The following is a 57671-nucleotide window of genomic DNA, read 5'->3' as shown; positions in this document are numbered from 1 at the left end:
GATAAGTAAATATACTCCGGCTAAAGCCACCAGTGACCAATTGTTCATATAAATCTAAAAACTTCCGAAAAGCTTCCTTGTAATCTGTAAAGTGAATATCTAATGTTGCGGCCACTACAAAACGATGATAAGACTTTAAGTATGAAAACATCCCTACCTGATTCTTAATATAACTACTAATTTCTAAAAAACGTCCGAGATCAAACAATTTATCACTACCTGCATACATAGCAGCAATCATCATTCCTGTTCGAGAATCACTCGTTTTCCATTTTAGTTCTCCCTTTAACTGTACATATGTATGTTTATATTGCTCCAACTTTTTCTCTAATGTAATCATAGTATTCACCCCTATTTCTAGTTCTTCTCTATCATTATACGTATATTCCATATTTAGGAATACTATAATTAATAATCACAACATAAAAAATTATAAAATCCTCTAATCCTTCAAGAAGTTATACAAAAAAGGTAGATAATAATTTATCTACCTTTTTTGTATATATTATTTAACATTACAACTGTATTGCTTGTTATATGCAATTAAGACTAAAGAGCTTTAATAATACGTTCCATCGCTTTCATTTGCCCAATATGATCAGCTTCATGATAAAGCATCATACCGTAAAGCTCCCCTACTGTTTCCAATCCTAGGAATGGCTCTGGCAGTTTATTTTCAAATGCTTCTGCTGGAATTTCGTTAATACGTTTTGCTTGTTCTTTTAATTGAGCCGTTAACACTTCTAACGATGGTCCTTCTGTCGTCCATTTAGATGGTCTTGATCCATATCCAAACATACCTGGATATTCAGTTGGCAATTGTTTAAATTCTCTTCCGAACATGAAAGTCTCTGCTGCTGTTAACACGTGTCCAATATGCCAACGAATTGTATTGTTAAAACCCTCTGGCTGCGTATCCACAGTTTTATCATCTAACGTTTCCATAAATTTAAGTAACGCCTCGCGCGTTATTTCAAATTGTTTTAAACCCACTAGTCTATTCATGTTATCGTTCCCCTTCTTGATGTACAATTTATTATGAACTAAGAATGTTCAACTTATTAAAGTTTCACCTTGTTTAATCTATCAGAAACAAATAAGAAATACATCTAATATGCTTATTAAAAATAATAAAAAGGTTCACTCCTCGTAAATATAGAATTACTTACTATGTTAATAAAAGAGGAGTGTACTTGCATGTTACATATTTTAAAACAACAATATAATCTTATTAGCTCTACAAGAGAAACTCTATTTTCGTTTTTGGAAGAAATCCCAGTAGAAAAATTACATAGCACAGTTTCTAATTTCGGAAGCGGTAGCATTATAAAGACTCATATTCATGTAGCCGATTGCTATCGTTACTGGCTTGGGTCATTCGCATTCAAGCAAAAAAGAGCAGATTTTTCATTTGCTAGCGATTACGAAATTGAGCATGCAGATGTGGAAAAAGTTCGCGCTAGATTTAAGTTAGTAGATGAGACTGTACAACGTTTTTTAGATGAATACAATGACCGTTGGCTCGAAAATATAGCAAATGAAGTGAAATGGCAAAAAGAACCTTGGAGCACAACTCCGCTATGGCTTTTAACTCATACGGAGACGCATGAATTTCACCATAAAGGACAAATTGTATCTATGGCTCGTCACCTTGGATATACTCCTCCTGATACAGACCTTAGTTAATTCAATGGTCCATGATTACCGAAAAAATTAGAATGAATACAAATCGAGCATGTTTTGAAATTCAATCAAAACATGCTCTTAAAATATTCTATCTTACAATCTCCATATCCTCATCAATACCAAATAGTCTCCGCATAATTATATGCATCACTATTCGGAATTGCATGTTTCCCCTGCGCTTGTGCCTTTCTTGGATCTAAATCATATACCATTGGCGTATAGCATGATGTTTGCCCTTTATTTACAACACCATTTCCTCCAGCACTTCCGCAAGTGTATGCCTTTCCATCTGTTTTTCTAACAATCCTTGCATCAGCTTCGTTATTATAAACTGCCAGGCGAGTTACAGTAACTTTTGCCCACGCTGTCTTACACGTCGTGCTAAATTTTAATTCCACATAAGAATTTGAATCAATCCACTTCTTTTCTTTCGTTACTGCAGATTGATCACAGCTGTTATAATAAGGACTTTTCCCATCATATGAATGGTCTTCTGCGTATGCTTTATCGCTATTAGTCGTGCTAAACATACTAGTTACAACGAGTAAAGATAGCAATAAACATGCACTCGTCTTTTTTAAAAGTTTCATATCTTTTCACTCCTTTATTAATAACGTGCTGTTTTCCCGTAACCGTTATTAAACGTAACTGCTTCAGCATCTGCTGTGTATCCGAAATCAGCAGTTAAATCAAATACCATTCCTGTATAAGTACTCGTTTGACCTGTTTTTATTGTGCCGTTCCCCTGATTAGAAGTAACTGATTTTTGGAATACACCATTTTTGTATTTATTTACAACAGCGTACGCGTACACTCCTCCCGAAACAGCTGGTGCTGGTTGATCTAAAACAAACTTAGCCCATGCTGCATGACATTTATTACTGTAACGTAAATACACTGTCCCTACTTTTTTACTACCTTCATATACAGCTGTAGATTTTGCATTAAATCCATCTGCATCACACGTCGTACTTCCCCCGTATACTTTCGTTGTTGCTGGATTTTTCCCGTCATAATAACTACTTAAATCAGTAGCTGCAAATGTACTTCCTTGAAAACTAAATAATACACCTATACTTGCCGCACTTAACACGCATACTTTCATTAACTTTTTAAACATTTTAAATTCCTCCTCACAATAAGTACGTATACTAAAGACAAGCTATACTGCTATGTAAGTCCTCCTTTCACGCTTCCTAGAGGCATCTTACAGAAACGAATAAACGTTGTAAATTCCCTTATAATTATTGGAATATACGAAGAAATTTACGTATCCGTCTAAGAAAAAAAGTTGAGAAATACACATTTTATAGCATCCTTTATTTAAAACATAAAAGAACCGATACTTGTTATATTCAAGCATCGGTTCTTTATACAAAATTACCATTTTTTCTTTTATATAAAATAAATATTTCTCCACTTAATCCGTTATAAAAAAATCCCTCGTTACATCAATAAATTGCTGCAGTGGTGCTGTCATCCATTTATCTTTATGCCAAGCAATTTGTGTATAAATTGGAGATATTGTTTCGTTTAACATTAACTCCTTTAACGTCCCTTCCCGTATATCTTTTTCTACTACTATCGCTGGTAAAACGGCTATACCTAAATCTGCAATAACACATTGTTTAATTGCTTCAACACTAACAAATTCAATTTTATTTGCTGGATATACGTCTCCCCCGCGAAATAGCTCTTCAAATAAAGTTCTATATGAACAGCCTAATTCTGTTAGTAAAAGTGTTTCACTCTCTAAATCTTTTATAGAAACAGTAGTCTGTTCAAGTAAAATATGCCCTGGAGCAGCTACTACTTTTAATTCTTCTTTCATAAGCGGTTCCACATGTAAAACATCTTCTGTTTTACATTCGTCCAAAATAAATGCAAGATCTACTTTCCCCTCCATCAATTGTTCCTTCGCATCTTTATTGGAATGTGCTGGTTTAAATATAAGTTTTATTTGAGGAAATTGTGCTTTAAACTTCTTTAATATAGAAGGCAGTCTGTATGTACATTGACTTTCTTGTGCACCAATTATTAACGTACCTACTATTTCCTCATCATCTTTCACGGCCGTCTTTGCTTCGTTACTAAGTGCGATTATCTTGTCCGCATAAAGTTGAAACTTTCTTCCTGCTTCAGTTAAGAAAAGACGCTTCCCTAATCTCTCAAATAGTGGTGTACCAAGCTCAGCCTCCAACGTTTTAATTTGCGCTGTAACGCTCGATTGGGCAAAGTTTAATTTCTTCGCAGTTTGTGTAAAGTTCAAAGTATGTGCTGCTACTTTAAATGTAATTAACTGTTTTATTTCCATTTATCCTCCCTCTTTTCAATCGATATTTCCGATTGATTCCATCGAAATAATCCTCTTTGTCTATTGATATTTGTATTGTATGATAAAGAACATCTATAAACAATATAAATGGAGGTATTCCATATGAAAGCACTTTGTTTCGAAACATTCGGAGACGCTAATGTTCTACACTATAAAGAAATACACGATCCAATCATAAGTCCAAATGAAATTCTTGTCCGCACGAAAGCAATCGGATTAAACTTCGCTGATATTTATAGACGCCGCGGCGATTATCATCTTGCTGGCAATCCGCCTTATGTATTAGGTTATGAAGGAGCTGGAATTGTTGAAAAAGTAGGAGCTGACGTTACTACTATCAACCTAGGAGACCGTATTGCATTTGCGGACGTCCCATTTGCAAATGCAGAACTAGTTGCCGTTCCATCTGAAAAAGTAATCCCACTACCAGATTCTATTTCTTTTGAAACAGCCGCTTCTGTCTTATTACAAGGATTAACTGCACATTATTTAACGCAAGATAGCTAACAACTAAAACAAGGTGATATAGCTTTAGTACACGCTGCAGCTGGTGGCGTCGGTCAACTTCTCGTTCAAATGATTAAACTATATGGCGGAAAAGTAATTGGTTTAACGTCATCAAAAGAAAAAGCAAAGATAGCTACATTAGCTGGTGCCGATCACGTATCTTTATATAACGAAGAATGGCATACGAAAGTACTTGAAATGACTAATGGAACTGGAGTAAATGTTGTGTATGAATCAGTAGGTTCTACATTAGGGGAAAGTTTTAACGCTACTAAAATTGGCGGTACTGTCGTATTTTACGGAATGGCTGGTGGTAATCCTGCGCCAGTTGATCCGCGTATGCTTATGGATACTTCAAAAACTTTAACTGGTGGAGACCTTTGGAACGTGCTTACCACTTATGAAGAACGTAAAAAACGATCTACTCAATTATTCGATTGGATCGCAACTGGAAAATTAAACATTTCAAATCCTACTACATTCTCTTTACAAGACGGTGCTCTTGCTCATGAATTATTAGAGAGCCGTAAAAGCACAGGGAAGATTTTATTAATCCCATAATTCACAAAATGAAAAGGAAGCTAGATTTCTCTACCTTCCTTTTCTTATTTCTATTTGAGATTTAATTATATTTCCACACTTTCTTTCCCTTTTGCAACATAACTCATATCTCCAACCGACTCGACTGTATATGTTCCATCTTGGTATACAATCTTCGTCACACTAGCATTTTCCACCCCAAGTTTTGTTTTGCTACTGTCTAACATTTCTATTAAGGTAGTAATCAAAAGCCCATGAACGACAACTAAAACGTTACCGCCACCATTTCCAGCAGCTTCTTCACTAATTTTATCTATCTCAGCTTTTATGCGAGTAGAAAATAATTCCCAATCTTCCGCCTGTTTTGTAGGATCTGCTACTCTAATAAGATTAATCACTTCTTGAATAGAAAACTTCATAAGTTCTTCTGGTGATGCAACGCCTGCAGCTTTTCCAACCACATCCCACATATTCTCAAGTTTTTCACCTTCAAAAATACCGAAATTTAATTCTCGCAAATCTTTTCTTTGCTCAAGTTTTAATTTTGATTGCTCACTATATTTTAATACTAAATTAGCAGTTTCAATTGCGCGGCCGCTATCACTACTATACGCATTCATAAAATGAATATCTTTTAATCCTGTTCCTAAATTTGTGGCAACTTCAACACCTTTTTCTACTAATGGAGAATCAGCCCAACCTTGCGTGCGATGATTCGTATTTAATATTGTTTTACCGTGTCTTGTAACATATAACGTAACTGCATTCTCATTGCTATCTGTTTCTCGCTTATTCATTTCATTCTCTCCCTTTACGTTTCTATATCAATTTTACCACCTCAATTATTCATTGAGCAAAATATACGTCAGTAGATCCGCTTAATAAAAAAAGCTATCTTTCTGTATATCCATACAAAAAGATAGCATCTTTTATGATTACATTTCTTAACCGTTACTCCTACTCAGCAAAAGCACTCGAATATTGTACAATTCCTTTTACACCTCGAAGAGCATTTTCTGTTAATTCCATTATCATAAATACCTCTTCAGGCACTTCAAACGGTGCTTTTATATTCCACTCACTTGCTTTCTTAAAACCAAATTTCGGGTAGTACTCTGGATGTCCCAATACTACAACTGATCCGTATCCAAGTTCTTTCGCTTTTTCTAATGCAGCTACAATCAGTTTTCCACCAATTCCTTTTTTCTGATGACCCCTAGCAACTGAAACTGGTGCAAGCGCTAACGATTCTACAGAAGTTCCATCTTGTTCTATTGTAATTTTCGATAACATAATGTGACCAACTATATCTTCATCTACCGCAACAATTGATAACTCTGGAACAAACGCGTCACATTCTCTAATACGTTTTACAAGTTCATGTTCTGTTTTATCACTAAATTCTTCCTTTAAAAATGCTTCTTTTACGACTTCTTCTGTTTTTCTATAATCATTTTTTTGTTCTTGTCTAATCGTTACCATTTTAACTTATCCTCTATTCTTTCTTATTTCTTTTTGAATTTTACGCAGTGCTTTTTTCGATCCGCGCTCAATATCGTGTTGCATTTTTCTTTCTTTATAATCAACAAATAGTGTATTTAAATCGTATCCTTCTGGATATAACTCCTTCGCTGCTACTTCTAAAGTAATACGTTTTACATTTACTTCAACGAATTCACCGTTATAATATACAACAACGTTATAAAAATTATCTTTTTCCTTATAGATGATACCAAAATCATCATGATCCAATAAATTAACACGATCGCCTATTTTGTACTCATAATGAGATTCTCTTTTTTCTTGTACGAATTTCGGTTTTCTAATTTTACTTTCATTCACTTTTTCTAAAGCGTACTCTTTATTTCCCATGTACTCTTTCGCCCTTTTCAGTACATGTTCTTTTACGTTCATTTTATTCGCAATCCAAAGTGCATTACTTTCTCCTGATTTTCCGATAACTAATTTATAAAGCGGCTCTAACGTTTCACTATTAAACTGCATCGCTGCATTCATAAAGTCATCATGCATTTCTGAGAATCGTTTAATTTCTCCGTAATGCGTACTCGCAACGGTAATACATCCCGCAAAGTACAACTCTTCTAAAATAGAAATTGCAAGTGCTGCACCTTCATTTGGCTCTGTACCGCTCCCTATTTCATCAAATAAAAGTAACGTATTATTATTTGACATCCTCATAATCTCAGAAAGATTTTTCATATGAGATGAAAATGTACTTAGTGCGTTTTCGATACTTTGATTATCACCAATATCTACAAATACATTTTCAAAAATAGCGATTTCTGTCCCTTTATCTCCTGCAATATGAAGACCTGACATTGTAGCTAATGTTAACAATCCAATCGTTTTTAACACAATTGTCTTTCCGCCCGCATTCGGCCCTGTAATAATTAAACTACGATACTCTTGACCAATTTTAAAATTCAAGGGTACAACTTGCCCTGTTAAAAGCGGATGCTTACAATTCACTAAATGAATGTAGCCATGATCATTTAACTTCGGTTCTATTCCATCAATCGATTTACTAAACTTCGCTTTCGCAAATACCATATCATACTGACTAATTAGCTCCATGTTAATCTTTATACTATAAATATTTTCTAATACCATCCCTGATAAAGTCGCTAAAATTTGATATTCTTCAACCGCTTCTTCTGCTTTCAAACCTGCTAGTTCTGCATTCAATTTCGTAACCGTATGCGGTTCTATAAATACAGTAGAACCTTTTGCCGAGGCTTCAATAATACTTCCGGCAACTTGGTTTTTATAGGAAGATTTAATTGGAATCGTATAACGGTCATCCTTTTTACTAATAAAGAATTCCTGAATGAATTTCTTATTTGCACTACTATTTAAAAACTTCGTTAAACGTTCTTTTATTTTCCCATCTACAGAATCGATATTATTTCGAATTCGTTTTAACTCTTTACTTGCAGCTGCATCAATACTATTTCCTTTAATTGAAAAGTTAATTTCCTCTTCAATACTTTTATATTCAGTCATTGAATTTGCATAAGAAGCTAATACTGGTGCAAAAAATTCTTTATCTAACATAAACTTTTTAATCTTTCTACATCCACGTAAAAAGTCTGAAACACTCACTAATTCTTCTGGATCTAAAATCATACCTTTTTCTAATTTTTGAATTGTACTAGCAATATTAGAAATGCCGAAGAAAGGAACATGCCCTTCTGCATCTAATATAGCTCGTGCTTCTGTCGTTTCATTCAGCCGATTTCTCACTACTTTTATACTCGTACTCGGCTCTAATTTGTTTAATAATTCCTTACCTAATCCACTTACACAATAAGATTTCACTATATCCTTTAATTCGTTATATTGTAACTTTTCAAAAGTCATCGTATTCATTTTGTTTCTCCTCACTATGATTGATTTTTATCATAAATGAAGATACCTACTCATTAGATTCCAATGAGTCATATATAAAATTCCATAATTATACAATAAAAACATATACAAAAAAGCTGCGGGGATACCGCAGCTTTTACATTTACAAGGCATGTGTAATAACGTATGAGGAAATAAGCCATAAAAAATAGATGGCAGTCCCTTATTACACGCTTTATAAAGTATTGTAGGTATCTTCATAGGTTTTGAAATAAATGCATGACAAAATTAGGGGTATGATGTACATAAAAATCCCCTGGTCTTATCCGATTTATTTCATTAAATTTTTCCTATTTAATACCTACCGCACTCACAAAAAGCACCTCTCATTAATTTATATTATAGTCATTGAAATCTAATTTATTGAAATCATCATACTATATGTTACGTGAGAAGTAAAGGTGTCATACTTTAGTAGTACGTAACTATAAATTTCAATATTGCTTAAATTAGGTCTATATTCGCTGAAGAGAAATTATAAGAAGCGCCTCCGCTATTGCGAATGTCATTTACTTCCCCAAATACATTTAATAATTATGACAAGCAATGATAGGAGGTTTACTATATGAATGAAGAGTATAGTATTTTACACGGACCTGCTCTGGAACCAAATTTAATCGGTCCCACACTACCATCAATTCCACCATTTACATTCCCCACCGGACCTACTGGAATCACAGGACCTACCGGCGCGACAGGTTTTACCGGAATTGGAATAACTGGTCCTACCGGGGTTACAGGTCCTACCGGAATCGGAATAACTGGTCCTACTGGGGTTACAGGCCCTACCGGAATCGGAATAACTGGTCCTACTGGCGCAACCGGTTTGGGGATTCTCCCCATATTTGGAACAATAACTTCTGAAGTAGGAATCGGTTTTTCAGCAGTAGTTAATACAAATATTAATTTTACCATTCCAGGACCTGCTAGTGGAACTACCCTAAATCCATTAAATAATTCTATTACAATTGATACCACTGGCGTGTACTCTGTATCCTTTTCAATTGTATTTGTAATACAAGCTATATCGTCTAGTATATTAAATCTTACAATAAACGATTCCATTCAATTCGCAATTGAAACGCGAGTTGGTGGTGCTTCTGGGGTGAGAGCTACATCCGCCAGAACTGATTTACTACCTTTAAATCAAGGGGATGTTCTTCGAGTACGAATAAGAGAAGCCACGGGTGACATTATATATTCCAATGCCTCTCTTGTTGTTATAAAGGTCGACTAGCTCTTTTATTACAATAAAGATTTATGAAAAATAAAGTGAAACTTTAATAAGCCCTCACCAATCGGGCTTCCCACAAATAGCGGGATAAATATGCACAATATAAAAAGAAGAGGAAAACTTATATTTCAGTCTACCTCTTCTTTTTCATCACCAAATTATTGTTGAACATATATGGAAACTGATCCTCCACTTACTTGGAACTGCCCCCATCCGTCCTTATTAATTGTTACAGTATTTGTTTGATTACCCGTAATATCGTACCATACTTCCCCTGCGTTATTCTTTCCAACATCCATCCACTTCGCCCCTCCTGGTCCATCAGAGATTAATGTTGCTAAACCAGAATTAGCATGTACACTATCACCTTCTCTTGTCCAGCCAATCACATCTGGATGATCAAAATAATCACGTTGCGTACCATATGCAAAGTTTTTTCGTGCCGTCAAAATCGGATCAATTTTGTCCTTTAACGCTGGAATTTCATAGTTACTATTTCCTTTTGTACCATAGTAATCACCATAGAAAACAGAAGGATATCCCTCTGCACGCGTTAAAATAAATGCATATGCCAACGGTTTGAACCAAGGGCTCACTACAGATTCCAATGACTGACCAGGCTGTGAATCATGATTTTCAACTAGAGTAACCGCAAGTGTAGGATGATTCGCAACTACCGTTCCTTTTAAAATATTTCTCATATCATAATTCCCATTTCCTGTTGAAGCATAGTGAAAATTATAATGAAGTGGTGCATCGAACACAGATTGATTATAATTGACCTTCGCTAAATAATTATTTAAAGTCTGGATATCATTTTGCCAATATTCAGCTACTGTAAACATTTCTTTCCCCGTTTGCTGTCTAACGTGATTTACCCAATCGCGCAAATATTCATGATCAATATGTTTAACAGCATCTAAACGAAAACCATCTAAATTTAATTCATTCGCATACCACGTTCCCCATTTTTTCATTTCATTCGCAACATCTGGATGATCAAAATCAAGATCCGCATACATCAAATAATCATAATTCCCATTCTCGCTAGACACTTCCCAGTCCCATGCTTTACCTATGCCCCTAAATTTATAAATTCGGTTTAATTTCCTTCCTTCATCCCAATCCGTTCCATCAAAATGATACCATTTCCATTTGAAATTAGAATAAGAATCTCCACGCCCTGGAAAGTTAAATCCCGTCCACGCACTAATTTCATAATCACCTGATACTTCATTATTTCGATTGTTCGGGTCTACCTCAACTGCTGTTACAGTTTCTGTATAATCAGCCCCACCTTTATGATTCATAACTACATCACCGTATACATCGATGTTTTTCTTATGTAAAGCGTCAATTGCAGATTTCAATTGTGCTTTCGTCCCATATTTCGTCCGCACTGTGCCCTTTTGATTGAATTCCCCCAGATCATATAAATCATATGCTCCATATCCTACGTCATTTTGCGTAGTTCCTTTATATGCAGGTGGTATCCAAACAGATGTAATTCCTTTTTCCGCTAAATTTTCAACATCAGTACGCAAACGATTCCAATGATTCCCATCATTCGGAGCATACCACTCAAAATATTGCATTAACGTTCCATTGTTAACTGTGTCTGCATATGCCTTACTCCCCTCATATATACTAGGTAAAAACATAACAACTGACAATCCGACTATTGTTATTCTTTTAAACATCTGTACACCATCCCCTTCCAAGAAAGCGTTTGCATAGTTTATCAGAATTATTATAATATTCGTCCCACCGTTAGTAAAGTAGCAATCTCTCACTCTCCCATATTATTTTTAATCTAATTTCAAATATTCAACGTAGTTTTAATTTCACATCCTATTCAAGATTGTTTACAATTTACCTATAAAAGCATAACGGAGGGATTTCGATGACAGACTTTCAAAAACAATTTTTCGCACGATTACATATAGAAGAAAAAGACACAGTTTCATTTGAAGATTTATCTAACATTATGTACGCAATGGCACAAACTGTTCCTTTTGAAAACTTAAATATTCTCGAAAAGAATTTTAAAGAAATATCAAAAGAAAATTTGAAAGAGAAAATTTTAGTAAATAACCGTGGCGGTCTTTGTTATGAACTCAATCCTTCTATATATTACTTCCTGAAAGATTCTGGATTCGATGTTCATCTCGTTTCAGGAACAGTTTATAACGCTGCAAACTCCATATGGGCTGTTGATTCTGGCCATATCGCAACCGTTTTAACACATCATAATGAACTTTATTTAATTGAAGTAGGATTCGGATCATACTTACCTCTTGCCCCTGTCCCTTTCTCAGGTGAAGTCATTCACTCTGTTACAGGAGATTATCGTATTCGTAAAGAAATGACCGAAAAGGGAAACTACATTTTAGAGATGCGGAAAAACAATGAGTTCTTGGATCAATCTTCTGCTGATGATTGGACGTTAGGATATGCATTTTATATAGAAGAAGTGGATGAAGAAAAAGCAAATACAGCACAAAAAATTATCGTTGAACATGAAGGGTCACCCTTTAATAAACTACCTCTTATTGTAAAACTAACTGAAGATGGGCATGCCTCTTTAACGAAAGATAGCCTTACAGTAGCGAAAAATGGTAAAAAAACGAAAGAAACCGTTACAGACATGCAATTTACAAACCTTTTACATTCAAAATTCGGAATTACACTATAAGTATGTAAGCCTTGTTATTTTAGCAAGGCTTTTCAATTTTCAGCAGGGATTTTTTGCAATTTGTTGTATTTCATAGTTATATAGAAATATAACTACATGTTTAGAAAGGAAATGATTATGACAGAACTTAAAGATCGATTACAAGTAGCTGATATAGAAAAATGGGATTTAACAGACATTTACCATACAATTGAAGATTGGGAAAGTGATTTTCATAAAATTGAAGTATTAACGAAGGAATTACACGAGTTTAATGGCAATATTCACGATGGCAATAGTTTATTAGCTTATTTAACGAAGAGTGAAGAAATTTCTAGCATAATATCTTTAATGTTCGCTTATGCACGATTACAATCTGACCTTGATACACGCGATACTGACGCGCAATCTCTTGTCGATAAAGTATCACAATTACACGTGAAAGTAAGTGCAGCTAAATCTTTCTTTTCCCCCTTCTTACTTAGCATAGACGAAAGCACATTACATTCTTACATAGAAGAAACAGAAGGCTTACAATATTATAAAGAAGACTTATTTGAATTATATCGTTATAAAAAACACGTATTGAATAAGGACCAAGAAACAATTTTATCACAGATGGGTGAAGCTCTTTCTTCTCCACAGCACACATTTGGTATGTTAAACAATGCAGATATATTATTTGGTGAAGTGACGACTGACGATGGAGAAAAAGTGAACTTAACACGCGGAATGTATGCAAAGTTAATAGAAGATACGAATCGTGAAAAGCGTAAAGAAGCTTATAAAGCATATTACAAACCATATGTTCAGTTAAAGAATTCCATCGCATCTACTTTATCCGCTGCTATTAAAAATAATGTTACCGTTTCGAAGCTAAGAAACTATCCATCAGCGCTAGAGAAATCATTATTTGGCGATATGGTTCCGAAAGAAGTATATGAAAACCTTATTGATACAACGAAAAAAAACATTCAAACATTACATACATACAATGAAATTCGAAAAGAAAAATTAAACGTAGATGAACTAAGACAATACGACTTAGGCGTCGATTTAGTAGAAGGTGCAAAACAAGACATCCCATATAGTGAAGCATTTGACATTATGATTGCATCACTAGCTCCTTTAGGAGAAGAATATATTGAGACATTAAAAAGTTTTAAAGATAAACGATATATAGACGTAAGAGAAACACCAGGAAAACGTTCTGGTGCTTATAACTTTGGTGTATATGGTGTTCACCCTTTCATTCTTTTAAATCATCACGATGATTTAAACAGCCTGTTCACTCTTACTCATGAATGCGGACACGGTATGCATACGCACTATTCACATGGATACCAACCAAGAATTTCTGCACATTATTCTATCTTTGTCGCAGAAGTCGCTTCAACAGTAAATGAAGTGTTATTAATTCACTATTTATTAAAAGAAGCAAAAGAAACGAACGTACGTAACCATTTAGTTAACCATTTTATTGAGAAATTTAAAGGTACTTTCTTTACACAAATTATGTTTGCAGAATTTGAAAAAATCACACATGAAATGGCTGAACAAGGTAAACCATTAAATGCACAAGTATTCAGTGAAATTTATGAAAAGCTATTTAAAGAATATAACGGTGATTCACTTGTATTTGATGAAGAAGTAAAATACGGATGGGCTAGAATCCCTCATTTCTATCGCCCGTTTTACGTATACAAATATGCAACTGGATTTGCATCTGCCATTCAAATCGCTGATAAACTATTAAGCGGTGATCCGAATGCTCAGAAAAATTATATTGAATTCCTTAAAGGTGGAAGTTCAGACTACCCATTAAACTTATTGAAAAAAGCTGGCGTCGATTTAACAACGCCAGAACCGATTGAAAGTGCATTGAAACAATTCACTCAACTTGTTGAGGAGTTTTCAACCCTATAAAAAAGAGCCTCTAGGGGCTCTTTTTTATATTCCCTTTCCTTCTATTAAATCATTCGCCATTTTCCTAAATTCTTGATTAAATGCGTCATTCATACCATTTTGGACGTTAGAAAATAATATGACAAACGTTCGTTTATCCCAGTTAAAATTATTAAAAGTGTTCCAGCCAGCTAATACACCGTGGTTATGATAATAATCTGGGTAAATATAGAAACTAAATCCATATTTTCTTGCAGGTGATGCAGAAAACATATCTGATACACTTTGTTTAGAAAGTAGTTTACCATCCATAATAGCTTCATCTAATTTTTTCATATCTTCAACAGTCGTATACATTTCACCACAACCATACAGCCAGTTCATTTTTAAGCGCGGCGTGGCTATTAACTTATTATCTTTTTTCGTATACCCTTCTGCTAAGAAAATATCTTCTGGAAGTGTTGCGCCCATTCCAGATTCATTCATTTCAACGGGAGTCAAAATATTTTCTTTCACATATTCAGCAAGTGGTTTATTCGATATTTTTTCTACAATATATGCAAGCACCATATAATTATAATCTGTATATTTCCATCCTGTCCCTGCTGGAAATTGTAACGTTTGTGCCCCAATCCACGTTACTAATTTTAACCGTGATGCTGCGTCAACACTACCTTGTCCCTGTTCTGGTAATCCAGACGTATGTGTTAACAAGTTTCGTAACGTAATGTTTTTATCTGCCGGAAACGATGGGATATATTTATTTACATTGTCTTCAATGTTCAACTTCCCTTTTTCTTTTAGTTGCATAATAGATATTGCAACAACTGTTTTCGTAATAGAACCAATGCGATATTTCGTTCTTGGCGTTGTTAATACTTGATCTTTCACGTTCGCATAACCGTAGCCTTTTCGTAAAATTACATGACCTTTACTTGCTACAAGAACACTCCCATTAAATCCTTTATCTTTTAAGTACTGATCTAGTTTTCCAGCTGCAATTTCATAACGCTTTTTCTCATTCGCATCAATTTCCTGCTTAACATCTTTTTGCTTACTATTTACATTAGAAAATGCCTTTGCATCATATTTTTTTCCTTTATTTTCATGTATTAGTGTAACAATACTTCCACAAAAAACTGCAAAAATAAAGAAAACGATTAACCATTTCTTTAACATACTAGGAACCCTCTTTTATCTAGTTTCACTTAACGTATACCCATTCTATTTTATATCTTTTAATTATCAAGTATATTATAATATTATTTAATATTCACTCTGTTAAAACTAGATTCCTTTTTCTCATTTTCAATTTTGACTACTCTCTATTGTATTTCTTTCTTGCAAAATTTCCAACATACAATCGGATGCATTACACTATAATTTCAAATTCTTTTGTAACATTTGTTACATACTAAAAAGAATGGAGATGTAATATGAAAAACACCGATAAACGCAATCGTTTAGATGACAAGATGTTTCATTATCGGATAACAAAAAATAACATGGCATTAATTGAATATTACGGAAAACAGATTATGATATTAAAAGGAAATGATGCTGAAAAATTTTTAAATAAAATAAATCATGCAAATAACGATAAAGAAAAACAGCTAATTATGGCTAAAATTACAGGTAATTTCAAAAGAGGTAATGAACGAAATTGAAAACGAATCTCATTTACATTTTGATTATACAACAAATAAAAAAAGAAATGTCGCTCATTCAACATTTCTTTAGACTTTCTTCATAAAAAATTTACATTGCTAACATTCCTTCATTTTCTATCCTTCCTATATAAGCTAACCGCTGAAATAGTTAGTAATACAACTATGCATAACCACGCATACGTATATCCCTTCTTATCTACAATATAACCAAATAAAGCAGGCGCAGCAATAATGGCAATTTGATTTAATGTAAGTGCAAAACTCACTGTCATCCCTACCGATTCTTCACTTGCTGATTCCGCAACTTCAGTTATGAAAAGGCTAAACCATCCAATTGCAAAGAACCCTAACAATGCACTTACACCATACAATACATTCGTTATTGTATGTATGCTCATTACTAATATTAGAATGAAGAAAATAGAAATACAAACAGTTATAAATAAGAGGGTACGCCTATTCCCCTTATAAAATAAATCACTAGTAGCTGCTAATATAACCCTACCAACCATTCCAGAAAAGAACATAACGGAAAATACTTTTCCAGCTAAAATTGGCGTGATTGATTGTTCCAATACTAAAAATTTTATAAAGTGCGCAACTAACACCATTTGCAATGAAATCATACAAATGCCAGTTATATAAATTGCATATAACTCTTTTTTACATATCACTTCTTTTAACTGCATCCAAAAAGAAAGTTTACTACGTTCTTGTTTAACTTTCTCTTGAATATATGGTTCCTTATAAAATATAAAAAATAAAAACCCTCCAATTATACAAATACATGCAATACTATTTACCGCATAGGCCATATTATATTTTATTGTAAGAAACGGGATCAATACTCCCGCTAATGTACCACCAATCGGTATACCGGCTTGTCTAATCCCCATCGCTAACCCGCGATTCTCTTTTCGGAACCACTTCATTATCACCTTACTTCCTCCTGGCTGCGAAACACTATAAAACGTTCCTACTAATAAAAGTACAAAGAGTAACCCATTAAATCCATTGACCATATTAGTCAGTAAAAACGAACCTCCTAGTAAAAATGAACTTATCGAAATTAACAACTTTTCATTGTATTGATCAAGTAGCCGCCCGACAAAAAGCATACAAAATAGCGGTCCTATATTTACAACACTTACTAACAATCCAATCTCCGTATTCGTAAGTGTATATTCTTCTTTCCAAAATAAAGCAAACGCTCCAACACCATACGTTATAAGTGTCGCTGTTGTTTGAGCAACCGTCGCAAAAATTAACATAACCCACTTATAAGTACTATTTATCCTTTCTTCCATTAACACAATAATCCCTCCATCCCCTTCCATTGTACGAAAGTTCTGATATCATATAAAATAAAGATTTATCATGTAATCCATCAAAAAAAATGATACCTTTTCTGGAGGGATGATACTTGGATATAAAAGATTTAACTGTATTTTACGAAGTTACGAAAGAAAAAAACATATCTCACGCAGCTAAAAATTTAAACTATGTACAGTCTGGCGTAACAATGCGTATGAAACAACTAGAAAACGAATTAGGTGTGCCTTTATTTTACCGAAACGGAAAAGGTGTAACTTTAACTTCTAACGGTGAGATTTTATTAACATACGCCAAACAAATTATCTACTTAATGGATCAATCTGTTAAAGCAGTTCAAAGTAATGGAATCGAACCAAGAGGCACTTTAAAAATTGGATGTACAGAATCTACAACCGCTGTAAGACTTCCATCTATATTAACGGCCTATTATGAGAAATACCCAAAAGTTGAATTGATTTTAGAATCAAATACGACGGAACAATTGATTAGGCTTGTACTAGAACGAAAACTGGACGGAGCGTTTATAGCTGGCTCTACTCAGCATACTGAGCTTCATACAAATATATTTCGTGAAGAAGAATTAGTTCTCATTAGCAAAAAGCCTTTATCTTCCTTTAAAGACATAGGAGACATGAATTTACTTGCATTTAGTCACGGGTGCTATTATAGAAATTTATTAGAAGATTGGCTTCAAGAAGAAGGAATTTCACCTAAGCGAGTATTTGAGTTTGGAACAATTGAAGCGATACTCGCATGTGTAAAATCAGGTATGGGCATAGCAATTATGATGAAGTCTATTTTAAATGGTCATCAACATGATGTATCATTCAACCCTTTACCAAATAGCTTCAAAAAAGTTCCTACTACTTTTATTACTAGAAAAGATATATATCACTCTGCTGCATTACAAAAATTTATGGAGATGACTCACAATGCGTGAAAAGAAAATACGTGGTATGAAACGAAAAACAAACACTATGATAAAGCGAATTGAGGAACATACAAAAACGTTCCCTTCTACTTTCTATAACGATGAATATTGGAATATGCTATTGCCAGTTTCGCAAGCTTTTATTGACTCTCGTAAAACACCTAGAAAAGTAAAACGGTTATGTATTCAAACCTTATTAAATCAAGCAAATCATTTAATAAATATAAAACCTAGCGATACACATACATATCGAGTTGTTGTTTTGATTTCTATAAATAATTTGTGGGATTCGCAAATCATTATATTTAAAAATGAGGACTACTTTCACAATTTCTTTAATAGAGATAGTGAATTTCAAAAATGGATTCTTCTTTCAAATGAAATTGATTTTTGGGAGACATGGGAAATGTCAGTTTGTCATTCCTTCAAAACGCTTCACTTTCAAGAAATTATTTATGATGCAGATGAATGCTATGAAAAAAAGATTCTGTTTATCGGAGAGTTAAATTAAAAAGGGTATACCTAAAACACTGGTATACCCTTTTCCACTTATTTTTCCTTCAATACACTATGTAATCGATCCGGATAATTTGTAAACATTCCTGTAACACCCCATTTGATTAACAGTCTCATATCTGATTTCTCATTAATTGTATAAGGGTGAATTAATAGTCCATTTTTCCTAGCCATTTTCATATATGACTCATCAATAATTAGTTCTCCATTATCATTACATAAGTTTGGTCCAATACCAGCTGCATACTTTTTAATTTCTTGAAAATCATCATTTGTTACACTTTTCGGTTCATGTGTAATGCCAGACCATTCAACAATTTCATTGTTTTCATTTGGATAATACCAAAGCAATTGAACTAACGGAATATTTTCATTCATACTATGAATCTTTTTCAAACTATCTTTACTAAATGATTGAATCATAACACGGCTAGAAGACATGTTTTGGCCTACTAAATTATATTTTTGTAACAACGCCAACAATTTTTCTTCCATTCCTGGATACACATCTGGTGATTTTGTTTCAATATAATACTTCATACTTCTTCCATACTTTTGGAAGATTTCTTCAAGAGTTGGAACCTTTTGCCCAACATACTCTTGCTTAGCCTTTTCTGGATACGCTTTATTAAACCATGATCCAGCATCTAAATTCTTTATTTCGCTTAACGTTTTATCGCGTACTTCGCCTGTTCCATTTGTAGTGCGATCAACTGCTGTATCATGCATTGCAATTAATTGGCCATCCTTTGTTAATTGAATATCTAACTCTAAATAATCCGCTTTCATTTTTTTCACTAAATCATAAGAAGCAAAAGTATGCTCAGGTGCATGTCCACTTGCTCCGCGATGTGCAATATTTAAAAACTTATTCGTATTCCATTCATGCTTTCCTTCTGCTTTCGCATGAACAGCTCCCCCAGCAAAGATACTTCCAGTCATAAAGAAAATAACTAAAACGCTAATAATCTTTCTCATTCTTCTAACCCTTCCTACGTTGCAAATTTCAACAAGCTAATGAGATTTACACGAAACAGAAGACACACTTTCATTATTTTTATAAACCTATATTAAAATTCCAATCTTACAAATGTTTTCTATATTATTAATATAGAAAACTAGTATTATCCTATTTAATTTCTATAGCCCTCCTTTTCACATGTAACTCCCTATTTTGTACGGTTCATTCAATAAAAAAGCCATAAATTATTTAGAATACACTCCTGTGTCCCTAAATAAATTTATGGCTTTTCTCAAATATCTCCGGCCTCTATTAACTTGTCGAATTTAATCATATCAAACCTATTGAAATTTGTGAATATTTTTTTCAGTACAGTGAAGCACATAAAACAATATTTCTGTAGTTACTTAAAAATCACATAATAAATTTCTCATTACCCCTTCCAATACTATATCTGGATTTACTACCGTTTTTTCCGAACGCCATCCGATAAAGCCATCTGGTCTAATTAATACAGCACCTCCATTCTCTATACCATATAATTTGCTAAAAATATCTTCTGAAGCAATAAAGTCTCCACTTAAGCCAACACGATACCCTTTTATATTTATTCCTAATTTAGCTGAAACAGTATGTGCTGCCTCAGCCCAAGAACTATTTTCTACTCCTGTAAGTAATACAAAACTGTTACCGAATAAGTCTAATGTAGAAACTTTCTTCCCTTCATACGTTCCCCATAAATGTGGCGCTCGCGTTCCAGGTCTTCCGTTCAACTCTATGCTATCCATTCTATGTGGAGTGACTGAATTATCTATAATCGCCTCTGAACAATACTGATATCCAACTGTAACAGCTAAACCATCCATATTATTCAAACTGCCTTCCTCTCTATTCGCAGCACGAAACAGTAAACTACTTGCATAAGCTGTCGTTAATTTTGCAACAGAGTGTCTCTCCTCATGATATGTTTCTAACAATTTTGGTTTTGCCTTCCCTTTTATAACAGCCGCTAATTTCCAAGCTAAGTTATGTGCATCTTGTATTCCTGTATTTGAACCAAACCCTCCTGTTGGCGGCATAATATGTGCTGAATCTCCAACTAAAAAGGTTCGATTTTCTTGAAATTTCACCGCTGTACTTTCGGCCGCTTCCCACGGTAAAACACTTAATATTTCTGATTCAACATTTGTACTTCCAATTGCTATTTGAATAATTTGTTTACAACGTTCTATAGTGAAGTCCTCTAGCCCCTCTCCTTTTAATGGATCGTAGGCTACATGATAAATCCATTTTTTTACGTTATCAACCGGGATAAGTGCACCAAGAACCTCCGGATGAAGTACCATCGAAAAACCGAATGCGTCTCCTTGTATAAACTCTCTTAAATCAGCTTCAAAATAAATATTCATATAATAGCCACCAATGGTTCCACGACCCTCAGTTTTAATCCCTAACTGCTCACGTATTTTACTTTTCGCTCCATCCGCTGCAATTACATAGTCACAATGTATGACACTTTCTTTGTCTGTTTCACGATTTCGAAGCTTTGCTTTTACCCCGTTTTCACTTTGTTCAAATGAAACTAATTCATGATAAAAAGATAGTTGCCCGCCTAGCGTTTTTGCTTCTTGTAACATCATTTCTTCTAAAATAATTTGATAACATGCAGTTTGTTTTGATGGACTAATCTTTTCTATTTTTTGAAGTAACTCTTCATCGTTTCTGTATTGCGTCGCTCTCATTTGTTCCAATTCTTCTTTATTCGCTTCAGCTATTGTATGAACCGCTATTCTTCCTCGGCAGTTCTCTAATGCTTTACCTGCCAATTTAATTCTTTGTTCCAAGCCTAATTCTCGAAATAACTCCATTGTACGTAAAGTAAGACCACCTGCTTTCGGATGAATGGCAGTAGACGGATGCCTTTCAATAAGTAAGTACTCAATGTTATGTTTTGCAAGAAATAACGCAGACGCTAACCCAGATAATCCCCCTCCAACAATTAAAACTGGTACATAATTCGATTTCATATATTTACCCTCCACATCATTGTTCTGAGCTCAGTGACATAAATATAATCAAAAAAAACATTAAAATATAGACTTATATTTCATTTTGAATTATCATATAGATAGATTACGCCCCAAAATTCCTTTTACCTTTTCATACATCTATAATCCACCTGAATTGTGTCTGTATGAAAGTGTAAAACAAAAGAATGTACTTTACGTTGAACCATGTTCTATCGTAAAAATCAAAAATAATACAAACATTATAAGCGGTCGTAACCTTATGGATTATACAAGGTTACGACCGCTTATTTTATTGTTACATCATTTTTTGTTTTTAAAACTTCATCTATTGTGTTATGTAATCCTTCCAATCCCTTTTCTATCTCCCTATAATTTTCAACAATAAAAAAATTCATTCGTCTCGATTTTCTTTCTCAATATTGCACCTCGTACAACAATCATGTAGCATTACCGTATCGAAGTAATGGTTCATCATCTTAAACCTTTCGACTAATTACCTGGAGGCAAAGTGATTGAAATGAATAAACAAGAACAATTAAATATTATAAAAAAAGATTTTATTGATTCTCAAAAAGTATTATTGGCAATTGGTGATGAAACACGTCAAGCTATTTTATTAGTGCTAATGGAAACGGAATGTCAAACAGGATTACGTGTAGGAGAAATCACGAAGCAAACACACCTTTCCCGTCCAGCAGTATCACATCACCTTAAGATTTTACGAGAAGCTGGCATTATTTTAATGAGAAAAGAAGGTACAAAGAATTTTTATTATATTGATATACGTACAAAATTAGGTTTATTAAAAAATCTTGTATTAGATATTGAGAAGCTATTGCAAAACTTTTATTAAAACTTGGAGGTATAAGAAATGAAAGCAATGATAATTGATAGATATGGAAAAGTCCCAATGCGTATGGCAGAGGTACCTACTCCTGAAATTAATGAGTATGAAGTGCTCGCAGAAATTCATGCAGCTAGTATTAACCCAATTGATTTTAAAATACGTGATGGAAAAGTTAAAATGTTACTGAAATATGAAATGCCTCTAATCCTTGGGAATGACTTTTCCGGTGTCATCACGAAGGTTGGATCAAAAGTGACTCGTTTTAAAGTCGGTGATGAAATATATGCTCGTCCAAGAAAAAATAAGATTGGTACTTTCGCGGAGTATATAGCCATTCATGAAGATGATATTGCTTTAAAACCAAAAAATCTAAGTTTTGAGGAAGCGGCTTCGATTCCACTCGTTGGCTTAACTTCCTATCAAGCTTTACATGACATCATGCAATTACAAAAAGGACAAAAGATTTTAATTCACGCTGGGTCCGGTGGTGTTGGTACTTTCGCTATTCAGTTAGCAAAAATAATGGGTGCTACTGTTACAACGACTGCTAGTGAAGCTGGTGCGAATTTAGTAACGTCTCTTGGCGCAGATGAAATTATTAATTACAAAACAGAAAAATTTGAAGATATACTAAAAAATTATGATGCGGTATTTGATACAATCGGCGGTGCAACACTTGAAAAATCATTCAATATTATAAAAAGCGGAGGAAACATTGTTTCCGTTTCAGGTATGCCGAATGCTCGCTTCGGTAAAGAATTTGGTTCAGGATTCTTTAAAACTCTCTTATTTTCATTAGCCAGCAAAAAACTTACTGCACTTGAAAAAAAGCATAATGCTCAATATTCATTTTTATTTATGAAGCCAAGCGGGGATCAATTACGTACTATTGCAAACTATATTGAAGCCGGAAAAATTAAACCGGTAATCGATCGAGTTTTCCCTTTTGAAGATGCGCAAAAAGCAATGGAATATTCAGAGTCTGGAAGAGCAAAAGGAAAAATAATTGTAAAAATTAAATAATAATAAAACCTCCATTTTCTTAAAATGGAGGTTTTAAATTTGCTGTTAAATAGACATAGTGCAATGAAGTCCTTACAATAGATTGCAAGGGGAAATATTATATTATACTTTTAGTTAACTTTACAAAGAATACATACGTACAAATACATAACTTAAAATACAAAAAGGAGGAGATACAATGACTAAAAATAATGAAACAGGTTGGAATTTAGATAATAGTTATACGACTTTACCACAATCATTTTATACAGAAATCCCCCCTACTCCCGTAAGTTCACCGGAGTTAGTTAAACTAAACCATTCATTAGCGATATCTCTTGGCTTGACCCCTGAAGAACTGAAAAAGGAAGCTGAAATTGCTATTTTCGCTGGTAATGCACTCCCAGAAGGAGCTCATCCATTAGCTCAAGCATATGCTGGCCATCAATTCGGACATTTTAATATGTTAGGCGACGGTCGTGCTCTTTTAATTGGCGAACAAATTACTCCTTCAGGTGAGCGTTTCGATATTCAACTGAAAGGTTCTGGCCCTACTCCCTATTCACGCCGAGGAGATGGTCGTGCTGCACTCGGTCCGATGCTACGTGAATATATCATTAGTGAAGCAATGTATGCACTTGATATTCCAACTACCCGCAGTTTAGCAGTTGTCACAACTGGTGAACCAACATATCGTGAAACAAAGTTACCTGGAGCAATTTTAACTAGAGTAGCTAGTAGCCATATACGTGTCGGTACATTTCAATATGCTGCAGCTCGTGGTTCTATCGAGGATCTTCAATCACTAGCTGACTATACGATAAAAAGACATTACCCAGAAATTGAATCTCATGAAAACCGATATACTGCATTACTACAAGAAGTCATTAAAAGACAAGCCAGTCTTATCGCAAAATGGCAACTTGTTGGATTTATTCACGGCGTAATGAACACTGACAATATAACGATCAGTGGCGAAACGATTGATTACGGCCCTTGTGCATTTATGGACAATTACGACCAAGGAACCGTATTTAGCTCTATTGACACACAAGGCCGTTATGCATATGGAAATCAACCATATATGGCCGCATGGGACCTCGCTCGACTAGCAGAATCTTTAATACCGATTCTGCACGAAGATGAAGAAGAAGCATTAAAAATCGCTCAAGATGAAATCTCGAAATTTAGCGTACAGTATGAAAAACAGTGGTTCCTTGGAATGAAAAAGAAATTAGGACTATTTAGCAACGAAGAACAAGATCAATCACTTATTGAGCAACTTTTAAAAATGATGGAGAAATATAAAGCGGATTACACAAATACATTCCGTTCGTTAACTCTTGATGCTATCGAAAATACAGCTCTATTTGAAAGTCCTGAATTTAAAGAATGGTACAAACTATGGCAATCTCGATTAGAAAGACAAGAACAATCGAAAGAAAACGCCTACGAGATGATGAAAAATAATAACCCATCAATCATCCCGAGGAACCACCGTGTAGAAGAAGCACTAGAAGCAGCTGTTACAAATGACGACTATAGCGTAATGGAGAAACTTCTTGAAGCTTTATCAAACCCTTATGCGTATTCTACAGATCAAGAAGAATACTGCGCTCCGCCTACACCGACGAATCGCCCTTATCGTACTTTTTGTGGGACTTGATTGTTTAATATGTAAAAAGGTGCGTTCATATAATTTGTGTGAACGCACCCTTTTTATATCCCCCCACTCAACTAAAACTTTAAAATGCACATCCCCCGATGCCATTTCTTTAATCCAAAACAAATTCTACACTATTCCAATAGACTTACTCGTAAGCTTGTTAAACAAATATTGAGAAATATAAAACAGCATTTCTAAATATTTTTATTTTTGATACTATATTTTATAAGAATATTCAAAAAGTGAGGGGATTTCATGAACGTTCAACTACAAGGTAATGAACAAATTACAAAATTATTTAATGACTGGTATAGAGCTATGTTACAGCATCAAACTACCCATGCAACAAAAATAAAAAAAGATATTGAAAATACCATCTCTAATTCAGAAGAAAATACAAACCTACAATTGTATTATTCACTTTTTAATTTCAGATACAAAATTTTAACAGATGGTTTAAATATTAATAAAGATGATTTTAATAAAATTGATTCTTTCCCACTTCCAGAGAATGGGCTATTTTCTTATTATTATCATTTTTTTAAGGCTATTCACAATACAATTATTGGAAACTACAATGCAGCAAAACACCTTTTCGAGAACGCTAAAAAGCTGCTAATACACGTATCTGACGAACTAGAGAATGCTGAATTTAACTACCGCTTAGCTGCCTATTATTATCAAACATATCAACCACTAGTAGCAATCCAATCTGCAAATGAAGCTAAAGCGATTTTTTCAAAACATATAAACTGTGAAATTAATGTTGCTTTGTGTGATAACATCTTTGGTTTATCTTGTATTGATTTAAAACAGTTTGAACAAGCTGAAATTAGACTTGATTCAGCATTAAATATTCTACAGAAGTATTCAGAGGAGACTTTATCATTAAGAGTACGACATAATTTAGCTTGGCTATATGCAAGTCAAAACCTTTCAGAGTTAGCAATGCGTCATATTTCAGAGGTTACAACTAAGCAACCAAATCACTTTAAAGCACTTTTTGTTGAAGCACGTGAATACTACAAGCTTGGAGAATATACCCAGGCTAAAGAACTTATAAAAAAAGGATTAAACATCTCAAATAAACTAGAAAACAAAGAGTTTCAATATCGTTTCATGATTTTAAGAGAACTAAATAATAAAACTTCTATAAATGATTTAGAAATGATAATTTTGGAAGGAATTTCTTACTTTAAAACAGAAAACCTTTGGGAATGTATACAAGAGTACACTGATGTTCTAGCAAATATGTTTTATGAAAAAGAAGACCATATAAAAGCTAGTCAATACTTTTACATGGCCAATCAAGCAAGAAAAAAACATGAAGAAAAGGGAGCTTTGATATAATGAAAAAGATTAAATTGAGCATCATTGGCTTAGCTGTTATTAGCATCACAACTCTTGGGTTAAGCTTCACCTCAGAAACACCGAAAACACAGTTAGGATATGTAGCATTAAACATTGGGGACACCCCTGCACCACAAAGACCTGACCTTGTTCAATCCGTTGACGTAAGTAAAGACTACAACTCAACAACAACTGAAAAAGCACTTTAAAAAATGAAAGACCTTCAATTAAGAAGGTCTTTTTAAATACGCTTATTTAGAATATTTCTCTTTGATGTAGGCTTTATTTTCTCATCAACTCCGCAATCCTCTTACTCTCCTCACTACCAACTTTCTCAAGTTTCTCCACAACTAAATTCCGTCTCTCTACAGAATGATTTTGACTTAACTTCGCTTTTCCTTCTATTTTATTTATCTTTATTTTGAATCCAACTATTCCCTTACTTAATCCTGCCATATAATTCGGATCTACATCGTTTAATGAGTACGTGCTCTTTGAATCTTCATATGTATGTACTAATTTTTGAAGAGAGTCAATTAATTCCTGTTCATCCTCAACAATTTCTAATTCACCATATACATGCACTGCAACGTAATTCCATGTTGGTACTGCATTGTTTGTTTCATACCATAACGGAGAGATGTAACTATGTGGTCCTTGAAATATAGCTAGTACTTGCTGAGTCCCAATATCTTTCCACTGTTCATTCGGCCGTGCGAAGTGACCATGTAAAGTAAGGGTCTCCCTATTTAATAACAACGGCAAGTGCGTTGCATATGGTTCTCCGTTATGTTGAGAAAATAATGTCGCAAAGCTATTTTGTTCCATTATTTCGTACTTCATCTCTTCATCTTGTATTACGAAATATTTTGGTATGTACATAAGCTCCCTCTTTTCCGCTCTTTTCTATTTTATTTCCTATTATATTTAGTAACCGCATCAATCAACAGGGCCAGTTTGTATTTGTTTTATAATGGCAGCTTTCTATTTCAAAACAATAGGCAGCATGTATTCCATGCTGCCTTAGTTTATTTTTTCTAATATATTTGTAATAAATACGGTCTTACCTTCAATATAACTAGATCGATTTTTCGACTCTCTTGCTAACTCTTCCTTCAAGTTTCCATACTCATTAGCGACTTTAGTATGTTCACGAAGGTAATCTCGAAATGCTATATGCCTTCTCAACTCTTCACTATTTTTATCACACACATATAAATGATGTTCCATCCAAACTGTATTTCCCTCGTTCCATGGAACGAACATATCCTTTCTTCCAAACGCCTCTCTTCCTTTAAAGCTCCACTCTAACTGATGATAGTACCCTATCTTCTCAAGTTTTTTTACTACCTCATGAAAAATTTCGTACTCTTCTATTACAACATCAATATCTAGTATTGGTTTTGATGCAAGCCCTTTAACAGATGTACTCCCAACATGTTCAATGGATAAAATGCTGTCTTCCATCACATCGTTAATGAGAGTTTGTAGCTTATTAAATTCACTTTCCCATTTGATGTTATATTCTTCGATAGTAATTCTCTGTTTCAACGTATCCCTCTCCTCAAAAGCAATTATAATCTTTGAATATGAGTATCCTTAAAATCCGTCTCATATTTCAATCCATATCCAAACATTCGATCCATTCCAATATGTGCTGTCCATATTAAGCCAATCACTATAACGGTATCTATCTTAAAATAGACACCTATTAGAACAATTAATATGGATATGATATATGTGTGACATACGTTATATATTTTCGCACCAACGTGATTATTGATCCCATACGCTAACATGGATAAATCCGGCGCTAAAAGGAATACAAAAAATATAATCCAACTAAACTCATATATTGAATACATATAAATCGTGGCTAAAAATACAACCATTCCTTCGAAATGTACAATACGTTTTTGCATTATTTATCATTCCTATTTTTCTATATTTATTAATACATTTTCATCGCTGAAAGTATTCTTTGCATTTTTTGACCAGATGGTTGCTAATATTGGCCCTGCAATGCTATGCCATACTGCCGCTAATACACTTGGAAGTACAGCAGCCGGTCCAAAATGCAAAATACTTTCCAGCTATATTACTTATCGCTTCTAGTACTTCCATCCACTCAGCCCCTATCTTTTAATTGAAACACCTTATTCGGATTCAAAATATTTTGCGGATCAAGAGCTTTCTTTATTTTCTCCATTACAAATAATGCTGCTCCATGCTCTTCTTCTTGATACTTTCGTTTTCCGATTCCAACGCCATGTTCTCCTGTACACGTTCCTCCTCGTTTAAGAGCATACTGAACGATACTTTCATTTATTTCATCTGCCTTCTTCACTTCCTCTTTATCATTTGTATCAATCATTAAGAGTACATGGAAATTCCCATCCCCAACATGACCGAGAATACCACCAATAAGGCCTACTTTATCTAATACCTCTTTCGCATGTTGAATTGCGCCAGCTAATTCCGAAATCGGCACACATACGTCTGTACTCATTAGCTTTTTACCAGGATAACTATGCACGTAAGAGTACGCTAAGTTATGTCTTGCATCCCACAGTTTATTTCTCGCTGCTGTTTCCATCTCAAACGCAATTTCTATACATTTATGATCAAGAACGATTTCTTTCGTAAATTCAATATCTTGCTTTAACCCTGCTTCATTGCCGTGAAACTCTAAAAACAGTGTCGGTTCTTCTCTGTAACTTGTTTCATTGTAATAATTTACTTGTTTCATAGATAATTCATCAACGAGTTCAATTCTCGCGATTGGAATACCTGCCTGTAATATGTTAATTACAGCTTCTACTGCATCATTTATAGTTGGAAACGATGCCCTCGCAGCCATAACATGTTCTGGTATACCGTATACTTTTAAAGTTAACTCCGTGAAACATCCAAGTGTTCCTTCTGATCCTACGAAAATACCATTTAAATGATAACCTGATGATGACTTCACCGCTAAATTCCCGGTATGTATTACTACTCCATCAGCAAGAACGACTTCTAAATCTCGAACTTGATCACGCATTACACCATACTTTACCGCTGTCGTTCCGCTCGCATTTGTAGCAGCCATTCCTCCTAACGTTGCATCAGCACCTGGGTCTACACTAAAAAATAATCCATACTTTTTCAATTCTTTATTAAGCTGAGAGCGCGTCACCCCTGGCTGTACTCTCACAAGAAAATCCTTTTCTCTTATTTCAAGTATTTTGTTCATAAGAGAAAAGTCCATTGTAATTCCTTTTTCGTAAGGAATTACATGTCCCTCTAAACTGGACCCTACTCCAAATGGAACGACAGCTGTTCCGTGCTGACTCGCTATTTTCATTATCGCGCTAACTTCTTCGGTCGTTTTTGGAAAAACAACTACATCAGGTAAACTACTAACGTGGTAAGATTCATCTTTACTATGTAACTCTCGTACTGTCATATTTATTACTACTCGATCTTCAGGAAGTATGCCTTTTAATTCATTTACTACATGTTCAATTGTTATTTCCATAATCAACTCTCCTTTTTAAATTTAAAACAAGTATACCATCTTTATACAAAATAATTAGAAAAATAAGATTATTAACCATGAACATACAAAAAAGAACCTGCAGCACACGCTACAAGTTCTTTTTTACTACATTTTAAACGATTTCTTTATTAACAACATAAACCAAATTAAAGTAACTGCCATCAACGAATGAGAAAACCCTACAATATAAGTTAACCCTTTAAAGTCAGCTCCATTTAACTGAAGAAGCCCTCTCGCTGCTAGCGAACCTAACATTAATGTTAATGCAATGTTATATAAAACAAACCACTTATTAAACCCTTGCACTTCATGAAACGCGAATACTTTTGCTAATCCTAAAGCAATTAAAAAGAAGAAAAAGCCAAGTACAAGTGTATGTGTATGCAAAAGATTTAACAAAGTAGATCCTAAAATCCCTTTATACTTACCATACTCCCTAGCGAAAATCCCTGATAATAAACCTATAATCAAATACGTAAACGATGCATTATATAATTTCTTCATTATATACCTCCTTGAGTAGAATGTGTAGTGTGTCATATTTAGTAATAATGATAGTTATATAGTAAAAACTCCTAGTCACCTAGGAGTCATTGTATAAGCATCTCACTCTTTACAATCAATTCTAATTATAAAATATCTCTCTATACAAAACAAACGAACTTTATGTGAACAAACAAAGCCCCATTAAAATATGTTGCACTTTTGTTTTACACAATCCATACTAATTGTTATAACTTTTTGAAGGTGGTGTAATCATTGATAGTTCTTGAAACCGAACGTCTTACCCTTCGTTGGTTTGATATAAAAGACGCTCCTTTTATTCTTGAGTTAGTAAACGATCCTGCATGGATTCAGTTTATCGGTGACAAAGGAGTTAGAAACTTAGAAGATGCAAAAAATTATATTGTAAACGGTCCCATCGATATGTATAACAAACTCGGATTTGGCCTTTACTTAGTAGAACGAAAAGAAGATCTCACTCCACTTGGTATGTGTGGCCTTATTAAAAGAGATTCATTAGAAGACGTTGATATCGGATTTGCCTTTTTAGAGACATTCCGTTCACAAGGATACGGCTACGAGTCAGCTTCTGCGATAATCGAATACGGTGTACAAAAGCTCAGCATGAAACGAATTGTAGCAATTACTTCTATAGATAACATCGCCTCAGGAAAGCTTTTAGAAAAAGTAGGATTACGATTTGAGAAAATCATTTCAGATTCAGAAGAAGATTTAAAATTATTTGGGTATAACGCATAGTAAAGAAGGTCGCCTTGAATGGCGACCTTCTTCTATCCATACAAGAAATCCTCCCTTTAAATTCACTACTTCCTTTATACCAGCTCTTTGCAAAATACTAGCTGCTATAGCGGAACCCCATCCGGTTCGAAATTGCAAAACTATTGGACAATTTTTCGGGATATAATCTAATTGTTCAAATAGATTGCCTAAAGTGATATATTGCATCATGAAGGTTTCCTTCCTCCTACTATGTTGTACTACGCACATCGATAACCTTAACACTTCCACTTTTTATATGCGGATATAATTCAGTCGATGTTTTTTCTTTGCAACTTTCAAATCTATTAAGTTTCTTTATTACTTTTTAGGGTGCAAAAGCAATAATATTGTCTAACCCAATAGATTCAAATTCTCTAATAACTGCCTCCACTTTAACCTTTTCCTCATCTAAAATTATTAAAGTTTCTGTTTTATAATCTAATAACCATCCACATCAAGTTGTGAAAGAATTTTTATAAGGTATGTTTATTGACTTCTCAATATGACCTGCAGCAAAACTCGATACATCTCTTATATCAACTATTTGGTGAACGCTGCTCAAAATTTCTTGAAATTCTTCTACTGTATTAATAGCAGTTCTCTTTCTTTTCTTGCGAATTTTGGGACCATACTTATTTAAATTCTTCATTTTTTGTATATAATGCGATAAAATTGTGAAATTTTATCGCATTATGCAAGACATTTAATATCAAATATATTACTTTTACTATGAACTAAATGTGTTTATAGGAAGTGTATAGATAAATAAAGTGCTAAATTGACTCTTATGCAGTAATTACTGTTTAATTTATCTAAAAATTGAAAAAATACGTGTAGATATATATCATTTAAAATACATATATAATTAATTTTAATTTTCCGACACGTTTTTCACATAGTTCTTAAACCAGTTTTTTGCGTGCATTATGAAAAAAATTGTACCGTGTCAATCTTAAAAAATTATATATCATAACTTTAAGAGAGGAAGGAAAACTATGAAGATGAAACGAAAAATCATGATGACAACGGCACTTGCAGCTACGTTAGCTACAGGTGCACTACCTACTACCTCGGTGTTTGCTGCAGAAAAGGAGGCTCCTATTCAACAAAAAGAGGCACAATTAAGTATTCAACCTTTTGCACAAAACAATTTGGAAACAGCCGTTCAAGCTGCCTTAAATGGTCCAGAAGTCAAAAAAATCAAAGTATTTGAACATGAATTTAATGTAAAGGAAATAGAAGTAGTAAATCTAGGTGCAGGAAAAAAATATGTTAAGGGGCAAATCTCTCATCATTTAAGTTTTCGTCCAGATGATCAATTTTATTATGAGTTTACAGTACAAGATGGAAAGGTACTAGATAAACCTGTATTTAATATTGATAGAGGTGGTTGGACACCATTTGCTGCTCCACTTTTATCAATTCTTGCTGCGTATAATGGAATTCCAGTTAATCCAAATGATTTAAATGCACTTGGTCAGCAGATTGGTAAAGTTATAGATGGAAGCTGGGAACATGCAGCCCAATCAATTGCAACTGTAGTTAGTCTAAGTTTTAATGAGTAGAATTTTTCAATTTTTATTAGCAGTGTAGAGATCCGCTTTTTGTAATCAGCCTTGTTATAAGAGATTCTAAAACAGCTATTAATAAATTTTTACCACTCAATCACATTATCTTGATTTGTTTACCACCTTATCATTCATTATATGTCACAAAATAGAAGTCTTTTTTAGGACTTCTGTTTTGTTTGTATTCAATACGATAAACAGTTGTTTTTTGGAGGCTATACTTCGAGTTTTCAAGAATCCGTTTGGCTATTAGGGACAATTTATAATAAAAAATTATTAAAGTCTCAAATAACTTACTCCTCCTATTGTTAATTATTTTTAAATACAAAAATTTATTATCTTAAGAATGAAAAACGATAAATATAGTAAAAAATCATCTAACAATTGTTTAAAGGTCAGGAGAGAAAAAATGAACAAAATAAAAATGAGAAATTTCTTTAAAATTAGCATCCTTACTTGTATTACACTAACAAGTTTAAGTACACCATCTACTATTTTAGCTGATAGTCATCCAGGTTACTCCTATGAATCCAATATAGGGTATCAAAATCCATCGTGGATGTCGAAAATAGAAGGTTCAACAAAAATAAGTGAAATATCTATTCCAGGGACTCACGGTACGATGGCTTTACATGGAGCGAGTTTTCTTGATGAAAATTTGACAAGAAATCAAACTATGGATTTATCCCAACAATTAAATTCCGGAATTCGATATGTAGATATGCGTGTTAAACGTGTAAAAGATTCTTTTGCAATGTATCATGGCGTTGTAAATCAAAAAGCTGTGTTTGAAGATGTATTAAAAGAGACCATTCAATTTTTAAAAGATCATCCAACAGAAACAATATTAATGCGCTTAAAAGAAGAAACTACTCCTGAAAGTGGATCTCTATCATTTGAGGAGATATTTTTAAAATATAAAAACGTTAATGCTTCATATTTTTGGGATCCTAATTCCGTACCAACTTCAGATAGAAATAACCCTACTTTAGGAGATACCCGCGGAAAAATTGTAATCTTACAAAACTTTACATCCGCTCAATTGTACGGGATTGATTACGAAGGTTTAAATATACAAGATAAATTTGAAATTGGAAGCGGACCAGACGAAATATATACAAAATGGATTGCGATAAAAAACCATCTACAAAATACAAATATTAATTTTAATAATGGAAAAATTTATCTCAACCATTTTAGTGGTACGGGAGGCGCAGCCGCATTTTTAAATAATGTATATCCTTGGTTTGTTGCAAGCGGAAAAGAGAGCAGGAATACTGACAGTAGTCCTAAATTGATTCAAACGAATTCCACTAATGCGTGGAGTGATTTCCCTCGTGATAGAAACGGACAAGTATACTATGGGGGGATGAATACACTTGGGACCGAACTCTTACAACAAGGCGCAATTAAACATTCTGGTATCATCGCGGCTGATTTTCCCGGTCCAGGTTTAATTGATAGTATCATTAAATTAAATGGTATACATTCAAATGAAAAAGAAATATTAATTTCACAAATATCATCTGAATCTAGTCCTTTATCAGGGCAACAAAATCGATCCAGCCAAAACTTTAAAATTGATAGTTTACCTGTAGGTACCAAAGAATTAAAATGGGTTATTGAGCCTTCAGAAAAAGATTACCCTTCTACTATCTTTTTCAATGTAATGATTGATGTTTCCCTAGGAATAGATTCTACCCGTTGGAAAAACATTTCACATGGATCTAGGACTGAAGCTTACACAAATACTAAATATTATATTGCAAGTCCAATAGGTGCCACTAACAAATTCACAGTGAAAATATACGCTATTACAAATTAGAAAAAAGAAACCCAATGGAATTCCATTGGGTTTCTTTTTTAATTTCATTTCGTAAACATTAGGATGGGGTTTAAATCATAAGATAATTCATATTTGGAACAGCCCTTAATTTTTAAAAGAAAACCCAAAAATGTTAACTACCTTTTCCCACCTGTCACTTATCCAAAACTGGCTTCCAAAGCGATAAGGCAAAAATCCAATTTGAGTCGCCATTTCCTTGATGATATTGAACTGCTTCATACACTTTTCCCTCATGTACTACTCTATCGCCTTTAGTATATGCTTTTCTTGCATCCCATTTTTCATATGTGGAATCCTCTGGCTTTGTTGTTACATTCAAAACATCACTTCTACTAGATTCATTTCCAGCTAAATCAACCGCCGTCACTACATATTTATACGATGTATTAGCCTTCAAATCTTTATCCATAAAGGATGTATTAGCCGCTGTCCCAATTTTATTCATAACCCCAGCGCTTTCTCTATATACAATATAATGGTCAACACCTACATTATCTTCAGACGGACTCCACATCAAATCAACAGTTGTCACTGTTGTACCCATACTATGTAATCCTTTTGGTTGAGTTGGAGCCTCTATATCTGGGATTGCATGTGTTGTCTTAACCTTTAGTTTTTCACTTTCCTTTGATATGTTTCCAGCAGAGTCTAATGCCTTTATTGTATAGGTATATTCCGTATCTGCTGTTAGTTTTTTATCAATAAAAGTTGTACCTGGTACCGTATCAATTACTTCGCCATTACGTAACACTTGATATTCTTTTACACCTATATTATCAGTAGAGGCCTTCCATGTTATTTCAACACTATTGGCAGAAACTTTAGAAACATTTAATTCAGTTGGTTGACTTGGAGCTACTGTATCGGGAGTTTCATTATTTACTAGATTTACATCAATTACATTATAAAACGCATTTGACGTATCTGCTACATCCCATACAGCTAAAATAACATGATAACCATTGCGATCAGTTGGTACATTAATTGTATGTGTTAAATTATTTGATGCGGCAGAACCATCATGTTTCACAGTTCCAATTGGTTCTAATTCAGCACGTGTTAATGGTTTATTAGGATCCCATCCCTTTTTTGTAATGTAATAATGCCATTTACTTGTAGGATGTGCAGCTGTATATTTCCATGTAAAGGTATTTGCTCCACCCTTAATCGTGTTTTTAAACCAGCGATTTGATGTTTGTTGGTCAAGAATTCCTCCAAACAGTCCTCCTGCCGAAGCGATTTTTCCATCAATCGGTCCCCCATCTGGGAATCCTTTAGGTGCTTCTAGGCTTTGAGGTTCGTACATTATATTTCCACAATTTAAATTCAATGCTCCATAATTCTGACTACATAAAGCAGCACGGCTACTTGGCTTTTCAACAAATCCATGTGCATAAGCACTTTGAGGAATCATAGTAATAGCCGTTACCCCTGCAGCCAGAACACAAGCACCAATTCCTTTTTTACTTTTTCTTAATATTTCCAATTTAGATGTTAATTTCAAATTCATTCTTGTCCCCCCAATATATTGTTCTCGCTAATATAATAGCAATATAGGGATAAACGAACAAATCACCAATTAATATATTAATATCTCTCATAAATTGGTACATTTATTATTATTTTTAATCTCCTATAAAAATAAAGTAAATACAATTACGCTATTTTGTAACATTATGTATTTAAAGAAGAATAAAAACTCCGTTTAATTTCACAAAAAATTCAAATATTAAAACGGATAATTAAATCATGTAGGAAAAATAAATTTTTTATATTACAAGAAAGCAAAAAAAGTCTGGAAGAAACCGATTATATCCGTTTCTTCCAGACTTCCGCTACTTTTATACCATCACAAATCCTTTAACCTTAAACATATATACTTGAGGTTAAAACACATATAATACCCTTACTAATTCAAACTAACGCTTAATTACTTATAAAATAACTTAAGGTATCTAGCTTAACTGTATTTTCTTTATTAATAGCTATTTTCTATCCTGTATTTCCTTACTTTAAATAGATTATCAAGAAATTGTTAATGTTTAAGAAAAGAGAAAATATTTAAAAATCCAATTTTAACTATCCCATTCTAATAATTTATTGTGTTATTTTTATCTAATAAAGCACAGAAACAAAGGATGAACTTCAGTGTGCTTGAGAAAAGGTTCTTAGGGTGAAACGTTTAAAGGGTATTTTAGTACTGAGTTTTTATTAAATGTTCCTGTACCTAATATTTAAATTAACGTATGTCAAAATATTTTACAATACGAGTGTTAAACGTTACATATTTCTATATAAAATGATACATTTCATCAGCACGCCTCCCTAATATTTATGCTAAATATAGAAAATTCAGCTCGTTAGGATTTAATTTTAGAATTCTCATAAAAGCATATGATAGATTAGGCACGTAATTGTCACAAATTAATAGTCTATCTACTTTTTAATTACCTATGAAAACTTTATTACCGCTTTATTATTTACTCCTAAACCAAAGCACATCTATACCTACAATTTCTTAAAACTCTTTTAGATAATCTTTCAAAAGATTTGATAGTTTTATATTTTTTTATTGTAAATTTTTGCATTTGATGTTAGGATTATGCCTATTAAAATTGAATCGTAACGATTCTTCTTTATAATTTCCATATTTTAATTGTTAAATAAAAATATAGATTCTGATATATATATTCAAAATCAGACCTACAATATCTTTATTTTACAATGATTTCATGGCATACCTTTAGAATGGAAAGATATATGCAACAACGTGTTAAGGGGTTACAGGAGGAACAAAAATGAGAGACTTTTTTGATGATAAGTACAAAAATATTGAATTAAAAAGGAGGTTAATCAATTTAATAAGTGAAATTAGCGAATTCAAAGGAAAATTAGCTGCTTATCAGGAACAAAACCCTGACATATTTAATAGTTTAGAAAAAACTATACCACTACATTACATAAAAAATTTCACAACTATTTATGAGGATATAAAAGTTCCTAATAAAAGATTAAAAGAACTTATTTTAGATGATATAGTACCTCAAAATATTTCTGAAGATGCTATTTTCTGCTATTATCAAACGCTTTCTTTTGTACATAAAAACTCCTGTACTTTATTAATTAATCCAGCAACTATACAGGAATTACATTTTCAACTAATACATTATATTACCTCTGACAGTGCCAAATGGCGTGAAAAACCTTTTATTATTCCAGGAGTTCCAGAACATGGAATGCACTTGAATAGTTACCGCATTCTTCCGCATGAACTTATCCCACGGTTTATGGAGCAATTATGTGATCAATACAACTCATTAAATACTAGTAAGGGGCTTCATTCACTTTTATTAATAGCTCGTTTTATATTAAATTTTTATTGCATAGTCCCTTTCAATCAAGGTAATAACAGGTTGGCATTTATGTTAATGCAATTGCTGTTAATTAAGAGTGGACATACATTTGTAAAATATGTATGTTTGGATAAATATATTAAGAAACATGAATCTGATTATTACAATTCGATTTATAAATCTTCGGTGAATTGGTACTGCGAGGAACATAATAATAGCTTTTGGTTAAAAACGTTTTTAACAATTATATTAGAGGCTTACAAAGATCTTCATAACACAGTTCTAGATTCTATATGTAAACATACTAAAGTTGAGAGAATTCAGGATTTTATACTTAAACAAAAACAACCCTTTACTAAGGAAAGTATTCGTAACACTTATCCAGACATTGCAGAGAGTACAATCAGTAAGGCTTTAAATTCCTTGCAACTATTTGGCCATATTAAGCTAGTTACAAAAGGAAGAAACGCAAAGTGGATTAAAATTTGACCATACTTTCAAGATACCTGAGGTTCACAAATTCAATAATAACTTTATCATTGAATTTCATTTTAATTTTAAGCTATTATTACTTTTTTAGTTATTTCTAATTCCAACAAAACAGTTTATAGGAAAAGGTCCGCTTCCCTCCGCCTTTTCCTATAATAAAATTAAATATAAACATAGAATAATTGTCGAAAAAGTCGCATTTTAATATTTTCTCTTTATTTTCTGGTTGTAAGCGTTTCACTTTCCCTTAGAAACATATAAACGTACGGTAATATAAAGAAAATAAGGCCAAAGAAATATTTGATACCTACCAAAATAATGAATAGGAATTTTGTTGCGCTGTTTTTTTCTGATAATTAAGAAAATTCATTTTGTCCCTAAACAAAATTTGTTGGTGCGCAAAATTCAAATACACTAGAACACCCAAATAAATGAAATATCCTTTTTCATTAAGTATCAAGGTATGAAAAAAGAATTCTTCCTACAAAATTTAGCTGATTAACATAAAGACATCTAAATTACTACCTTTATCGCCATCTATTGTTGACAACATATTTACCAAATAAAAAGAACCTATCAAGGGTTCTTTTTATTATAATCATTCAAATTTCAATTCTATCTTGATACTTAGATTCCCCCACAAATCACCTCTACTTTTTTGCTCTCAATTATTAATTTCCGTTCCCAATTTGTTTGAATTTGTGAATAAAATTCCATCTTATAAAAATAATAAATACAACTAATCGTTATATATTAAAGAGGTGTCAATTTTGTCCTTAAATGAAGAGCCCTTAGAAACTAAGACATATAAAACCATTGAAAAGATCGAAACAAATAACCTAAAACAACTTAAAAATACACTAGATAATATCTTTGATATTAGTGCAGATTTGATTGAACATCCTTTACAATTAAAAACAAACACGAATATTTTGCTTTATTATTTTGAAGGCCTTACAGATGGTGTTGCATTAAAAGACAATGTTGTTACACCATTATTACAAGAAGTAAATGAAGACAGTCAAATTTTTAATTCTAATATTATTGCTACTCATACAAAAATCGTATATACATGGAATGAAATTAAAGAAGGATTACTTGAGGGTCAATGTGTACTATTTATGGAAGCAGAAAATCGGTCACTTCTAATAAATACAAAAGGTTGGGCAGAGAGAGCCATTCAAGAACCAATTTCAGAAGTTACTATTAAAGGCTCACATGATGGTTTTATTGAGAATGTCACAAAAAATATAGGCCTAATTCGTCGATATATTCCTTCTACAGAGTTAAAAATCAAAAAGCTGACGATTGGAGAACGAGCTACTTCTTTAGTCTATTTAATTTACTTAGGTGATGTAGCAAACGCAGATGTAGTCCAAGAAATAGAAACTAGAATCTGCAAAATCAAAACAGATGCGGTATTAAGTATTGGAGAGCTATCTAATTATACAAAAGATCAAAATTGGACTCCTTTTCCACAGGCTTATTTAAGCGAACGTCCAGACGCCATTTCAAATCATATACTTGATGGGAAAGTAGCAGTGTTAATGGATAGATCCCCTGCTGCTATGGTTGTTCCTATGAATTTGATTGGATTTTTTCAAACCCCAGATGACTATAATATTCATTGGCTCATTGCATCTTTTTTTCGCTTATTAAGATTTGCAGGATTTATTATAGCTATTTTTTTACCAGCATTTTATATAGCTATAGTCTCTTTTCACTTTGAAATCATTCCTATAGATTTATACACTTCTATTGCAACGTCAAGAGTCAAAGTCCCTTTCTCTCCCTTATTGGAAGCTTTTATAATGGAAATCACACTAGAAATGCTACGTGAAGCTGGTATTCGCTTACCACAACCAATTGGACAAACCATTGGAATAGTTGGAGGGATTGTAATTGGACAGGCGGCTGTTCAAGCTGGTCTTGTTAGTAACGTTATGGTTATTATCGTATCTATTACAGCCATTGCTTCATTTATTGTTTCTAATTATGATTTATCAAGTTCTATACGCCTTATTCGTTTTCCAATGATGTTATTGGCTTACTTTTATGGCATTGTAGGTATTGTTAGTGGATTAATGCTCTTATTTGCTCATTTTGTTTCACTAACTTCATATGGTTCACCATATGGATTGCCAATCGCCCCATTTCGTCTCCAAGAGTTAAAAGATTCTTTTGTAAGATTTCCTATTTCTATGCTTACCAGCCGTTCGAGTACAGGGCAGCCGAAACAAAGAAAGAAAAAAGAAGGTAGTTAACATGGGGAATCTTAAATTCAAAAATATAACTTTATTCGAATTTATTATTTTCATCCATTCGCTGCAACTTGCATCTGGTATGTTAATTATGCCAAGCCCACTTGCTACTACTGCTGGCACAGATGGCTGGATTTCAATCATTCTTGGATGGATGGTTACTTCTATAATCGGTGTATTTATTATATTAATGTTACAAAAAAATCCCAACAAAAATTTCTCACAAATCTTAAAAACATACTTTGGTAAATGGCTAGGGACGATTCTTTTTCTTTTATATGCCTGTTATCTATTTTTTGCTGGCTTTAATACTTTACTAAAGGTAACTGATATTGTAAAAGTTTGGATATTTCCTTCCACTCCTGCTTATCAAATCACCATATTATTACTATTACCTTTTATTATTTTAGCTCTGAGTGGGTTAAGGGCTCTTACTAGTTATTCTATGCTTGTCTTCTTCTTCACTACTTGGATGCCACTATTTCTTCTTTTTTCACTAAAGACTAACTACAACCCTTTACACCTACTACCTATTTTTAAAGATGGATTATACCCTATTATTAAGGCAACAAAAGAAACCATTACACCTTATGCTGGCTTAGAAATTGCATATTATATATACCCGTTCTTACAAAAAAAACACAAAGCCATAAAAGGACTACTAATAGCGAATACTGGAACTATGTTCTTCTATCTATATGTGACTATTCTTTCTTATATATACTTTAGTCCAGAGGGGATAAAAGACGTAATCTGGCCAGTATTTCATCTGTTAAAAGGGGTTCGTTTTTCTTTCATAGAACGATTAGAAATTATATATATCGCTTACTATTTAATTGTATTTTCCACTACGATATATCCGTATTTATTTTTCAGTTTTGAATCTGTGACCATTTCATTTCAAAAAAACATCCGCAATTGGTCGCTACTTGCTTTTATGCTATTTATAGTTGGTCTATTTATTTTCCTAAATCCCGATGTGGATCAATATTTGTTTATATATTCTCTTATGGATATCTTAAATGTCATTTTCTTTATTCTATTACCAATGTTATTTTTCGCTTACAGTATTCTTTTCACTTGGATTACTAGGAGGAAACAACTTTGATTCGAAAATGGATATGGATTGTAATTTGTTGTGTATATATAATTGGTTGTAGTCAGAGAATTCCTCTTGAGAAGGTTTCATTAATCCTGTTAATTGGCTTGGATAGAACCCCTAATGGAGACATAAAAGTTGGAACAAGCATACCACTCTTTCATCATAAACAACCAAAAAGTACTATAGAACATTGGACACAAGCATCAACTGTATATACTGGATTCAGTAAGATAGATACGAAGTTAACGGGCTTTATGACAGCTTCCAAAGCTGAAATCATTTTAATTGGGAAAAAATTAGCGCAAGAAGCAAATTGGTTGCAGGAGCTTGATTCTTCTTACCGTGATCCTTACGCTACCATTAATGCTAAAGTAGTACTTGTAGATGGACCTGCAGAAGAAATTTTTAAAATTCATAAACCTAGTAAACCATCACTTTCATCTTATATAAATGGTGTAATCGAATCGTCAATTCAAAATAACCAATCCGTCTCTTCTACAATTCAACAATTAATGAGAGAACAAAATGAAGAAGGAATGACGCAAACTGTTCCAATTATCAAAAAAACAAAGAATGAAATCGACACAGTAGGAATTGCATTTTTAAATCGAAAAGGGAAATATTTAACTCATATCCCTAAAAAAGATGTTAAATTTTTCAATCTTATAAATAAGCAAAAAAGTAGCGGGCGAATGATACTACACCTTGCGCTTCCTCCTAAAAAGTCCAACAAAAAAATAAACACTTCTATCTTCGTACAGAACGCAACTAGGAAGGTAGGTGTTAATTTTCAAAACGGAAAATTTGTATTTAATCTCGATATATATGCTAATGTAGCTTTAATAGAAAAAACCAATGCGAATTCAATTAAGGGGCACTATGATAATAAAAAAAATATAAATAATTTAAAAAGTGCTATTCAAAATGAAATTAATAATAATTTACAAAATATGTTGAATGAAATACAGCAGAATAAAATTGATCCAATCGGATTATCCCTATATGCTAGAGCTTTTCAATACAAAGAGTGGAAAAAAGTAAAAGGAGATTGGTTGCAAGCCTTAGCAGCGGCTAAAATAAATGTAAAGACACACGTCAAAATAAAGGATACTGGGACCATTAGAAATTAAAAATAGACTAGTCTATTTTTCTGCTTAAAAGTCTTTCTAAGTGTTTTTTCTCTCTTCAATATTTATCATGTAAAAGGTGCTAACTCGAAAAAACTCTTTCCGTTCTTTTAAAAGGCAATAATTTAACTAAGCTAATCAAGTACCAGTTTCTAAGTTAAAGAGCTGAAGAAATTATAACTCTGGTGCAGTAGATATGCCAGATGCCATTCCAATTGCAATTCCATGACATAACGTTAAAGCCAAAATTCCTAAGTTAAGGAATTTCGGCTTTTTGAGTTCACAAGAATATCTTATTTTTAGTTCTATGTACTTAGCTACAATAAATACATATCAACATTGGAAAAATAAAAAGCAAAGCCTTTTGGGTCCACCAAACCAAAATTCATCTCTCACCTATCGTCGTGCTACGTCCTTCACACGCTTGAGGAAGGAGAATTCTTTCGAGAAATACGTTAAATTATAAGTACATTCGACAACAATCGATTATTTTCTGAATCTTCTTGAAAAAGTTGTAAAATCACACCATTTTCGCTTCTATTTTGCTATGATAGTTACAATTAAATTGGATTAGGATATTTCTATAAGATGGGGGCGTATATTATGAGTGTCTCAGTAAACGGAAATGAGCAGTTAACCTCTCTATTGAACGACTGGTATCGATCTATGCTATCTCAACAAGTTATAAAAGCTACTAATCTAAAAAAGAAAATTGATGAAAAAATTAATAAGTTAAGTATTGAACCGAATCAAGAGCATCAAGATCAAAATTTATTACTCTATTACTCACTACTTGAATTTCGTTACACTGTCTTAACAGATAGCCTTGGTATTCAACAAAATAGCTTTGATGCTATTAGCGACTATGATATGCCTGCAGACCATTTCCTACGCTTCTATTATCACTTTTTTAAATCCATTCATTCCACTTTTATATCAAATTATACTGAGGCAGAGGAACATTATAAACTAGCTGAAAAGATATTAGTAGACATACCAGATGAAATTGAACACGCTGAATTCTACTATAGAATTGCTACTTTTTATCACCATACCCATAACATGCTCGCTTCTATCGAATACGCAAGTAAATCAAGGGCAATCTTTTCAAAGTATGAAGGTTATGAAGTAAAAACAGCTTTTTGTAATAGTTTGTTAGGTGGTTGCTGCATCTATTTAAAACAGTACGAACAAGCTGAAGAGTATCTCCAATATGCAATTGATTTGCTACAAAAAAATAAGGAAGAAGATTCCTTGTTATACGTAAAAAGTACTATGGGATGGCTGTATTCTGATCAAAGTATGTCTACTTTAGCTATTCGTCACCTTTCTGAAGTAACAGAGAAAATCCCTACACACTTCAAGGCTATCTTCCTACAAGCTAAGGAACATTATAAATTAGGAGAACAATCGACGGCTAGCAAACTCATTGTTAAGGGATTAAAAATCTGTAGAGAAATCCATAATGAAGAATATATGCACCACTTCTTTATTTTAAAAAGATTAAACGAAAACATTCCATTGGAAGAATTAGAAAAAATCATTCAAGAAGGAATCTTATACTTTGAGAAAGAAGAGTTATGGGAATATGTTGTCGAATACGCTGAATTATTTGCCACAAAATGTAGACAATTAGAGAACCATAAAAAGGTGAGTGACTATTTCCATATTTGTTATCAAGCAAGACGAAAATTAATTGAAAAAGGAGTCTTAAAATGATGAAAAAAATTAGCTTATTATTATCTGGTATTGCTTTCATTGGAGTGTTAACGGTGGGAATTTCTCAGTTTTCTAAAACAGATCAACTTGCTACTCACGGACATTATCCTTCTCCTTCATATAATGTTGGGGATTATGGTGGTGCACCACAACAAATTTAATGTAAATGTATTTAAAAAACCCTCCAAATGGAGGGTTTTTAAATGGCTTATCTGCCTGTTCAATACGTGTAGAGAGTTCATATTATACTTATTTACTATGTTATGAGATTTTTTATTTCCACTCTGTAACAAGATTCTAGCATCCTCTCCTAGAATCTCAACTTAAATCTTAAATCCACCAATTAACTCTTGAAGTTCTTCCGCCATCTGTGCTAATTGTATTGCTGAAGAATTTATCTCTTCCATAGAAGCATGTTGTTCCTCAGATGAACCAGCTATTGTTTGCATACTTGAAGAATTCTCTTTTACAGCCATAGCTATTTGATCAATCGATGTATCGACTTTCATTGCATCAGTAGTCATTTTATTAGATAGTTCCACCATACCGTGCACTTTTGACACAATATCATTTGCAGATTTTGAAATCTCATAAAAACTTTGTTTTGTATCGTTCGCAACCTTAATTCCCGACTGTACTTCTACTCCCACTTCATTCATAGCTTTTACAGTCTCATATACGTCTGCTTGTATTTCCTTAATTAAACTTCCAATTTCCATCGAAGATTCGGATGATTGCTCTGCTAGCTTCCTAACTTCATCAGCAACAATTGCAAACCCTCGTCCCTGTTCTCCTGCTCTAGCTGCTTCAATTGCTGCATTCAAAGCTAATAAATTTGTTTGTTCCGCAATATTTTGAATCGCTTCTAATATACTTCCAATTTGTTGTGATTTTTTATCTAATAATTTTATTACATGATCGGATTGAGAAACCGAGTGATGGATAGACTGCATTTGTGTTACAGTTTGTTCTACTAATTGTTCACCTTCATTGGCTTTTTGTTTTGTGTATATAGATGAAGTCGATACTTCAGAAGCATTCTCAGCTACATATTGAATATTTCGTGTTACCTCACCAATTAATTCAGCTCCAGACTCAACTTCATTATTTTGAACCTCTGCACTGTTCGAGATTTCTTCCATCTCTTTTGTAATTTGTTCTGTCGCAACACTTGCTTGCTCTACACTAGCAGTTAATTCCTCAGAAGACGCAGCTACATGTCCTGCAGATGTGTTAATTTGAGAAATAATAGTACGTAACGACTCTGCCATTGTATTGAAACTACCACCTAATTGACCAAGTTCATCATTTGAACGAATATCTATTTTCTCGGTTAAATCTCCCTGACTAATTCTTTGGGCCGAGATAACTAATTGTCTTAGTGGAGTAATAATGGATCTAAGTATAAATAAAATTACAATTCCACCTAACAATAATGAAGCCCCTATTATAGTGAACGTTTTATAAAAAATAGGATTGGTAGCTTCTTCAATTTCTTTCATAGGCATTACGCCTGCTATTTTCCAACCTGTTTTTTTGTTTGTCTTAAAGCTTATGTTTCGATCTTCGCCATTGAGGCTATAAGTAATTACTCCATCTTCTGTCTTGTACAATTCATCCGCTAAAGTTTTCTCTAATTTCTCTCCAGGCTTTAGTGATGGATGAACAACTATAGTTTTATCTTGACTAACTATAGATACAAATCCTTGCTTTCCAATTTTTATCATTTTGGATGTTTTTACGATATCTGTAATATTCAAATCTAAGCCAATGACACCACTTTTATCTGCATTTTGCTTTGCAATTGCAATTACCATATTTCCTGTAGCCTTTGATTTATATGGAGATGAAACAATAATCTCTCCATTTGCTTTTACTGCATCCTTATACCAACTACTTTCTAATGGATTAAACCCTTCTGGTATCTTGCCAACAGGTGCATGAATAAATTGATTGTTACTAGATGCCGTATAAATCGTTTCTATCTCTGGATGTAACTGTATATATTGATCAAATTTACTCTGTACATTTTGCGATTGTTCAGGATTATAATCACCTTGTGTAAGTACTTTTGCAAAATGAGTGACATCTGTATGCTTATTTTCTAATTCATCATCAACAATCTTATCTAAAATACTTATATTATCTTTTGCTGATTGTAGAATTGTTTCATTAAGATCTGTTTTTGCTTTATTATAAGATGATACTCCTACGATAAGACTTGGTATAATTAATATTGCTATAAATGCCATAGACAACTTCGTTTTAAGCTTTATTTGTCCCAATCTTTCTTTTATATTAAACACTAGATACTTCTCCCTTTCACTTTTACTACTGATATAGTTTATTTAAATTTTTCTCCTTTATTTTTTCTACATATATTTACAGTACCATTCGAAATGAAACCCCTATTAAATCCTATCATCTCAACTTCCTTATTTAACGATTTAAATTTCACAGGCAGCGTTTTATCTATCCTCCTTTCGAATATGTTATCTTTCCATATTCAGCAATTCTAAAACTACGAATTGTTCCCAATAAAATGGATGAAACATAACCTTCATTTAACAGATATTATTTGACCTTGATTGGATAAAAATTTTAATTTAGCGCTATTCAAATCGGATGAAGTCTTTACCATAATAAATTCTCTAAAAAATAACTACATAAATTTATTCTTTGTATGATTATGTTTAACAGCCTTTGAACCATTCTAAATGCATCAAACTATTCATGAATCATTTACTACGGCCGATTTTGTTGTAAGAGATAACTAAACCATAAATTCTATATAAAAGAATAAAATAAATTGGAGAAATTCATTGTAACACGTATACATAAGTAATAGATATAAAATCCGATAATATATTATTACCTTATAATAAATAAATAATTCAGTATAAACTGTATTTTAGTTCTATAGAAGAACCTTTCCCTATATGCAATATTACATATAATCTACCTTATGTAGTTTGTTATACTATGCATGTGGATTTTTCATCCAAAAATCCACCCAAACGCATATTTATGTATATGCCATCCTAATTGATGAAAGTGAGAAGAATGTTTATCATTTTTCTCACTTTTTTATTTAGGCTCTGTTAATATTGTATTAAATAAGGGAAGACACCTTAGAGTTGGTGCTTCCCTTATTTGTTGATTATTCAAATCTAAAATAGGTATTTTCTAAACCTATTCTTTGCTTTAATGTTCTGCCCAAAGCATAATTATTTGGTAATTCTTTTTCAATGACACAAATAATATAACCTGCTTTTCCTGTTGTTAAATTAGTTAGTTGTAAGTATTTAGTGTTGTCGTAGATATAAGAAATAATATATTCATAGAAATTATTTTCTTTATCTTCTCTATTCATACCAACATTGTACAACCTAACTCTTGCTCCTACCCAAATTTCCTCATCATCATCAACATTACTTAAAGGCATCCATTTCGAGTTATCCAATATTTCACCCTTTTCTTTAATTCATTCCTACACCCTATTCAAGATATGCTAAATTATCCTTGTCTGATGAATATCTATTTATCTTTTCATATAGAGCAAACAAAATTTCTACTCATAATTTTTTCTTTATTAGACAAACTATGTCTAAGCCGTTTGAACTAGCAGCTTCAATCTTCTGGTAATGGGATAGCACAATTTATTGAATTGACTAACTCATTCAACCCACTGGCACCGGCAGGCAACAAAATAGTTGTCTGCCATTTTCATGTATACTTTTTCTAATTTCATTTCGAACCAAGTGTGTGCTGTACTGATTTCAAAAGGACAGAATTTCATTTTTTAAAATGTAAAAAAGATAAGGTCCTGTCTACTTTTGGTATAGGACTTTTTCTTTTCACACATACTATTTTTGAACCTGTTTCCAATACGTGTCCTAATGGTGTCTTGAGTTCCTCCTAAAAAGGGCTGCAGATACTACTGCATGCCCTTTTATTTACGTTGCTTCTCTATATTGAATAAAATAATTAAAAACTAAAAATGTAATGTTACATATTTTTTCTGTTCAGATTATGTTAGGATTTACTTCGTAGTCGAATTATGGTTTCGTATCTAATTCAGCAATATGTGAACTGTTTACCTAAAGAAAAAACACCCAAAAGGTGTCTTTTCTTCTTTTAATCTAAAAAACATTTTTTCTTTTCAGTAAGATCCAATTATCCCTCTAACCTAAACCTCATAATTAAAGGCAATTTAATCATGGTACTCAAGAGTTTTCATCCATTTCAATATACCTATAGCTTAATTTAAAATCACATTTCCAGCACTATATTTGCTTTCCTACAGATTTTCTGTCTTGTTCTTAATTCTGTCAAAATCCTCATGTAGCTATACAAAGAATATATGCTATTATGATTTTAAGAAACTATGCGTTCCCTTAACCCTGTATCCGGCCCTGTATTTATTACAGGGTCTTTGTTTATTTTATTTAATACACATCCAATTTCAGTTAAAATTGTTTAAATGCTAATTAATTTTTGAAATGATATAACTATAAGCTCTTTTAGCAAATAAAATATAATATTAGACATATTTAACCAACTTGGGGCTATTATTAATTTTCTAAATATGCACTTCATTAACACCACACAAATAGTGTTAACTATCTTAATTGAATATTAGTAATAGTAAGTATAAATATTATCAATTTATTATATATTACATTTATGTAAAAATAGACGTATGTTAATCTTATTCAAAATCTTTCCCCTAATAAAGATTTGAAGTAGCATTTCATGATTCTCCTTACTGTTAATATGCCCTGAAAAAGAACCCTATAGGGTTCTTTTTCTTTTCATTATAACCTCAGTAAGTCCTTATTTAACATGCAAAAAGGACTGCTAATTACTTGCAGCCCTTTTACACGTTAATATACGCTTGTATTAAATACTTAACACTTTATTGTATTAAGCGTTTATACAAACTAAACATGCCATTATCATTTAAATATATAACACTTCAAAGTTTAGAAGTATACAATAACAAATCTTTCCCAGCTTCCAGCTACATAACTAGTAGCTGTTAATTCTCTACCACCATTTGCTGATATATATCTACCATTACTTAGTGCTTGTAATACATATATCCTATTGTCTCCACCATTATATAAGATAAACTTTTCCCATGCCCCAATTGATGTACGATCTGCTACTACTCTACCATTCGGCTCAAACGAAACATACTTCCCATTACTTTTAGCTTTTAAAGCGTACGTATATAATTCCCCCGTCGGAATTAATTCAAATTTCTCCCATTTATTAACTACATTACGATTTGCTGTTACATTTCCCAAAGGCTCAGCAGAAACATATTGTAAATTTGCTGCCTGTATAGCAACTGTCCAACTTCCATTAAATAAATTCACGCCTTTTAGTGAACCTGCTTTTGATAGATTGGCTGCCGATACATCATTCGATGGTGTAATCATCAATATCATTAAAACCATCGGCAACATCATTAAAACTAACTTTTTTGAGATTATATTACCACTTGCACATGTTATGAACCTCTTCATTCCCATTCCTCCCTTAATATACATAGAACTCATATACATCATATCAAATTTGTAAAATATTGTAATAAAAGAGAGGGTTTATCAATAAATACCTTACTATTCTGTTTCTTTTTTCTCAAATCTATAACACTTAAACATGTATCAATTCTCAAGCACATTTTTAAAATTCTTTCCCCCTGATAAACAAATGTAGCAGTTGATGGCAAGGAGAGTATATACAAAAGAGAGAGTATTTTCATTTCACTTTTCTTTAAATAAAAGCCAAATAGCCGTTCATAATGAACGACTATTTGTATCTAACTAATAATTAGAATGTTTTTCATGTTACTCTATTTTGTTTAATCCCGTTGAAGTAACTTGATAGGTTCTTTTTTTGCCCATATATTCTTGTTTATTATTCTCAAGATTAATAAGTATAGCGCGTGTTTTTTCTTTTACTGCTTCCCCTTCTATATGGGTAAACTCAATGTAATCTCCCACTTTTACGGGCACGGTTTGGCTTTCAGCAGTTTGCTGTCTATTTCCCACTATTCCCTTATTGTACAAAATACTACCGGTTGAATTCTTTATTGTAATACTTGCATACGTATTATTAAAGTAAGAATGTGGTACGCCCGCTTCTAAATTCACCTGCATTTTCTCTGTTGTCTTATTATAATCTACTTTTGCGATTTCTCTATCACTATATCCTTTTAATGACCATGCAAATTGATTTCCATCTAAAATTGTAGCTTCGGGCATTTTTTCTGCTTTCTTCAGACCTTCCTTTGTAACTTGGTATATTGCTTTTTTTCCAAAGCTTTCTTGTTTACTATTACCTACATTTGTTAAAGTAGCTCTATGAATACCTTCTAGATGTGTTAATTCAATATAGTCTCCTACTTTGACTGGAACTCTTTGCGATTCAGCATTTTGCTGTTTGTTTCCATAAATCTCTTTGTTATAGACCACTTTACCTGATGTGTTTTGCACTTTAATACTTGCATATGTACTATCAAAGTAGTCATGTGGTACACCTGCTTTTAGATCAATTTGCATTTCTTCTGTTGATTTATTTAAATTTACTTTCGCAAATTCAAAATCTCCAATCCCTTTCAGCGACCATGCAAATTCATTACCTTCAAAAATGTTTGGAGATTCATTTTTGATTTGTACCTTTTTCTCAACAGTTTGATCAAATATATCCGTTAATACAATTTTTGCATAAGCATTTGTTGGTAATGATATAGATTGACTGATTCCATTTTGATAAGATTTAATATCATTAATTACGTTAATAGGTTGGCCCGTCATATTTTCATTGTTATAAATTTCAATTTTCCCCTTAAATTGCGGTGTACTATTTTCTTTTAGTTTCCAAGATACATTTAATTTTTCATTTTCATAATATATAGATTGGATATCAAAATCTAGTTTTCCTATTTCAGGTTGAGTAGGTTGATTTAGCGTGAATATTTTTCCTGCCCCAATAGTAGACTGTGTATTACCTCCTGCTTTGACCCATACATATTCTGAAGTAGATCCTCCATCATATTGATAAGTATTATCATGCGTTCCAGAAATACTTTGATTATTCCAAGAACTCCATTGTTTATCAACTAATTTTCGGCTATAACCATTTTTCAAGCGCGCTTCTCGAACATTCTGTCCACTATCAGCCCAGTCTTCTTGAAACATTCCTAAACCATGATTAAATGCAACATTAGCAACCGGAAAGTCCATAATTGCAATTTGATGCCATTTATTCTTTGTTACATCTTTCATCCATTGTCCAAATTTAGTATGACCATTTTCTTGCCATGAACGCATTGTCATTGTGTACCAATTGTAGTCTTTCCAACCATAAGTTGTTTGAACCTTCATTCCTGTTCCTTCTCCTCCAAAGGGTCCAGCTTGCGAATTCGGAGATAAGTATTCGGCCTTTATTGCTTCTTTAGAGGAAATTGGATCCCATAAGGCAAAATGTAAAGTACGTTTTCCATTTTCATCAAACCCACTTTGTTGTTGAAAACCAGCATATCCTCCAGCTTCACCACCTGCATTCCAGTTGTGTACAGCCCAGTACGTATAAGGTGGTGTCTGAACTGGTGACCAGTCTATACTAATAATATCTGAGGCAGGTATATTTTTGGGACTCACATAAACTGCTGGAGCAGCTGAATGTGTTGCAGCTTTAGTGTGCAAAATAGACGTTCCAAACATAGAAAACATGCTACATGCTGCGGTAATTATAATAACTTTATTAAATCTTTGCTTTGTTTTCTGACTAATCACTAATCTACATCCTTTTCTAATTTTTATTATTGAATACTAACGTAGTAGAGAAATCTATCAAAATTCAAACAACATCCAGTAATTCTTTAAAATACTGGATGTTGTTCTATCTTTACATCTGATTCTTACATATTAATTGATTGTAATTGCTTTCCATAACGATAGTGCAAATATCCAATTCGGGTCACCATTTCCTTGATGATTTTGAACAGCTTCATACACTGTCCCTTGATGTTCTACTTTATCGCCCTTTGTATATGCCTTCTTTGGATCCCATTTTTCATAAGATACATTTTGATCTTTGGTTTTTACAAGAAGAATTTCACTTTGGATTGATGTATTCCCAGCTGCATCTACAGCCTTCACTGCATATTTATATTCCTTATTAACTGTTAAGTTTTGATCAGTAAACGTCGTTCCTTGTACCGTTTGAATCAATTGTCCATCGCGTAATACCTGATATTCTTTTACACCTACATTATCTGTAGAAGGATTCCATTTTATCTCTACACTGTTAGAAGTAAGGTTGCTTGCATATAATCCTTGTGGCTGTGTTGGAGCTTCTGTGTCCGGTTTCGGATTAACAATTTGATTTACTTTCTTCAGACCTTCCTTTGTAACTTCGTACATGGCTTTTTTTCCAAAGCTCTCTTGTTTACTATTATCTACATTTGTGAGAGTAGCTCTATGCACACCTTCTAGATGTGTTAACTCAATATAATCTCCTACTTTGACTGAAACTTTTTGCGATTCAGCATTTTGTTGTTTATTTCCATAAATGTCTTTATTGTATACTACTTTCCCTGTTGCATTTTGTACTTTAATACTCGCATATGTTTCATTAAAATAATGATGCGGTACGCCTGCTTTTAAGTCTACTTGCATTTCTTCTGTCGATTTATTGAAATTAATTTTAGCAAACTCGAAATCACTAATTCCTTTTAGTGACCATGCAAACTGGTTTCCTTCTAAAATATTATTTACATTAGGCATATCTGGTTTAATTGGATTAGAATCCGTACCCTTCCAAATCTCTGCTGTTAAAATTGGATATCCTAATGCAGCTACTTTTTGAATGGTATCGTTATTTGGACGTAATCCCCACTTCTCAAAGAAAGGAATCAAATTTTGTTTGGCTACTTTTGATGCTGAAATCATAAATAATTGTTTTTTATTTTCATCAGTTTGTGGAAGTTCACTTGAAGGCATGTCTCTATACAATTGATGCAATTTAGGATAGAAATCCTCTCCATACGCTAACTGTAGTTGCCAAAGCATAACAAGCTTTACAAAAACATCGCTAATTTCATCATAATTTTTATTCACTTGTTCTAGATATTGAAATGCTTTTGGATAAATTCCACTTTTCTCTAAGTTGGATGGTTGATTAAATGCTTTTTCTACAGAAAGGCTGTATATATTATTTTGTACTTCTGTCATATTATAAAACTTCCAGGGCGATTGTTGTCTCAAATGTCCTGCCTCATGCCAAGGGCCCCAGCCATCTGTTATAAATTTATTAATATCTAACACGTATTGGATTGCATCTCCTACATATGCTGTTCGATAAGAAGTTGCATACATATAATAATCAGGAGAATGATTTTCTTCTACGTAATGAACATAATGTTTATCTACTTGTTCTTCAGATAATCCAGCTACTTTGTCTTGAATTCGAGTAGCTTCATCCATCTTTTTTAAGAGTTGTACAGGATCTGTATTAGAACCCAACAAATATTTCTTAACACGTGCAGGGCTGGCCGTAATTAATACACGTTCGCCTTTTAACTCCACTGCATGTGCATTAGGATACTGGTCCAGCATGTTTATTAAATCTTGTTTCGTATGCTTTCCTAGTTCAAAGAAAGGCGTAGTCGTTCCACCTGTTGTGATTGTTGTTCGAATGGTACCACCTTGTTGTTTATTATAAAAATAAATCAGCCCCCCATTTGGAGATTGGATTGTGTTTATACCAGGTTTTAATGTGAATGATTTTATCTTAGAATCTTCTCTCCAAGAAGCATCATACGAATACGTTCCAATATATACCTGAATATCTTGATTACCTTCTACATTAATCTTTATTTGTTCATTTGGCTTTGCATATAAACCAGTTGGTTCATATGGACTAAATGCCATATTTTTTCTTTCCTGTTGTTTCAGTACCTCAACATCCCCTTTTCCTGGGACCGTAAATACTCTATTTTCTGATTTAACTGACTTTTCACTTTGCAGTGATGTCGATAAATTTTTTTGCTGCTCCTTTTGCTCCGCAAAGACATCTGATGAAGAAATCATTCCAGTCGCAAGCATAGTTACTGTAGCAGTAGCTGCAAGTATTTTTCTAGTTTTATGTTTTGAATTATTCCCCATATTAACTCCCTCATTTTTCCTTATTACTCTTAAGGATTTTTTGTTTTCTTCTTCATGTTTTTACAATCTAAACTATTCATACTATTTAAGTTGTGTCTATTACTCTATATTTTTTCATAAATATCTCCTTTTCTTTATGTATTATTGTATATAAATGTTATTTGATGACACATTAAATAACAACTTTACGATAAACTCATCGATAACAGCCTATTATGTTTTGATTCTGTATTCTAAACTTACATCCAATTAGAGAAATATATCCAATTGGAGAAATAAGTAAATAAATTACAACATTTAAGGATTGGAATCTCACAAAAAATTCATAAAACTTTTTTCACTTTAAAGGTTTAGACAATTACCACCACATTTTTTTGAAATAAAAAGCATCTAATTCTATTTGAATTAGATGCTTACATTTAGTCCTTAAGCCTAATATTCTAAACTATTTACGCGTTTGTAAATCTTTTTTTATTACATCCCAGAGTGAATTATCTTGACGCATCAGTTTACCCTCTTCATCCCATTTTATTTTTTCTGTTCCCAATTCATAATTCATCCCTGTCCATGTGTCTTCACGGAATGCATAGAATGATTTATGCCATCCTTTTTGGTTAAAGATAGAAATAAGATCTTGTATGTATTGGGTAGCACCTGAAACAGTACGGTTAATTCCAATCTCTTCTGCAATAATTCTATTAGATGGTACATGATTTTTCTTAGACCATTGTTGAACTGGCTTCAAAAACTTCTCTAATCCCTGCTTATTCCACATTACAGGTTTCTCTAAGTCTCCTACTTTTACTAATCCTGGATATTGATATTCTTTATTTTTCTTTTCACCTTGACTCGTTAATTCATATGGTTCATACATATGAAATGCGTAAAGCGTTTTTTTATCCTTTACTGGCTTTAAGTATTTAAAGGCCCATGGAGTAGCATATAAACCTGAATCTAAAATAACCGGTGTTTCTTGGTCTACTTCACGAATGGAATTGATTACCTTTTGATAAAATCTGTTTAAATCCGCTGTCGTTCCCTCCACTTTTGCATACCATTTCTCGTAATCTTCCGTCCAAAAATCACTATATCTATTATTTTTAGCTGTTTCTGGATGTGGTTCATTTATAATATTATAACCAAACACCGCGGGGTGATCTTTTAGTTCCAAAGCGAGGTCCTTCCAAAATTGACTTGCTTGTTCTTGATACTTCTCTTCTTCCCATATTCTGTCGTCATTCTTATTATTATTAAATTGGCGCCATCGATCACCAGGTAAGGATAACATTGTAAGAACGACTTTCATTCCTTGTGATTGTGCGGCATCTAAATCCGCCTTTAATTTTTCTAGATCTTCCTTTACTAATCCCCGATAGTTATCTGCATTACCTATCAGAAAATCCTTTCCAGAAGTATCTGGTTTATCCTCAAGTAGAAAATCTTTATCTTTTGCCCATTTATCAGGTGCTAAACGTACATATTCAATATTAGCTTCTTTTGCACTTTTATAGTTTTCAGGTAATGACGTACTATTCATGAAATTAGTACCCTTTCTTTTCGAATCCCAAAAACTAATTTTTGAATCGCCCTTGTGGTATGTATCAGCTCTTACATTCATTTCCTGTACTCCAAAACTCATCATGCCTAATAACGCAACAATTGGCAAAACTTTTTTCACAACTTTTCCTTCTTTCTCTTTATATTTAACACACATAACATACCTTTGTTTTGTTACAGGAATATGGCAATTTTCCAAAAATACCTTTTAAATTTATACATTGGTAGTTCATTCATAAAAAAAGAAAGAGATAATTAGAACGTTGCTTCATTTTAAAAGAAACAAAAAAGGAATCCTTTACGGATTCCTTTTTGCAATGCACTCTTTTTCAAATGGTACATTTTTGCACCTACTTTTAATATAACTCATAATTCCAATAAAATAAATAAGATTAAATGGAATTTGCTACTATTTTTTTATAAAAAGATTCGATTCAGAAAACTAATACTAGTAAGTTCACTTGCGAAAAATTTATGCTCTTTCACAAATAATAAAATGTCATACTTTCTTAGAATTCTACAGATAGTATATAACATATTAAAGATCCTGATTTTTGGGCAGTTCAATAGCATTATACCTCTTGAAGTACACTACGAAAGAACATCGAAGTAACACAATAAAAACTGTAGAAACAATTTATTTCTACGGTTTTTTTACTTACCCACGCTCTTTTTTATTATTGTACCACCATATAGTACTAATCTTTCATTTTGTTCAATATCAATAGTTTAAATGTACCTCAGCCTCATCTTACTACACTGACCGCGACCTCCGGTACTTTTTGTTCTTTCAACATCAGTACGCTAGGATTGAAAGTCCAATTTCCCATAGGTGGGGCATAAGAATTGAAAGAGCTTATGCACTTCTTCCACTCTGGTGTATTTTTTATTGCTTCTTTTTCTGCATCTGTAATCCTAACCCATTCACCAGTCGCTCTAATTTTTTTCGCTTCTGGTTCAATATGCTTATTTAGTTTATCATCTTGTACCAACACATAGTTTCCTTCTGCATCCATATAATGGCT

At 33.0% G+C, this 57671-nt stretch carries 46 protein-coding genes and 4 pseudogenes (1 of these 50 running past the window's edge); 22 read left to right on the top strand and 28 right to left on the bottom strand.

The features are described from left to right. Both ACS2QP_RS23920 and ACS2QP_RS23915 read right to left on the bottom strand, forming a co-directional pair. On the bottom strand, window positions 1-391 hold the beginning of the coding sequence (locus ACS2QP_RS23920) for a DUF4003 domain-containing protein (protein WP_438882937.1). 647 nt of this gene lie to the left of the window's left edge; 391 of the gene's 1038 nt are visible here — the first part of the coding sequence; its start codon is at window positions 389-391; the stop codon falls past the left edge of the window. Window positions 392-549: 158 nt separating this feature from the next. Next, a complete protein-coding gene (locus tag ACS2QP_RS23915; RefSeq protein WP_332284379.1) occupies window positions 550-1005 on the bottom strand; it encodes a DinB family protein in 456 nt (151 codons plus the stop codon). A 192-nt stretch (window positions 1006-1197) separates the two neighbouring features. On the opposite strand from ACS2QP_RS23915, the gene ACS2QP_RS23910 reads away from it, so the two are divergent. Beyond that, on the top strand, window positions 1198-1686 hold the full coding sequence (locus ACS2QP_RS23910) for a DinB family protein (RefSeq protein ID WP_000902408.1): 489 nt from the start codon (window positions 1198-1200) through the stop codon (window positions 1684-1686). 113 nt (window positions 1687-1799) lie between these two features. Here the strand turns inward: ACS2QP_RS23910 and ACS2QP_RS23905 are convergent, their stop codons facing one another. The 3 genes from ACS2QP_RS23905 to ACS2QP_RS23895 all read right to left on the bottom strand — a co-directional run bounded on the left by ACS2QP_RS23905 (window position 1800) and on the right by ACS2QP_RS23895 (window position 4000). Continuing rightward, a complete protein-coding gene (locus ACS2QP_RS23905; RefSeq protein ID WP_000771162.1) occupies window positions 1800-2276 on the bottom strand; it encodes a DUF2690 domain-containing protein in 477 nt (158 codons plus the stop codon). 17 nt (window positions 2277-2293) lie between these two features. Then, a complete protein-coding gene (locus tag ACS2QP_RS23900; RefSeq protein WP_000473732.1) occupies window positions 2294-2806 on the bottom strand; it encodes a YjfA family protein in 513 nt (170 codons plus the stop codon). Window positions 2807-3106: 300 nt separating this feature from the next. Continuing rightward, window positions 3107-4000: a LysR family transcriptional regulator gene (locus tag ACS2QP_RS23895; RefSeq protein WP_332284381.1), complete on the bottom strand. Its 894-nt coding sequence runs from the start codon at window positions 3998-4000 to the stop codon at window positions 3107-3109. Window positions 4001-4123: 123 nt separating this feature from the next. Between ACS2QP_RS23895 and ACS2QP_RS23890 the strand changes: the two are divergent. Beyond that, window positions 4124-5089, top strand: a pseudogene (locus ACS2QP_RS23890) (quinone oxidoreductase family protein). Window positions 5090-5154: 65 nt separating this feature from the next. On the opposite strand, the gene ACS2QP_RS23885 reads toward ACS2QP_RS23890, so the two are convergent. The 3 genes from ACS2QP_RS23885 to ACS2QP_RS23875 all read right to left on the bottom strand — a co-directional run bounded on the left by ACS2QP_RS23885 (window position 5155) and on the right by ACS2QP_RS23875 (window position 8458). Beyond that, on the bottom strand, window positions 5155-5865 hold the full coding sequence (locus ACS2QP_RS23885; RefSeq protein ID WP_438882936.1) for a histidine phosphatase family protein: 711 nt from the start codon (window positions 5863-5865) through the stop codon (window positions 5155-5157). 160 nt (window positions 5866-6025) lie between these two features. Next, window positions 6026-6550 carry a GNAT family N-acetyltransferase gene (locus ACS2QP_RS23880; RefSeq protein ID WP_000256469.1) on the bottom strand — a complete coding sequence of 175 codons (525 nt, stop codon included), beginning with the start codon at window positions 6548-6550 and terminating at the stop codon, window positions 6026-6028. Between the two features lie 6 nt (window positions 6551-6556). Further along, complete coding sequence (locus tag ACS2QP_RS23875) at window positions 6557-8458, bottom strand: endonuclease MutS2 (protein WP_001095187.1); 1902 nt, start codon at window positions 8456-8458, stop codon at window positions 6557-6559. A gap of 604 nt (window positions 8459-9062) precedes the next feature. Between ACS2QP_RS23875 and betA the strand changes: the two genes are divergently transcribed. Next, entirely contained in the window at window positions 9063-9734 is a 672-nt protein-coding gene (betA, locus tag ACS2QP_RS23870; protein ID WP_001001591.1) for a collagen-like exosporium glycoprotein BetA, read from the top strand. Window positions 9735-9889: 155 nt separating this feature from the next. Here the strand turns inward: betA and amyS are convergent, their stop codons facing one another. Continuing rightward, on the bottom strand, window positions 9890-11431 hold the full coding sequence (gene amyS / locus ACS2QP_RS23865; RefSeq protein ID WP_017673131.1) for an alpha-amylase: 1542 nt from the start codon (window positions 11429-11431) through the stop codon (window positions 9890-9892). 203 nt (window positions 11432-11634) lie between these two features. On the opposite strand from amyS, the gene ACS2QP_RS23860 reads away from it, so the two are divergent. Together ACS2QP_RS23860 and pepF are read left to right on the top strand one after the other, a co-directional pair. Next, window positions 11635-12426, top strand: a complete 792-nt coding sequence (locus ACS2QP_RS23860) for an arylamine N-acetyltransferase family protein (protein WP_061457538.1) — start codon at window positions 11635-11637, stop codon at window positions 12424-12426. Window positions 12427-12543: 117 nt separating this feature from the next. Further along, a complete protein-coding gene (pepF, locus tag ACS2QP_RS23855) occupies window positions 12544-14331 on the top strand; it encodes an oligoendopeptidase F (protein ID WP_257115596.1) in 1788 nt (595 codons plus the stop codon). Window positions 14332-14355: 24 nt separating this feature from the next. Here the strand turns inward: pepF and ACS2QP_RS23850 are convergent, their stop codons facing one another. Continuing rightward, window positions 14356-15489: a serine hydrolase domain-containing protein gene (locus tag ACS2QP_RS23850; RefSeq protein ID WP_326262922.1), complete on the bottom strand. Its 1134-nt coding sequence runs from the start codon at window positions 15487-15489 to the stop codon at window positions 14356-14358. A gap of 257 nt (window positions 15490-15746) precedes the next feature. Here ACS2QP_RS23850 and ACS2QP_RS23845 point away from each other — a divergent pair, with 257 nt between their 5' ends. Then, window positions 15747-15977 (top strand): hypothetical protein, encoded by a 231-nt coding sequence (locus ACS2QP_RS23845; RefSeq protein ID WP_086396415.1) that lies wholly within the window; start codon window positions 15747-15749, stop codon window positions 15975-15977. Window positions 15978-16087: 110 nt separating this feature from the next. Here the strand turns inward: ACS2QP_RS23845 and ACS2QP_RS23840 are convergent, their stop codons facing one another. Then, complete coding sequence (locus tag ACS2QP_RS23840; RefSeq protein ID WP_438882935.1) at window positions 16088-17317, bottom strand: MFS transporter; 1230 nt, start codon at window positions 17315-17317, stop codon at window positions 16088-16090. An 86-nt stretch (window positions 17318-17403) separates the two neighbouring features. On the opposite strand from ACS2QP_RS23840, the gene ACS2QP_RS23835 reads away from it, so the two are divergent. Together ACS2QP_RS23835 and ACS2QP_RS23830 are read left to right on the top strand one after the other, a co-directional pair. Continuing rightward, entirely contained in the window at window positions 17404-18255 is an 852-nt protein-coding gene (locus tag ACS2QP_RS23835; protein WP_088351100.1) for a LysR family transcriptional regulator, read from the top strand. Further along, a complete protein-coding gene (locus ACS2QP_RS23830; RefSeq protein ID WP_438882934.1) occupies window positions 18248-18757 on the top strand; it encodes a DUF3916 domain-containing protein in 510 nt (169 codons plus the stop codon). Before ACS2QP_RS23835 ends, ACS2QP_RS23830 begins: the two co-directional genes overlap by 8 nt. Window positions 18758-18795: 38 nt before the next feature. Here the strand turns inward: ACS2QP_RS23830 and ACS2QP_RS23825 are convergent, their stop codons facing one another. Together ACS2QP_RS23825 and ACS2QP_RS23820 are read right to left on the bottom strand one after the other, a co-directional pair. After that, window positions 18796-19740, bottom strand: coding sequence for a glycerophosphodiester phosphodiesterase (locus ACS2QP_RS23825; RefSeq protein ID WP_438882933.1), 945 nt, complete (start codon window positions 19738-19740; stop codon window positions 18796-18798). A 390-nt stretch (window positions 19741-20130) separates the two neighbouring features. Beyond that, complete coding sequence (locus tag ACS2QP_RS23820) at window positions 20131-21750, bottom strand: FAD-dependent oxidoreductase (protein ID WP_438882932.1); 1620 nt, start codon at window positions 21748-21750, stop codon at window positions 20131-20133. Window positions 21751-22261: 511 nt separating this feature from the next. On the opposite strand from ACS2QP_RS23820, the gene ACS2QP_RS23815 reads away from it, so the two are divergent. The 5 genes from ACS2QP_RS23815 (at window position 22262) to ACS2QP_RS23795 (ending at window position 26827) form a co-directional block, all read left to right on the top strand. Beyond that, entirely contained in the window at window positions 22262-22606 is a 345-nt protein-coding gene (locus ACS2QP_RS23815) for an ArsR/SmtB family transcription factor (protein ID WP_000571870.1), read from the top strand. 18 nt (window positions 22607-22624) lie between these two features. Further along, window positions 22625-23623, top strand: a complete 999-nt coding sequence (locus ACS2QP_RS23810) for an NADP-dependent oxidoreductase (RefSeq protein ID WP_000646442.1) — start codon at window positions 22625-22627, stop codon at window positions 23621-23623. A gap of 178 nt (window positions 23624-23801) precedes the next feature. Then, on the top strand, window positions 23802-25268 hold the full coding sequence (locus tag ACS2QP_RS23805; protein ID WP_088351095.1) for a protein adenylyltransferase SelO: 1467 nt from the start codon (window positions 23802-23804) through the stop codon (window positions 25266-25268). Window positions 25269-25523: 255 nt separating this feature from the next. Further along, window positions 25524-26618, top strand: coding sequence for a hypothetical protein (locus ACS2QP_RS23800; RefSeq protein ID WP_001102733.1), 1095 nt, complete (start codon window positions 25524-25526; stop codon window positions 26616-26618). Further along, a complete protein-coding gene (locus ACS2QP_RS23795) occupies window positions 26618-26827 on the top strand; it encodes a hypothetical protein (protein ID WP_000721431.1) in 210 nt (69 codons plus the stop codon). The genes ACS2QP_RS23800 and ACS2QP_RS23795 overlap by 1 nt, the downstream gene beginning before the upstream one ends. Window positions 26828-26900: 73 nt before the next feature. On the opposite strand, the gene ACS2QP_RS23790 is transcribed toward ACS2QP_RS23795, so the two are convergent. From ACS2QP_RS23790 to ACS2QP_RS23765, 6 genes and pseudogenes are all read right to left on the bottom strand, one after another. Then, the gene (locus ACS2QP_RS23790) at window positions 26901-27500 is read right to left on the bottom strand and encodes an FMN-binding negative transcriptional regulator (RefSeq protein WP_438882931.1); all 600 of its coding nucleotides are present in this window, start codon (window positions 27498-27500) and stop codon (window positions 26901-26903) included. A gap of 141 nt (window positions 27501-27641) precedes the next feature. Continuing rightward, a complete protein-coding gene (locus ACS2QP_RS23785; protein WP_086693010.1) occupies window positions 27642-28169 on the bottom strand; it encodes a GrpB family protein in 528 nt (175 codons plus the stop codon). A gap of 23 nt (window positions 28170-28192) precedes the next feature. After that, the gene (locus ACS2QP_RS23780) at window positions 28193-28540 is read right to left on the bottom strand and encodes a DUF4260 domain-containing protein (RefSeq protein ID WP_053563872.1); all 348 of its coding nucleotides are present in this window, start codon (window positions 28538-28540) and stop codon (window positions 28193-28195) included. Between the two features lie 12 nt (window positions 28541-28552). Next, window positions 28553-28696, bottom strand: a pseudogene (locus ACS2QP_RS23775) (bile acid:sodium symporter family protein); the annotation flags it as partial. 50 nt (window positions 28697-28746) lie between these two features. Then, window positions 28747-30138, bottom strand: coding sequence for an FAD-binding oxidoreductase (locus tag ACS2QP_RS23770; protein WP_438882930.1), 1392 nt, complete (start codon window positions 30136-30138; stop codon window positions 28747-28749). Between the two features lie 126 nt (window positions 30139-30264). After that, window positions 30265-30663, bottom strand: coding sequence for a DUF2871 family protein (locus ACS2QP_RS23765; RefSeq protein WP_438882929.1), 399 nt, complete (start codon window positions 30661-30663; stop codon window positions 30265-30267). Window positions 30664-30918: 255 nt separating this feature from the next. Here ACS2QP_RS23765 and ACS2QP_RS23760 point away from each other — a divergent pair, with 255 nt between their 5' ends. Beyond that, the gene (locus tag ACS2QP_RS23760; RefSeq protein WP_332284390.1) at window positions 30919-31422 is read left to right on the top strand and encodes a GNAT family N-acetyltransferase; all 504 of its coding nucleotides are present in this window, start codon (window positions 30919-30921) and stop codon (window positions 31420-31422) included. Here the strand turns inward: ACS2QP_RS23760 and ACS2QP_RS23755 are convergent. After that, a pseudogene (locus tag ACS2QP_RS23755) lies at window positions 31402-32104 on the bottom strand (rhodanese-like domain-containing protein); the annotation flags it as partial. The gene ACS2QP_RS23760 and the pseudogene ACS2QP_RS23755 overlap by 21 nt on opposite strands. Window positions 32105-32438: 334 nt before the next feature. Here ACS2QP_RS23755 and ACS2QP_RS23750 point away from each other — a divergent pair. Next, on the top strand, window positions 32439-33008 hold the full coding sequence (locus ACS2QP_RS23750; RefSeq protein WP_061661124.1) for a hypothetical protein: 570 nt from the start codon (window positions 32439-32441) through the stop codon (window positions 33006-33008). 412 nt (window positions 33009-33420) lie between these two features. Further along, window positions 33421-34836: a phosphatidylinositol-specific phospholipase C gene (locus ACS2QP_RS23745; RefSeq protein WP_332284392.1), complete on the top strand. Its 1416-nt coding sequence runs from the start codon at window positions 33421-33423 to the stop codon at window positions 34834-34836. Window positions 34837-34990: 154 nt separating this feature from the next. Here the strand turns inward: ACS2QP_RS23745 and ACS2QP_RS23740 are convergent, their stop codons facing one another. Continuing rightward, complete coding sequence (locus ACS2QP_RS23740) at window positions 34991-36367, bottom strand: lytic polysaccharide monooxygenase (protein WP_332284393.1); 1377 nt, start codon at window positions 36365-36367, stop codon at window positions 34991-34993. Between the two features lie 1288 nt (window positions 36368-37655). Between ACS2QP_RS23740 and ACS2QP_RS23735 the strand changes: the two genes are divergently transcribed. From ACS2QP_RS23735 to ACS2QP_RS23710, 6 genes are all read left to right on the top strand, one after another. Next, entirely contained in the window at window positions 37656-38699 is a 1044-nt protein-coding gene (locus tag ACS2QP_RS23735; protein ID WP_332284394.1) for a Fic family protein, read from the top strand. Window positions 38700-39469: 770 nt separating this feature from the next. After that, window positions 39470-40963 carry a spore germination protein gene (locus ACS2QP_RS23730; protein WP_438882928.1) on the top strand — a complete coding sequence of 498 codons (1494 nt, stop codon included), beginning with the start codon at window positions 39470-39472 and terminating at the stop codon, window positions 40961-40963. 1 nt (window position 40964) lies between these two features. Then, a complete protein-coding gene (locus ACS2QP_RS23725) occupies window positions 40965-42068 on the top strand; it encodes a GerAB/ArcD/ProY family transporter (RefSeq protein WP_000527366.1) in 1104 nt (367 codons plus the stop codon). Next, entirely contained in the window at window positions 42065-43192 is a 1128-nt protein-coding gene (locus ACS2QP_RS23720; protein WP_438882927.1) for a Ger(x)C family spore germination protein, read from the top strand. Before ACS2QP_RS23725 ends, ACS2QP_RS23720 begins: the two co-directional genes overlap by 4 nt. Window positions 43193-43792: 600 nt before the next feature. Next, window positions 43793-44908, top strand: coding sequence for a tetratricopeptide repeat protein (locus tag ACS2QP_RS23715; protein WP_438882926.1), 1116 nt, complete (start codon window positions 43793-43795; stop codon window positions 44906-44908). Next, the gene (locus ACS2QP_RS23710) at window positions 44908-45069 is read left to right on the top strand and encodes a hypothetical protein (protein ID WP_438882925.1); all 162 of its coding nucleotides are present in this window, start codon (window positions 44908-44910) and stop codon (window positions 45067-45069) included. The genes ACS2QP_RS23715 and ACS2QP_RS23710 overlap by 1 nt, the downstream gene beginning before the upstream one ends. A 162-nt stretch (window positions 45070-45231) precedes the next feature. On the opposite strand, the gene ACS2QP_RS23705 is transcribed toward ACS2QP_RS23710, so the two are convergent. The 7 genes and pseudogenes from ACS2QP_RS23705 to ACS2QP_RS23675 all read right to left on the bottom strand — a co-directional run. Further along, window positions 45232-47214 (bottom strand): methyl-accepting chemotaxis protein, encoded by a 1983-nt coding sequence (locus tag ACS2QP_RS23705; protein ID WP_438882924.1) that lies wholly within the window; start codon window positions 47212-47214, stop codon window positions 45232-45234. A gap of 854 nt (window positions 47215-48068) precedes the next feature. Next, entirely contained in the window at window positions 48069-48353 is a 285-nt protein-coding gene (locus ACS2QP_RS23700) for a hypothetical protein (RefSeq protein WP_438882940.1), read from the bottom strand. Between the two features lie 1540 nt (window positions 48354-49893). Further along, window positions 49894-50442, bottom strand: coding sequence for a fascin domain-containing protein (locus ACS2QP_RS23695; RefSeq protein WP_438882923.1), 549 nt, complete (start codon window positions 50440-50442; stop codon window positions 49894-49896). Between the two features lie 327 nt (window positions 50443-50769). After that, window positions 50770-52716: pseudogene (locus ACS2QP_RS23690) on the bottom strand (DUF3472 domain-containing protein); the annotation flags it as partial. A gap of 132 nt (window positions 52717-52848) precedes the next feature. Further along, window positions 52849-55089 (bottom strand): M60 family metallopeptidase, encoded by a 2241-nt coding sequence (locus ACS2QP_RS23685; RefSeq protein ID WP_438882922.1) that lies wholly within the window; start codon window positions 55087-55089, stop codon window positions 52849-52851. Between the two features lie 445 nt (window positions 55090-55534). Continuing rightward, window positions 55535-56803, bottom strand: a complete 1269-nt coding sequence (locus ACS2QP_RS23680) for a glycoside hydrolase family 5 protein (protein WP_438882921.1) — start codon at window positions 56801-56803, stop codon at window positions 55535-55537. Window positions 56804-57392: 589 nt separating this feature from the next. Further along, a partial coding sequence (locus ACS2QP_RS23675) for a hypothetical protein (protein ID WP_438882920.1) occupies window positions 57393-57671 on the bottom strand: 279 nt, incomplete at its 5' end.

Source organism: Bacillus cereus group sp. Bce019 (genome assembly GCF_051781745.1).
Classification (GTDB): Bacteria; Bacillota; Bacilli; order Bacillales; family Bacillaceae_G; genus Bacillus_A; species Bacillus_A cereus.
This window is presented reverse-complemented; position numbering and strand designations above follow the sequence as displayed.

Coding starts and splice junctions, on each gene's coding strand:
- ACS2QP_RS23915 (WP_332284379.1), bottom strand. CDS start 1,005: ATGAATAGACTAGTGGGTTTAAAACAATTTGAAATAACGCGCGAGGCG.
- ACS2QP_RS23910 (WP_000902408.1), top strand. CDS start 1,198: ATGTTACATATTTTAAAACAACAATATAATCTTATTAGCTCTACAAGA.
- ACS2QP_RS23905 (WP_000771162.1), bottom strand. CDS start 2,276: ATGAAACTTTTAAAAAAGACGAGTGCATGTTTATTGCTATCTTTACTC.
- ACS2QP_RS23900 (WP_000473732.1), bottom strand. CDS start 2,806: ATGTTTAAAAAGTTAATGAAAGTATGCGTGTTAAGTGCGGCAAGTATA.
- ACS2QP_RS23895 (WP_332284381.1), bottom strand. CDS start 4,000: ATGGAAATAAAACAGTTAATTACATTTAAAGTAGCAGCACATACTTTG.
- ACS2QP_RS23885 (WP_438882936.1), bottom strand. CDS start 5,865: ATGAATAAGCGAGAAACAGATAGCAATGAGAATGCAGTTACGTTATAT.
- ACS2QP_RS23880 (WP_000256469.1), bottom strand. CDS start 6,550: ATGGTAACGATTAGACAAGAACAAAAAAATGATTATAGAAAAACAGAA.
- ACS2QP_RS23875 (WP_001095187.1), bottom strand. CDS start 8,458: ATGAATACGATGACTTTTGAAAAGTTACAATATAACGAATTAAAGGAT.
- betA (WP_001001591.1), top strand. CDS start 9,063: ATGAATGAAGAGTATAGTATTTTACACGGACCTGCTCTGGAACCAAAT.
- amyS (WP_017673131.1), bottom strand. CDS start 11,431: ATGTTTAAAAGAATAACAATAGTCGGATTGTCAGTTGTTATGTTTTTA.
- ACS2QP_RS23860 (WP_061457538.1), top strand. CDS start 11,635: ATGACAGACTTTCAAAAACAATTTTTCGCACGATTACATATAGAAGAA.
- pepF (WP_257115596.1), top strand. CDS start 12,544: ATGACAGAACTTAAAGATCGATTACAAGTAGCTGATATAGAAAAATGG.
- ACS2QP_RS23850 (WP_326262922.1), bottom strand. CDS start 15,489: ATGTTAAAGAAATGGTTAATCGTTTTCTTTATTTTTGCAGTTTTTTGT.
- ACS2QP_RS23845 (WP_086396415.1), top strand. CDS start 15,747: ATGAAAAACACCGATAAACGCAATCGTTTAGATGACAAGATGTTTCAT.
- ACS2QP_RS23840 (WP_438882935.1), bottom strand. CDS start 17,317: ATGGAAGGGGATGGAGGGATTATTGTGTTAATGGAAGAAAGGATAAAT.
- ACS2QP_RS23830 (WP_438882934.1), top strand. CDS start 18,248: ATGCGTGAAAAGAAAATACGTGGTATGAAACGAAAAACAAACACTATG.
- ACS2QP_RS23825 (WP_438882933.1), bottom strand. CDS start 19,740: ATGAGAAAGATTATTAGCGTTTTAGTTATTTTCTTTATGACTGGAAGT.
- ACS2QP_RS23820 (WP_438882932.1), bottom strand. CDS start 21,750: ATGAAATCGAATTATGTACCAGTTTTAATTGTTGGAGGGGGATTATCT.
- ACS2QP_RS23810 (WP_000646442.1), top strand. CDS start 22,625: ATGAAAGCAATGATAATTGATAGATATGGAAAAGTCCCAATGCGTATG.
- ACS2QP_RS23805 (WP_088351095.1), top strand. CDS start 23,802: ATGACTAAAAATAATGAAACAGGTTGGAATTTAGATAATAGTTATACG.
- ACS2QP_RS23800 (WP_001102733.1), top strand. CDS start 25,524: ATGAACGTTCAACTACAAGGTAATGAACAAATTACAAAATTATTTAAT.
- ACS2QP_RS23795 (WP_000721431.1), top strand. CDS start 26,618: ATGAAAAAGATTAAATTGAGCATCATTGGCTTAGCTGTTATTAGCATC.
- ACS2QP_RS23790 (WP_438882931.1), bottom strand. CDS start 27,500: ATGTACATACCAAAATATTTCGTAATACAAGATGAAGAGATGAAGTAC.
- ACS2QP_RS23780 (WP_053563872.1), bottom strand. CDS start 28,540: ATGCAAAAACGTATTGTACATTTCGAAGGAATGGTTGTATTTTTAGCC.
- ACS2QP_RS23770 (WP_438882930.1), bottom strand. CDS start 30,138: ATGGAAATAACAATTGAACATGTAGTAAATGAATTAAAAGGCATACTT.
- ACS2QP_RS23765 (WP_438882929.1), bottom strand. CDS start 30,663: ATGAAGAAATTATATAATGCATCGTTTACGTATTTGATTATAGGTTTA.
- ACS2QP_RS23750 (WP_061661124.1), top strand. CDS start 32,439: ATGAAGATGAAACGAAAAATCATGATGACAACGGCACTTGCAGCTACG.
- ACS2QP_RS23745 (WP_332284392.1), top strand. CDS start 33,421: ATGAACAAAATAAAAATGAGAAATTTCTTTAAAATTAGCATCCTTACT.
- ACS2QP_RS23740 (WP_332284393.1), bottom strand. CDS start 36,367: ATGAATTTGAAATTAACATCTAAATTGGAAATATTAAGAAAAAGTAAA.
- ACS2QP_RS23735 (WP_332284394.1), top strand. CDS start 37,656: ATGAGAGACTTTTTTGATGATAAGTACAAAAATATTGAATTAAAAAGG.
- ACS2QP_RS23725 (WP_000527366.1), top strand. CDS start 40,965: ATGGGGAATCTTAAATTCAAAAATATAACTTTATTCGAATTTATTATT.
- ACS2QP_RS23715 (WP_438882926.1), top strand. CDS start 43,793: ATGAGTGTCTCAGTAAACGGAAATGAGCAGTTAACCTCTCTATTGAAC.
- ACS2QP_RS23710 (WP_438882925.1), top strand. CDS start 44,908: ATGAAAAAAATTAGCTTATTATTATCTGGTATTGCTTTCATTGGAGTG.
- ACS2QP_RS23700 (WP_438882940.1), bottom strand. CDS start 48,353: ATGCCTTTAAGTAATGTTGATGATGATGAGGAAATTTGGGTAGGAGCA.
- ACS2QP_RS23695 (WP_438882923.1), bottom strand. CDS start 50,442: ATGAAGAGGTTCATAACATGTGCAAGTGGTAATATAATCTCAAAAAAG.
- ACS2QP_RS23685 (WP_438882922.1), bottom strand. CDS start 55,089: ATGGGGAATAATTCAAAACATAAAACTAGAAAAATACTTGCAGCTACT.
- ACS2QP_RS23680 (WP_438882921.1), bottom strand. CDS start 56,803: ATGTGTGTTAAATATAAAGAGAAAGAAGGAAAAGTTGTGAAAAAAGTT.